This window comes from Methylobacterium sp. BTF04, from assembly GCF_010692745.1.
Classification (GTDB): Bacteria; Pseudomonadota; Alphaproteobacteria; order Rhizobiales; family Beijerinckiaceae; genus Methylobacterium.
Window position 1 is genome coordinate 1 of the sequence record NZ_JAAHTB010000003.1, and the last position, 57,671, is coordinate 57,671.

The window sequence follows — 57,671 nt, forward strand, 5'->3', positions numbered from 1 at the left end:
CCTTCCGCATGCGCAACCGCGACCTCGTCTACGTCTCCAACGCCCCCTTCACCGAAGTCCAGAAGGTCCTCTCGGTGTTCTCCACCATCACCGCCCCCGTCTCCGCCGCAGCCGGCGTCTATGGCGTCGCGCGGTAGCATCGGGTCGCCCCCGGATCGTGGATACGGTCCGGAGGAAGGCGATATCCAGACATGAAAACGGGCCCTCGCGAGGGCCCGTTTTCATGAGAGAGGATCGGAAGGCGAGGCGCCCTACGGCTTGCCGCGCTTGGCCATCAGCTGCTCGATGAGCGAGCCGCCCTTCTCGATCTCGGCGAGTTCCTCGGCCACCGCGTCCACCGTTTCGCGGATCTGCTCCGGGGTGTGCTCGGAGGTGATGAAGAACCGCAGTCGGGACGCGCGCTCCGGCACCGCCGGATGGATGATCGGCTGCACGTTGATGCCGCGCTTGAACAGGCGGTCGGACAGCGTCACCGACTTCAACGAATCCCCGACGATCACCGGGATCACCGCGAGACCGAGGCTCGTGCCGGTGTCCAACCCGTGCTTCTTGGCGCAGGACAGGAACAGGTGTCCGTTCTGGCGCAGCCGCTCGACCCGGTGCGGCTCGGCATGCATCAACGCCAGGGCCGCCTCGGCGGCGGCGGCGAGGGGCGGGGACAGTCCGACGCTGTAGATGAAGCCGCCGGCGGTGCACTTGAGGTATTCGATCAGGGCCGCCGGGCCGGCGACGTAGCCGCCACAGGTGGAGAGCGTCTTCGACAGCGTCCCCATCCAGATATCGACCCCGTGCGGATCGACGTCGCAATGCTCCGCCAAGCCGATGCCGGTGCGGCCGAGCACGCCGAGGCCGTGGGCGTCGTCCACCATCAGCCACGTGTCGTAGCGCTGCTTCAACGCGATGAGCGCGGCCAGATCCGGCGCGTCGCCATCCATGCTGTAGAGGCCTTCGACCACGATCAGCGCGCGGCGGTGCTCGTGCCGGGTGGCGCCGAGCAAGGTCTCGAGGGCGTCGAGGTCGTTATGGGCGAACGAGCGGCGCTGGGCGCCCGAGAGCTGCGCACCGGTGACGATGCTGTTGTGGCTTAGCGCATCGTGAAAAATCACGTCGCCGGGTTCGAGCAGCGCGCCGATGGTGGTGACGTTGGTGGCGTGGCCGCTCACCATCACCACGCAGGCTTCCGTATCGTAATGGTCGGCGAGGGCCTTCTCCAGGGAGAGATGGCCCGGTCGCTCACCCGCGACGATACGGCTGGCCGAGGCCGAGGTGCCGTAGATCTCGATGGCCTTGCGGGCGGCGTCGTTGACGTCCGGATGCCCGTTGAGACCGAGATAATCGTAGGACGAGAAGTTGATGAACGACTTGCCGGCGATCCGCGTGAGGGCGCCGGCCTTGCTCTCGTGAACCCGGAAGAACGGGTTGCCGAGACCGATCAGGTCGGCGGCCGAGCGCTGGAGCCGCAATTCGCGGTAGCCCGGCAGCGTCTCGAAGTTCTGCACCGACGGATCGCCCGCGGGCCGGGCCGGCGGCCGGGCCTGCGCCGGCCGGCTGGCGTTGCGCCCGAGGCGGTTGGTGACGAAACCCGCGAGTGCCGCGCGTCCGCCGTCCGGTCTGGCCGGTTTGTTCATGGCAGGATCTCTTTGATGATGAGGCTGTTCTCTTCGACCAGCGCGTGGAAGGGTTCGAGGGTGCGCACGTCCACCCCTTCGCTGGCATGCCGCTGGGCGAGGCTCATCACCGCCGCGGCCGCTTCGTCCACCGGAGCCGCGATCGACTGGATCAGGGTCTCGGTCAGTTCGTTCACGGTCAGTCCCGAGGAGATGCCGGATGGCGGCGCTTCCAGGGCGAAGCGCTCCTGCAGGCTGGCGCCGAGTTCGACGCCCATCAGCGAATCGAGGCCGATCTCGGAGAGGTGGCGGACGCGGCTGATATCGTCCTTCGGCAGGCGCAGGATGCGGGCGATGTCCTCGACGATGGCATCGGCCACGGTCTTGCGCACCGTGTCGATGTCCTGGGTCTTGAGCAGCGTCCCGATATTGATGGCCGCCACCGTGCCGGCTTCCATCTGCTGGTCGGAGCCGAGTTCGGCATAGCTCGGGCTCTTCATGGTGGCGAGGCGCTCGCGCGCCTTGCCCCAATGCATCGAGGCGATGGCGATCACCGCATCGTCGGGATCGGTGCCCTGGCCTTCGAGCGCGTCGGCCATCAGGTCGAGGCAGTGGCGGGCATCCATCGGGGTGACGCCGACGCGGCCGGCCAGCGTCTCCATCACCGCACGGTTGCGGGCGAGCACGCCGACATCGCCGATGGCGCCCCACGCCACCGCGAGCGCCGGCAGGCCGAGCTTGCGCCGACGCCGGGCGAGACCTTCCATGAAGCCGTTGGCGGCGACATACGAGCCCTGGCCGGGATTGCCGATGAAGGTGGTCGCCGAGGAGAACATCACGAAGTAGTCGAGTTTGCGCGACCGCGTCGCGGCGTCGAGATGTTCGGCGCCGACGACCTTGGGGCGGATGACCGCGTCCAGAGCCGCCGCATCGATGTTGGCGATGAGGCCGTCCTGCAGCACCATCGCGCCGTGGATCACGCCGGCGAGGGTCCGGCCGGTGCTCTCGATCTCGGCCAGAAGGGCGTCGACCGCCTTGCGGCTGGTGATGTCGCAGGCCATCGCCGCGACGCTGACGCCGCGCCCGGCGAGATCGGCCACCACCTGCTTGGCCTCGGGGCTCGCAGCGCCTTTCCGGCCGACGAGAACGATGTGCTTGGCGCCGCGATCCGCGAGCCAGCGCGCCGCCTCGATGCCGAAGCCGCCGAGACCGCCGGTGACGAGGTGGGCGCCCTCCGGCGAGACCGTGAAGGTCGAGGTGGCGGTCTTCATCACGCTGCCGGCCTTCGGCGGCGCGATGACGATCTTACCGACATGCCCCGATTGCTGCATCAGGCGGAAGGCATCCGAGACCTCGTCCGCCGTGAACGGCTGGTACGGCAGCGGCTTGAGGCCGCCTTCGTTGAACAGGGCCATCACTTCGCGGAACAGCCGGGCTCCGTCCTCGCCCTGGTGCTGGAGCACCTGATCGAGATCGACGCCGAAATACGACAGGTTCCGCCGGAACGGGCGCAGGCCGATATGGGTGTTGGCGACATAGTCGCGCTTGCCCAACTCGATGAAGCGCCCGAACGGCTTGAGGCAGTTGAGGCTGCGCTCCATCGCCTCGCCGAACAGGCTGTTGAGCACCACGCCGACCCCGTCCCCGGTGATGCGGCGGACGTCGTCGACGAAGGCGAGCGAGCGCGAATCGAGCACGTGCTCGGCCCCGAGCGCCTTGACCAGCGCCCGCTTCTCGCGGGACCCGGCGGTAGCGATGACGCGTGCGCCCTTCAGCTTGGCGATCTGGAGCGCGGCAAGGCCGACGCCGCCGGCGCCGCCATGCACCAGCACCCATTCGCCGCGCCGCAGGCGGGCACAGCTGACGAGGCTGTAATAGGCGGTGAGGAAGGCCACCGGCACGGTGGCGGCGGCCTGCGGATCGAGGCCGGGGGGGCTCGGCGCCACCACGAGTTCGGGCACGACGATATGGGTGGAGAAGCCCGATTGGGCGAAGGCGACCACGCGATCGCCGACCTTGAAGGCATCGACGCCCTTGCCCACGGAAAGCACGCGGCCGGCGACCTCGAGACCGAGACGCGGACCGGCGAACCCGTCCTCCAGGATTTCCTCGGGCAGCATCGAGAGCGCCCAGAGCACATCGCGGAAATTGAGGCCGGTGGCTTCCACCGCGATCTCGACCTCGCCGCGACCGGGCGCCTTCCGCTCGGCCGGTCCCCAGGCCATCTCGTTGAGACCGCCGGTGTTGCTGCGCTCCAACCGCGCCGCCGGAGCGGCGACGGCGTCGGAAGCCGGCCGGCGCGAGAGCTGACCCGGCGAGAACCGGATGACGCGAGTGCGGTCGGCATCGAGCACGATCTCGGTCTCGGTGGTGCCCGAAAGGATGAGGTCGCGCAGGCGCTCGGCGGCATTCTTGGTGGAGAGCGCCGAGGTCAGGTCGATGCGGCGCACGTCGAGGCTCGCCACCTCGTTGGCCAGCGTCCGGGTGAAGGCCCAGACTCCGGCCTCCACCGAACCGTTGGCGTCGCCGTCGGCGCGGGTGGCGCCCGGGCAGACCACCCAGAGGCGCGTCTGGCGGGAGCCGAGATGCTCGACGCAGCGCTTCAGGCTGAGGCAGCGGTCGCGCAGCCGATCGGCGGCGGCGCCGTCGTGATTGAAGGCACCGGCGAGGAACACCACCGTGTCGGGGGTCTCGCGCTCGAGTTCGAGCAGCGACTGCTCGGAATCGAGGATGATCGAGACGTGGACGCCGCTGGCCACCAGCAGGGTCGCGAGCGACGAGGCGGTCTCGGCGGCATAGGCGTCGTGCGAGCCGATGACGAAGGCGAAGGTCTGGCCGGCGGCGGGGCGGGCCCGCACCGGGGCCTCGGCGATGAACAGGAGATCGTCGCCGTTGGCCGAGGCCGCGCGATCGACCGCAACCCGGACGAGGCCGGTATCGCTCAAGCCGCGCTGCCACCCGGTGATGTCGTCGAGGCGGCTCACCGGCATGTCGCCGGTTTCGTCGAACCAGTCCGGGATCAGGCCGAAGACGAGATCGCGGAAGAGCGAGGCGCCGGGCTCGACGGCGATGAGGAAACCACCGGTGGCCAGCGCGTCCGCCACCTGTTGCAGCAGGCCACGCTCGAAGCGATGCAGGACGTTGCTCGCCAGGATCGCGTCGAAGCCGCCCTGCGCGAGTTCGGTGGCATCCTCGATCACCGTGACGCCGCGGGGCAGGGCGAGACGGGCGCGCTCGGCCAGCCGCCGGTCGGCCTCGAACACCGTGAGCTGGCCTTGGATGGCGTCGGTGAAGGTCGCGGATTGGGCGGAGAGCGGCCCGAAGCCGACCTGCAGCACGCGGAGAGCCCGGTCACGGGGGAGGGCAGCCCGACCGGATTCGACGATGTCGGCGATCACGTCGGCCGAGGCCCGCGCCGTGGCGCTGCGCAAGGTGAAGGCGTCGAGGGCATTCTGCGACAGGGTCGGTGCGGCAGTGAGGTCCCCCGCGAGCAGGCGACCGACGACGGCGCCGATATCGGCGGTGAGCACCAGTTCGGCCGAAAGCTCGGGATGATCGGCCGCGATCCAGCGCATGATCTCGTCGGGCGCCGGCAGGGCGACATCCTTGCGTAGGGTCCAGCGGGTCCCGTCGAGGGTCGCGAGGCTGCTGCTCTCCAGAGCGTAGAGCGCATTGAGGAGCCAGGGGCGCATCGCCTCGGGCACGCGCTCGTCGATGGCGACGGTGCCCGAGCGCTGCAGCCCTTCCGCGAGGCGATAGGCCATCGAGGTCGCCCAGCCTTCGAGCAGAAGGTGCCCGGGGGCGAGCGGGGCTTCCGACGGCGCGAAGGCGGCCTTGGCCCTGGGGCGCACCGCATCGGCGATGCGCTGGCGGCGCTCCATCGGGATCGCGGTCGGCTCGGTGGCGAGTTCCGGGCGCTGCGCGATGGCGTAGGCGGCGAGCTCGTTGGCGTTCTTGGTGCGCAGGGCCTGGAACCGGCCCTCGCGCAGGGTGGCGATGGTGTCACCCTCGGCATCCACCAGGGTGAAGTCGGCCAGGATGCTGCGCTCGTTGCAGCGCCGGGTCTTGATCATGGCGCGCGCGATCACGGCACCCGGCTTGACCAGGCGGATCTCGCCGAAGCGCACCGGCACGTAGGCCTTGGTCGAGCCCTCGCCCATGAGGTCGGCGAACAGCAGGATCAGGCCGTGGAAGCAGGAATCGAGGCGCGCGGGCACGAGGCCGAAGCGCAGGTCGGGTTTCGCCGGCAGCAGCTCCGAGACGATGGTCATCTCGTCGACGCGCGCCGACACCGCCACCTGACGGAAGCTCGGGCCGAAGCCGAGGCCGGACGCGGCCGCCAGTGCATAGAGCCCGGCACCCGCGACGGCATTCTCGCCGATGCTCGGGATGTCCTGGCGCCGCGGGGCCGCATAGTCGCCGTCGACGATCTTGGCGGAGGCGTGGATCTGCCAGGCGGCCTGGGTCAGGCGCGGCCGGCTGAGGATCTGGATGCCGTTGCCCGAGCCGGAGACGCGGACCATGACCTCGCGCAGGGATTCCTCGCCGAAGATCATCGGCGATTGAATCTCGAACTCGGCCAGCACCACGCCGTCGCTGCGGGTCGCCTCGCGAGCAACGCCAAGCGCCATCTCGATGAAGGCGGCGCCGGGCAGGATCGCCTGCCCGTCGATGCGGTGATCGTCGAGGTCCGGCACGGTGGCGATGTCGACGTGGCCGTGCCACTCGAGCCCATCGGCGGTGAGGCGCGAGCCGTAAAGCGGATGGTAGGCGCGCGGCGAGGTGCCGCCGACGCCTTCGGTGGTCTCGGCGAGGCGGAAGGCGCGGCGCTGCCACGGATAGAGCGGGAGGGAGACGTCGCCCTTCGGGTTCTGCCCGAACGCGATGGTCTCGTCGACGGCGGCGCCCTGGACGAGGGCGGCCGCGACGGTCCGGGCGATGGGGTCACCGCCGGCCGGCTTGCGGTGGAGCACGCCGATGGTGGCGTTCTCGATGCCGAGCGGCTCGATGGCGTCGCCGATATGCGACAGCAGGGTGGCGCGTGGGCCGACCTCGACGAAGACGCGCGCGCCCTTGCGGGTGGCTTCCTGCACGGCTTCGGAGAAGCGCACCGGCTCGCGGATGTTGCGCCACCAGTAGCCGGCGCCGAATTCCGATCCGGCCAGCACGGTGCCGGTCACGGTGGAGACCATGGCTGTGGTGCCGGCATGGGGCTTGAGACCGGACAGGTCGCGCAACAACGGCTTCTCGGTCGGGTTCATCAACCGGCCGTGGAACGGGTATTCGAGGTCGAGCTTGCGCCCGCGCCGACGCTTGCGGGCGAGCGCCTTCATGGCCGCATCGATGTCCTTGACCGGACCCGCCACGGTGATGGCCTTGGGGCTATTATAGGCGGCGATGTCGAGGCTCGGGTAATCCTTGAGGAACAGCGCGATCTCGTCGGCCGGCGCCAGCAGCACCGCCATGGTGCCGAGCCCGCGGGTGCTCTCCTGATGCTGGCTGCGGTAGAAGATGACCTTCACCGCCTGTTCGAGCGAGAGGATGCCGGCGGCTTCCGCCGCGGCGATCTCGCCGACGCTGTGGCCGAGCACGTATTTCGGGTTGAGACCGCGCGCCCGCAGGGCCGTCGTCGACGCACTCGAGATCGCGAAGATCAGGGGCTGCGACACCCGGGTCAGGACGAGGCGCTCGTCGAGATCCTCGGCGAACAAGGCTTCCTTGAGCGACCAGCCGGCCAGCTTGGAAAACAGCCCGTCGATCCGGTCGTAGGCCGCGCGGAACACCGCGTTCTCGTCATAGGCCTCGCGGCCCATGCCGGCCCATTGGCTGCCGTTGCCGGAATAGACGAAGGCGACTTCGGCCGAGCGGTCGACGGCCGTCCCCACCAGCGCGACGGTGCTGTCCTCGCCTTCGCCGACGGCGCGGAGGGTCTCGCTCAACGACGCGTCGGACCGATCGGCATCGAGGGGGATGGCGAGGCGCGCGGACAGGCGCTCGCGGCGATGCGCGGCCGCCGTCGCGATGCGGGCGATTTCGGCGGTGCTGGCCCCGTCGAAGCGCTCGGCATAGTCGAGGGCGAGTTCGTTGAGCGCCGCGCGGCTCTGGGCCGAGAGCAGCAGCACCTCCGGCATCCGAGTGGTCTCGGCGGTGGCCGGAACCGGCTGAGCGTCGGTGAGCACGATATGCGCGTTGGTGCCGCCGAAACCGAAGGAGTTGACGCCGGCAAAGCGCTCACGGCCGTTGCGCACGAGCGACAGCGGCGTGTTGACCACCGACAGGTTGAGCTCGCGGAACGGGATGTCCGGGTTCAGCTCGGCAGCGTGGAGCGAGGTCGGGAACAGGTCGTGTTCCAGCGCCAAGCTCGCCTTGAGCAGACCGGCGAGACCGGAGACCGGCTCGGTATGACCGATGTTGCTCTTGATCGAGCCAATCGGCAGCGGCGACTTGCGCGGCTTGCCGAGCTTACCGCCGATGGCCCCGGCCTCGATCGGGTCGCCCACCGGCGTGCCGGTGCCGTGCGCCTCGACGAAGACCACCGAATCGAGATCGATCTCGGCCTCGCGATAGACCTGTTCGAGCAGGGCACCCTGCGCGTAGCCGGAGGGCAGCGAGATGCCGGTGGTGCGGCCGTCGGAATTGACACCGCTCGCCGCGATCACGCCGCGCACGGTGTTGCCGTCGCGCATCGCGGCCTTGGCCGATTGCAGGATGAGGACGACGCCGCCCTCCGAGCGGACGTAGCCGTCGGCGGTCGCCGAGAAGGCCTGGCACAGGCCCGTGCGCGACAGCATCTGGGCGTTGGAGAAGCAGATGAAGTTGAACGGGCTCGCGAGCAGGTTGACGCCGGCCACCACGGCCGTGTCGATCCGCCCGCTGGTGATGGCCGCCACCGCCGCATCGAGGGCGACGAGGGACGACGAGCACGCCGTATCGACGGTGAAGCTCGGCCCCTTCAGGTCGTAGATGTAGGAAATGCGGTTCGACAGGATCGAGAGCGTGTTGCCGGTGGCGGCATAGGCATCGCCCGACGAGGTGTCGAGGACGCGCAGGTTGCCGTAATCCAGCGACGAAGCGCCGACGAACACGCCGATCTGACTGCCGGCGACGGCGGACGGGCGCAGTCCGGCATCTTCCAGGGCTTCCCAGGTGAGTTCGAGCAGGAGCCGCTGCTGCGGGTCCATCTGCTCGGCCTCGCGCGGCGAGATGCCGAACACCGCCGGATCGAACGACCAGATGTCATCGAGAACGCCGGCCGACCACGTATAGCTCTTGCCGCGCTCCTGCGCGCGCGGATGCCCGAACCGTTCCAGCGACCAGCGATCGTCCGGGATACGGCCGACGGCGCAGCGCGCCTCGGTCAGGAGCTGCCAGAGCCCTTCGACGCTCGAAGCGCCCGGCAGGCGGCAGGCACGGCCGACGATCGCGATGTCTGTACGTTGTGTCACGTTCGATTCGCACACGCTCTTGAACGGGGAACGAAACCGGTGCCGCAGCACCGGGCAATCCGGCCAACCCTTAGTATGGCACCGGAACGGTGTCCAACTTGCAAGGAGGGACGGGAGTGTAGTGGATCAGAATGATACGCCCCTGTTGCGCGTATTCATCAGTCGATTCCATGGATCAAATCAGGCCATCCAAACCAAACACCTCGGCAATATTCGACGGTCGAGCCGATCGCGAGCCAACAACCACCACAATCCGACATCGCTCGATTGTCGAAACCGAGATCGATCCCATCGTATTGGGAGGCGCCGTGCCGGGACGAGCCCGACGTAACCTGAAGTAGACGCCGCACGGTGGCCTCCGACACGACTTCCGACGCGCGATCGACGCGGCACCGATCAGAGGCCCAACCCGTTTAATCCGTTCCGAATCGTGAAACATGATTGGGGCGATGGCGGGGCGCACCTTCCCGGCCCGACCCGCGCAGATTGGAAATAGTTCAATCCCGCACTGCGGCGCAAGGTCGCCGCAGTGCAACAAGGTCACAGGCGGAAATGCGCCGCGGCCCGGGACAGGTTGGGGTTGTAGTAGGGATCGGCGCGCAATTGCGGGCCCCAGCGCTCCTGCATCACCCGCACTTCGGCCTCGAAGCGCGCCCGCTTTTCCGGCGTGTCCTCGGCGCCGCGGCTCTTCGATTCGTGGTGAACGAGGCGGGCATAGGGCGTCCAGACGATGCGGTAGCCGGCGGCGCGCACGCGCAGGCAGAGATCGACGTCGTTGAAGGCCACGGCGAGGCGTGCGCCGTCGAAGCCGCCGACCTCGGCGAAGACGCTCGCCCGCATGGCGAGGCACGCGCCGGTGACGGCGGAGACTTCCTGGGCCAGCACCATCCGGGCGAAATAACCGGAATCGGCATCGGGCAGACCGAGATGGCTATGGCCGGCCACACCGCCGATGCCGAGCACGATGCCCCCGTGCTGAAGGGTCCCGTCGGGATAGAGCAGTTTGGCCCCGACCGCTCCGATCTCCGGATCGAGGGCGATCGAGACGAGTTCGCGCAACCAGCCGGCTTCGATGATCTCCACGTCGTTGTTGAGGAAGAGCAGCACCGGCCCGGTGGCGGCGGCGGCGCCCCGGTTCGACAGGTCGGAGAAGTTGAAGGCCCCCGGCACCGCCACGATGCGCAGGCGCGGATCGGCGGCGTAGCGGGCAAACAGCGTTCGGGTGCGCGGCTCGACGCTGCCGTTGTCGACCACCACCACCTCGATATCGGGGTAATCGGTGGCCCGGAACAGCCCTTCTAGGACCACCTCCAGCAATTCGGCGCGGTCCCGCGTCGGGATCACGACGGAGACCCGCGGCGCCGGCTCCGGCATCGGGCGGACGAGGCGGTTGAACCCGTGCGGCCCGCGCGCGGCGGTGGCGCCGGATCGGGCCGCGATCTCGGACAGCGCCCGCAGCCGCGCCGCTTCCGATTGCGCGAGGGCCCGATCCGAGAAGGTGCCCGAGCCGCCGGCGGCGCGCCAATGATAGAGCACGCGGGGGATGTGGCCGATGCGCGCCGGCGCGACGCCCGCGGTCGCCCGCAGCAGCAGGTCGTGGTCCTGGCTGCCCTCGAAGCCGGGGCGCAGGCCGCCGAGTTCGCGCACCCGCGCGGTCGGCATGACGGTGAGGTGGTTGATGTAGTTCTGCCCGTAGAGGAGTTCGCGATCGAAGTCCGACTTGAAGTGCGGCGCGAAGCGGCGCCCGCGGGCATCGATCTTGTCCTCGTCGCTGTAGATCAGCACCAGTTCGGGGTCCGTGCGGATCGCGACGGCCACGTGGTAGAGCGCACTCTCGGCCAGTTCGTCGTCGTGGTCGAGAAAGGCGACGTGGCTCCCCGTGGCGAGGGCGAGCGCATCATTGGTGGCCCGCGCGATATGCCCGTTCTGCGGCCGCCGTATCACGCGGATCCGGGACTCCGTGGCCGCGTGGCGCGCGAGCAGGCGGGGGATCGCCGGATCGGTGGAGGCGTCGTCGACGATGCAGAGCTCCCAGTGCGGATAGAGCTGCGCGCGGACGGACCGCAGGGCGGCCTCCAGCACCCGCGGGGCGGGGTCGTGCACCGGCATCAGCACCGAGATCAGCGGCGGTGCGCGACCCTCCGCCTCCCAGCCGGCGATCTCGGCACCGATCCGGTCCCGGTCGGCTGCGGTGAGGGTATCGAACCGGGCGATCCAGGCCCCGTAGCCGGTCTTCGCCCGGTGATGGAGCGCGGCGAGCAGCAGTCCGCGCCCGCGCACCTTGAGGCCGAGACTGCGCCAGTACAGGGCGCGCGCCGCCGTCACCGGGTCGCGGCGCAGGGCCCGCACGGCAAGCGCGATCCGGCTGCGGCGCTGGATCATGAGCGTCCGCAGGCGGAAAGGCCGCTCGCGTGCGAGCGGGGTCAGGCGCAGTTCGCGCATCCCCTCGGGCAGGCGGCCGGTCCAGGAGAAACTGTCGTCGCCCTCGGCCTCTTCGGGCAGGCTCGTCACCGCCCGGGTCGTGGCCAGAGCGGTCATCAGCACGCGGGAGAGGCTGCCGCTGCCGGTGTCGGAGAACCGGATCGTGACCCAGGCTCCTCCGAGCCCGGCGAGATCGAGGGTCAGTGCGAGCCCGTCGGCCACGAGCCGTCGCCGCGTGGTGGCGGCGCCGATGCGCGGGAGGGAGACCGTGCACGCCTCCTCCGGCGGAAGGGTCTCTACCGCACTCAAGGGTTCCAGCCTTTGCCGACGGCGTCCCGCACCGCATCCGCCATGGCGATGTCGAAGACGAGCATCTCCTGCGCCACCTTCAGCGGACGCAGCCGCTCGGCCAGGAGCATGACGTCGGCGGGGATCGGCTCGGGCACCGGCACCGGCCCATCGATGCCGAGCCGGTCGAAGAGCGTGGTGACGAAGGCCTCGAAGAAATCGCGGTGCCCGACGATCCCGACGCGGGCGAGAATCTCGATGGCGACGATGGAATTGCCCGGCTGGAGCCGGTCGTCGGGCAGCCGGGTGCCGAATTGCCGGGTCAGCGGGTTGTAGAGCAGGTGATAGGCCGGCTCCGGCAGCATGCGGAAGAAGCGCTTGAGCGCCTTGGGATCGTCGAAATCGTAATCCGACACAAAGGCGGCGGCTTCGGCCAGGCGCCCGAGACGCCAGTTCTGCACCGGATCGGCGGCCACCGCCGCGCGCGCCTTCAACCACAGGAGACGGGTCGCCATCTCGACGAAGGGATCGTGGATGAGGGCGGTGGTGAGAAAGTTGTCGCTGATGAAGAAGCCTTCATAGCGGGGGATGATGATCGGGCCGGACAGGAACGAAGACGTCAGCCACGGGCTCTCGAACAGCACCCGCAGGATCTCGTCGGAGAGCTTGCCGATGCCGAAATAGTTCTGCTGGAACCGCTCGAACATCACCGACTGGATGACGCTGTCGGCGTTGATGCTCGTGTCGACGAGCAGCACCTTGCCCCGGATCAGGTTCTCGTTCGGACTGCGCCGATAGATCAGCACGTTGGTGTCGGCGTCGTAGATCTCGACGCGGCGCGCCTGCGTCAGGCCGGGCGCCTCCGCATCGGTGATCTGGAACACGCATTGGCCGGTGGAGTGCCAGCCGTTGATCCGGATGGTGGGGTCGGTGATCGAGGCCGGGATCTCCGCCACGCGGCGGCCATCCAGCGCGACGAAGACACGGCTGATCGCGACCGGGTTGTCCGGGACGACCCAGCACCTGATGGCATGTCCCTGATCGTAATCGACGTAGAACCGCATTCCTCAACCGCTGCCCGATCGCATCGCGGCGCCCCGGATGCTTGCCCCGGCCTTAGCGCATTTTCACAGGCCGTGCAGCGAAATGCCGGACCGTCGAGAAACTTGAACGCGCAAAGCCCTTGCGTGCCTCGCAGCCAGAAGCTAATAGCGCCCTCACCGGAGCCGAGAGGCCCTGGTGAGGGCGCGTAGCTCAGCGGGAGAGCACTACCTTGACATGGTAGGGGTCACAGGTTCGATCCCTGTCGCGCCCACCATTCCACCTCAGCGAGGGGAATGGTTCTTGAAAAACAGGGTCCCGGTCGGGGCCCTTTTTTCGTTTCTGGCCGCCCCCCGACGACGCGTTCCGAGCCCGGTCACCGCAGGCCGATGACGGGGCTGCCGGATCGCGATCCTGTCGCGGATGGCGCCCGATCGTTCGACGCGAGCCAAACCCTGGACGTGATTTTTCGCGCTCGCTCCCCGATGCGGGCCTGCACGACGCGCCGCCGATCCCGGCCTTGGGCGACATCCTGCGCGCAGCACGGCGCAATGGAGCTTCACCCCTCGCTTACCATTGCCGGCATGATGGCCAATTCCAGCTACGCTTTATCCAAAATTCGCGGGTCTCTCCCTTTAAGATCGAGCGATATGTTGGTATCCGGCGGCAGCGCACCCCGGCATCAATCTTTGTAAAGTCGACACGGCCTGCGCGGCTAAGCCTGCCTAAGCTTGACCACGGTCCGGCAGCGATCAATCAGAGGAACGGGGTGCAATGCAAAGGCGTGACTCGGCCGAGCTTGTCTCGGCGCTGGCACAGTGCCGCACGGCGTTTATCGGCGTGGCGGCGATGAGCGGATTGGTGAACGTGCTCTATCTCACCGGCTCGTTCTTCATGCTCGAAGTCTACGACCGCGTGATCCCGAGCCGGTCCGTCCCGACCCTGGTCGGCCTGATCGTCCTCGCCCTGGTCCTGTACGCGTTCCAGGGCGTGCTCGAGATCATTCGCTCGCGGGTGCTGGCGCGCGTCGGCGCGGCGTTGGACGAGTCCTTGAGTGCGCGGGTGTTCGACATCGTGGTGCGCGCCCCCCTCAAGGGCGCAGCGCCGGCCGACGGGCTGCTGCCGTTGCGCGACCTCGACCAGTTGCGCGCGTTCCTCGGCGGGTCGGGCCCCTCGGCGTTCTTCGACCTGCCGTGGATTCCGATCTATCTCGCGATCTGCTTCCTGTTCCATCCGCTCATCGGCGTCGCGGCCCTCGTCGGGGCGGGCTTCCTCGCCGCCCTGGCGCTGCTCACCGACCGCGCCACCCACACCCCCTCGCAGAAGGCCACCGGCCACGGCCTGCGCCGCAACGGGCTCGCCGAGGCGGGGCGCCGCAATGCCGAGGTGCTCGCCGCCATGGGCATGCAGGGACGCTTCGCCAGCCGCTGGGCCGCGGCCAACCGCGACTACGTGATGGCGCATCAGCACGCCTCCGACATTGCCGGCGGCTACGGCGCCGGCTCCAAGGTGTTCCGCACCGCGCTCCAATCGGGGGTGCTGGCGCTCGGCGCCTGGCTCGTCATCAACGGTCAGGCCTCGGCCGGCATCATCATCGCCTCCTCGATCCTGGTGGCCCGTGCGCTGGCTCCGGCCGAGCTCGCCATCGCCAACTGGAAGGGCTTCGTCCAGGCGCGCCAATCCTGGGCGCGTCTGTCCGACCTGTTCGCCCGCTTGCCGGCGACCGGGCAGCCCCATGCCCTGCCGGCCCCGACCGAATCCCTGCGGGTGGAGGGCGTCTGCGTGGCGCCGCCCGGCGTTCAACGCCTCGTGGTCAACGAGGTCAGCTTCGCGCTGCTGGCGGGCCAAGGACTTGGCGTCATCGGCCCCTCCGCGTCCGGCAAGTCGAGCCTGGTGCGGGCCCTGGTGGGGATCTGGCCGCCGGTGCGTGGAAAAGTCCGGATCGACGAGGCCGCCCTCGACCAATGGTCGGCCGAAGATCTCGGCCAGCACATCGGATTCCTGCCGCAGGAGGTCGAGCTGTTCGCCGGCACGGTGGCGGAGAACATCGCCCGCTTCGATCCGGCGGCGGTCTCCAGCGACGTCATCGCCGCGGCCCGGGCCGCCGGCGTGCACGACCTGATCCTGCGCCTCTCCGAGGGCTACGACACCCGCATCGGCGAAGGCGGCGCCGGGCTCTCCGCCGGGCAGCGTCAGCGCGTCGGCCTCGCCCGCGCCCTCTACGGAATGCCCTTCCTGGTCGTCCTCGACGAGCCCAATTCGAACCTCGACTCCGAGGGCGAGAATGCCCTGACGGAGGCGATCCTTGGGGTGCGCCGGCGCGGTGGGATTTGCATCGTCATCGCTCATCGGCCCTCGGCGCTGGCCGCCGTCGACCTGATCCTCGTCATGGCCGACGGACGCGCTCAAGCGTTCGGCCCCAAGGACGAGGTCCTGAAACGCGTGCTGCGCCCGGCCGTCGTCCCGGCCGATACCAACAAGACCCCCGTGATCCAGGAGCGTGCCTGATGGCCATCGGTCTCACTCCGCCTCTCGGCCAGGCGGCTCTCGTGCCCCGGCCCACCGCGCAGGGCTCGATCCGCCGCCACCTCGCGATGGCTCTGGCCATCGGCGGCATCCTGGTCATCGGGGTCGGCGGTTGGGCCGCCTTCACCATGATCTCCGGCGCGGTGATCGCCTCGGGCCAGCTCGTGGTCGAATCCGACGTCAAGAAGGTGCAGCACCCCACCGGCGGCGTCGTCGGCGAGTTGCGGGTGCGCGAGGGCGCGCACGTCAAGGCCGGCGACATCCTCATCCGCCTCGACGAGACTCAGACCCGGGCCAACCTCGACATCGTCCTGAAGGCCCTCGACGAGCTCTCCGCGCGGCGCGCACGCGACGAGGCCGAGCGCGACACGGCCGACAGCATCACGTTCCCCCCTGAATTGCTGGCGCGCAAGTCGACCGATCCCTCCGTCGCCCATCTCATCGACAGCGAGACCCGGCTCTTCACCGCCCGCGTGGCGGGCCGCGACGGCCAGAAGGCGCAGTTGCGCGAGCGCGTCCTGCAGCTGCGGGAGGAGATCAAGGGCCTCACCGAGCAGGCCGGCGCCAAGGAGCGCGAAATCGGCCTGATCGGCGGCGAATTGAAGGGCGTGCGCGAGCTCTTCGCCAAGAACCTCGTCTCGCTCAGCCGGGTCAACATGCTGGAACGCGATGCCGCCCGGCTCGAAGGCGAGCGTGGCCAGCTCATGGCCTCGACCGCCTCGGCACGCGGCAAGATCACCGAAACCGAGCTGCAGATCCTGCAAATCGATGGCGACATGCGCTCGGAGGTCGGAAAGGAACTCGCCGAGATCCGCGGGCGCTGGTCGGAATCGGTGGAGAAGCGGGTCGCGGCCGAAGACCAGCTCAAGCGCGTCGACATGCGCGCGCCCCAGGACGGCACGGTGCACCAGATGACGGTGCACACCATCGGCGGCCTCGTCACCCCGTCGGAGCCGGCCATGCTGATCGTCCCCGAGGCCGACCAGCTCGCCGTCGAGATCAAGGTTCAACCCCAGGACATCGACAATGTCCGCCTCGATCAGAAAGCGGTGCTGCGCTTTGCCGCCTTCAACCAGCGCACCACGCCGGAAATCGACGGGGTCGTCTCGCGCGTCTCGGCCGATGTGAGCCTCGATGCGAAGACCGGCATGAGTTTCTATACCGTCCGTATCCGCGTACCGCCGGACGAACGCGGCCGCCTCGGCACCTTGCGCCTGGTCCCCGGCATGCCGGTGGAGGCCTACATGCAACTCGGCGATCGCTCGGTGCTCAGCTACCTGACCAAGCCCCTCACGGACCAGATCGCCAAAGCTTGGCGTGAGCGCTAAGATCGGTCAGAATGTCGGAGGCCCGGCTCCGAGCCGATACTAGTGTTCGCGCTCCCTGCGCAGCAGACCCGCGATGATTGCCCGGATATGAGCCCGTAGCTCCAATATCCGTTCAGTCCCCGAATCCGCGTCATGGACAGGAACACAATCATCGAAACCAGTCATTTGTTGCGTTTTCTCCTACCGGTCTCTCCGAACTGATGCATTAGATATAAAAACAAACGGAAATCATATAAGTATAAAATGTCAATTGTACCGTTTGCAGAAATTTTCAGCCCAAAGATGGATGTACATCACCAAGCGATTCGTCATGCTTGCGCGAGAACGAGTCGATACCGGGGGCATCGCCTCGGTCCGTTCGCACCGCGAGCCTGGAGAACCTCGAGAGAACGGTGCGAGGTGTGCACCTTGGGGGACGCGCCAACTCGAGACACGGTGAGGATTGTCAGCCGGATGAGCCCGGACTTGAATCGACGACGGGCTCATCTCCGGCGAAGCGTCCCGATTGCTTCAAACCACCGCGAGAGCCGGGTTTCCGCTCGGCCGAACCGTGACAACGCGACCGAAACGGGCGGCGTTGTGCGCGACTGAAATCACGCTCAGCACGCACGCCGACTCGACAGATCATCGGAGATCGATCGACTCATGCGTTTTCATTTCGATCTGACCAATGGACAGACCACGATGCGCGATCATGACGGTGCCGAAGCGAACGACCTGGCGGAGGCGATCGCCCAGGCCCGGACGGTAATCGATGAACTGCGCATCGGCGGCGAGTTGATGGATGTCGGCGATAATTGGCAACTCGTCATTCGGGCGCCGGACGGCACCGAACTGCAGTTCATCCCCATCGATCCCAAGACGTGAGGCGATACGCTTCCAAGACCCGAGGCGAAGCCCGCCGATCGATTGGAATCGGCTCAGAAAGACGAAATCGCGCGCTTGCGGGACGGAACGCCGATCCCGCCACCGTCCTGCACGGCCGCGGCCGGTTGGTACTCCTTAGCGTTTTGCGCCACGGCAGCCGTAATCTTGCCGATTCGCTCGATCCGCACGCCGGCATAGTCGCCCCGGCGCCAGGCCAGACTGACGAGGCACAGGAAGTCCCGTCCGACGATGCGCAGCGTGAACACCGGGGGCAGCTCTTGGCTGGCGGGCACACCGACCCGCGCACCGGATTTCGAGACATCCTTGACGGTGCAGGCAATCTCGGTCCCGTCGCGCAGACGGATCGTGGCGATCCAATTGGTCGGGTTACGTTCCTCGCGCCGCGCGACGACCGAATCCGATTCCTGATGTCCCGCCGCCTCTGTCACCCGCCGCGCCCCCGCTTCCCACACTGAGTGGGCGCGTTCAGTAGAGCGCGCAATGGTTTACGGAGATCCCTCCAACCCGGCATCACTGATCACGAATTCGTGCGAATTCGTACATTTTTTCGAATAGCCGACATCCCGGCGGATATCGATTGCCATAATGCCGAACTTCGAGAACTTTTACTGGCATCGACGCCTCATCACGTCGAACAGCGGGATAGATCAACGCTCAATTCGGCTTTGTCATGCCGCCAATCGGCGTCGGGTTGGCCGCCTGCTTTTCCGGGTTCTTCAACTGGCTGTACGCGATGCTGGCGAAGCTCCCGATGACCGCGTGCCAGCCGGCTTTTGCATAGGCCGGGTCGTTGCGGCCGGCCTTGCAGAAGGCGGTGGTGAGGCCGTTGACGATGTCGTCGTCCTTTGCACCGGGAGCGGCGGCCTTCACCTTGGGCAGCAGCGCGTTGAGGCGAGGAATGAAGTCTTCGAACGCGATTCCCTTCAGCGCCTCCGCCGTCCCGGCTGAATCGATCGCTTTGGCGACCTCCGGCTGGGCGATCTCGGCGCAGGGCGCGGTACCGGCGAGCATGGTCTCGGTCTGCCCGCGTGCCGAGCCGACGATGCCGCGTTCGGTGATGACCGGCGCGCTGTTGCCCCAGCTGTTGCGGACGTAATCCGTGACGTCGGCGACCTCCGCATCGGTCATGCCGGCCCCGATGGCCGGCATCGGCGCGTAGCCGTTCTGGGCGGACAGGCCGCCGAGAATCACGCGGATCACCGTTTCGGGACCCTGAGCCTGGACCGAGGTGTTGCCGGCCAGGGCCGGGATCGCGCCCTCGACTCCCTTGCCGTCGGGCTTATGGCAGGACGAGCAATAGCTGAGATAGGTCCCCGCTCCCGGCGCACCGGCGGCGTTGAAGGCTTGCAGATCCTTGACCTTGTAGGTCTCCTTGGCCTTTTGCGTGCGCAGATACGCCACCATCGCCTTGATGTCGGCATCCGTCATCTTGGACAGGGATTCCTCGATGGTCTGCCGCATGGGACCGGCGGCGACACCCGGACGGTCGCCGGGCGCGGCACCGGTCTTGAGGTAGGTCACCACCTGATCGTCCGTCCAGGCGCCGATGCCGGTATGGTCGTCGGGGGTGATGTTGGGGGCGTACCAGCCGTCGATGACGCCGCCGCCGAGCTTGCCCGCGAGGCCGCTGTTGCCGACGATCTTATTGGCGTTGTGGCACATGCCGCAATGGCCGAGGCCCTCCACGAGGTAGCCGCCGCGGTTCACCTCCGCGCTCGCCGCGGGATCGGGCTTGAACTCGCCCGCCGTGAAGAAGGCGGTGCGCCAGGTGATGAGCGCCGTACGGATGTTGAAGGGGAACGGGATCTCGGAGGCTTTGCGCGGCTCGTTCACCGGCTCCAGCGACTGGAGATAGGCGAAGATCGCATCGGAATCCGGGCGGCTCACCTTGGTGTACCAGGCGAACGGAAAGGCCGGGTAGAGGTACGAACCGTCCTTGTCGATGCCCTCGTGAAACGCCCGGTAGAAATCGTCCGCGGTCCAGTTGCCCAATCCCGTCTCCTTGTCGGGGGTCAGGTTGGGCGTCCGGATCTTTCCGATCGGCGTGTTGAGGACGTAGTTGCCGGCAAACGGCTTCCCGCCGGGCGCCGAATGGCAGGCGACGCAGTCCCCGGCCGTGGCGAGATATGCGCCGCGCTTGATCAACTCGGCATCGGCGCCCTGCGCCAGGGCCGAACCGACTGCGGAATAAAGCAGGATACCAGACCCGAGGCCGAAAGCGACGACGCGATGCATCAGATCTGTTCTCCGCGTGAACCGTAGAGTGGAATTATATTAGTTCATGGTTCGGGAACGCGACGGTTTCCGGCGCGGTTCCGGTGCCGCGTGCGGCCGGTTTGCCGCAGGCGGACCGATTCGCCGGCGCGCGAAGGCGCAGGGTCAGTTCGGCCCCGTGCGCGACGAAGGATAGGGCAAGACAGGCGGCGATCGCCGGCCAGTCGGCGCCGGTCAGCGCCGCTCGCACGGCCAGCATCAGGGCGGCGCCGGAGACGAGATTGCACATCAGCGGCACGAGGGCCGGCCCATACCCTCTGCGGAGGCGCCACCACGTCAGGATCGCTGCCTCGCAGGCGACGAGGACCAAGATCGCATCGATGATGCGCCCATTGGCGAACAGGCCTCCGAGGAGGCTCGCGATCCCATCAAGCGCCATGGAACGGACCATTCATGCGCACGATGGTCAGGTTCAGGTAGGCCGCGACGCCGACCCAGGCGAGATAGGGCAGGAGCAGCAAGGCGGCGGTGGTGGAGGACGGGAGCGTCACCACCACGAGCGCCAGCACCGAGAGCCAGAGGCCGAGCACCTCGACGAAGGCCCAGTCCGGCCGGCGCATGCGGAAAAACACCGCGCTCCAGGCGATGTTGAAGACGGCATTGACCGCATAGGCGACGAGGAGGTTGCGCCGGGCCGGCAAACTCGCGTCGGCCTCCCAGGCCAGGACGCCGGAGATCGCGGTCAGGGTGAAGATCGTGGTCCAGATCGGGCCGAAGGCCCAATCCGGCGGCTTCCACGTCGGCCGGCGCAGATTCTGGTACCAGGGGCCCGTGGTAGTGAGGACGCCACCCAGGATCGCCACCACGATGGCCGCCGCAGCGGCGATTCCGATGGGCGTCCAGTTCCAATCGCGCCATGCGATCACGGGGAGACCCAGCGGAACAGGTGGGCCAGATCCTTGAAGAAGATCCGCATATGGGCCATCGGCTTGGCGCGGACCAATTCCTTGTTCATGTAGGCGTCCCAGGTCAGTTGCTGGACATCCTTGTCACGGCAGATCGAGACGAAGCGCTCGCGCAACGCATCGTTGCGATACCAGAACCATTGCATGATCCTCAGGATGAGGAAGACGCGCCCGTGCAGCTTCATGAAGTCTTTTCGCGCGCGGGCGAGGGCGGTGGCCTTGCCGGTGACGAGAAAATCCTCCGCCGCCTGCGCCGCGAGGCGCCCGCCGAGCATCGCGTAGTAGATGCCCTCGCCCGAAGCCGGTGCGACGATGCCGGCGGCATCTCCCGTCAGCAGCACGTCGCGGCCGTTGTCCCATTTGCCGAGGGGCTTCAGCGGGAGGGGCGCTCCTTCGCGCCGCACCGTTTCGCCCGCGTCGAGCCCGCTCGATGCACGCAGATCGCGGATCGCACCCCGCAGGGAGAACCCCTTGCGGGCGCTGCCGGTGCCGATGCTGATCGTGTCGCCATGCGGGAAGATCCAGGCGTAGAAGTCCGGCGAGAGCTTGCCCTGGTAATAGACGTCGCAGCGCGTGCTCTCGACGTCCCCGCTGCCATCGGCGGGGCGGCGGACGATCTCGTGATAGGCGAACACCTGCTTCATGCCGGCATGGCCGGGTATTTCGGCCCGTCCCACCGCTGAACTCGCCCCATCGGCCCCGATGACGAGGCGGGCGCGGGCCCGCTGCGGGCTGCCGCCTTCGGTGTAATGGACCGTGGCGAGCCCTTCCGCGTCGCGCTCGATATGCTTGAAGCTCGCCGCCCGCAGCACCGCGCCGGCCTCCACCGCGCGCGTGCGCAGCCACGGATCGAAATGCTCGCGATCGACCATGCCGACGAAGCCGTCGCCGATGGGCATGTCGACACGCTTGTCCTTGGGCGAGATCATCCGGGCCGAGCGCACGCGGGCGACGAGGAGGTGATCGGGGATCGCGAAATCGCGGATCAGGCGCGGCGGGATCGCGCCGCCGCACGGCTTGATCTTGCCAGGCTTGTCGAGGAGCAGGACATGCCGCCCCGCCTGCGCCAGTTCGGCGGCGGCCGTGGCACCGGATGGGCCACCACCCACCACCACCACGTCGAAGATCTCGGGGTCGGCCATTGAACGGTCGGGCATGACGATCACCTCGTGGTCGGCAACGATCACTGTGCGGAGAGCTGGGGTTCGAAGGCCGCGCCGAGGCGGTCAACCCGGCGGGTTCGGGTCGCGGGTGCGTGCTCGATCCAGAGAGCGAGGGCCGCGCCGACGAGGAACAGGAGCGCCTCGCCGGTGAACACCGCGGCGTAGGCATGGACGGGCAGCGGCGTGACGAGGCGTGCGAGATCCACCGCCATGGTGCCGAGGAAGCCGCCGGCGCCGAACGCGACGCCCTGGGCCGCGCCCCACACCCCCATCCGAGTGCCGCGCTCGGCCTCGCCACCCGCGCCCGCCAGCGCCATCATCGAGCCGATGGCCGCCACAGCGAAGATGCCGTTGAACAGGCCCAGCCCGAACACCGCGGCGCGCAACGGAAAGTCGGGTCCGGTCAACCCGCCGCCGGCGATGCCGAGCAGCGCCAAAGCCGAACCGGCGCAGCCGACCGTGGTCCAGAGCTTCAGGGAGCCGAGGACCGGCCCGCCGATTCCCATGGTGAGGCCCGCGACCATGAGCATACCGGCGAGCACGCCGCCGTGCTGCAGACCCGCGAGCTTGGTGGTCACCCCCGGGGTCATCGCGAAGACGAGGCCGGCGAAGGGTTCGAGGATGAGTTCCTGTGCGCTGTAGGCCAGCATCGCCACGAAGATGAAGATCGTGAAGCGTCGGGAGGCCGGCTCCGCCCAGACCTGCGCCAGCACGTCGCGAAACGGCTTCTTTGCCACCGCATCGGCAGTCGGCGTCGCGCGCGCCGGCTCGATGCCGCGCACCGCCAGCACCGCGAGGACGAAGGCGACGGCCGAGACCGTGCCGGAGACCGCGACGAGCCGGGCGCCCGAGAACGGATCGAGGAAATGGCCGGCGAGGGGCGCGGTGATCGCGAAACCGGCGATCATCATCACCCAGACGATGGTGGCTGCAGCCCCACGTCTCCGCGCATCGACGCCGGTGGCGAGCAGCACCAAGAGGGACGTGCCGGCCGCCCCCGCGCCGATGCCGACGGTGAGGAAGGAGAACACCGCGAGGGAGAGACCGGCGGCCTGGTGGGTCTCGGCCAGGGCCGTCGCCACCGCCGCACCGAACCCGCCGAGCGCCAGGGCCGCCATGCCGCCGACGATCCACGGGGTGCGCCGGCCATGAACGTCGGACCCGTAGCCCCAACGCGGGCGCAACACCTGGACCGCGTAATGCAGGGCGATCAGCCCGCCGGGGACCATGGCCGGCAGGGCGAGTTCCACCACCATCACCCGGTTGATCGTCGAGGTCATCAGCACGACGACGGCGCCGAGCGCGGTCTGGACCAGGCCGAGACGGACGATCTGGCCCCAGCCGAAGGACGCCGCCATCACAGGACCCCCTGCCGAAGCGCGAACGCCGTCACCAGCATTCCGATGACATAGAGAGTGGTGCCGGTGCCATTGTACCAGGCTGCCTTTTCGCGCGGCTGCTCGAGCAGGCGGGACATCAGGGCGAGTTGCACGATGAGCAGCAGGCCCACCATCGTGGCGTGCCACGCATGGTCCCAGGCGGACAGGAGGAGAATGACCGCGACCTGTGGCAGCGCCATCACCACACAGGCGAGGCGCGCCGCCCAGTCGGTGCCGAGCTGCACCGGCAGGGAGCGGAGGTTCATCCGGCGGTCGCCCTCCACCGACTTGAAGTCGTTCAGGGTCATGATGCCGTGGGCACCCAGCGAATAGAGCAGGGCGACGATGATCACCCGGCGATCCGGCAATGCCCCGGCCATCACCGCGGCCCCGGTGAACCAGGGCAACCCCTCGTAGCAGAGCCCCACTGCGGCGTTGCCCCACCAGCCGTTCTGCTTCAGCCGCAGCGGCGGCGCGCTGTAGACCCAGGCGAGGGCGAGGCCGAGTATCGCCGCCCAAAACACCCAAAGTCCGAGGGCGGCAGCCACGAGGAGCGACAGCCCGGTCCAGGCGAGGGCCACGTAGAGGCCCCAGCGGCCCGGAATCCGGCCGGAGGGAATCGGTCGATTGGGCTCGTTGATGGCGTCGACATGGCGATCGTACCAGTCGTTGGCCGCCTGCGACGTAGCGCAGACCAAGGGGCCGGCGAGCAGGGTGCCGGCGACGATCACCAGCCAATGTCCGCTTGCCGGCACTCCCGACGAGACCACCCCGCAGGCAAAAGCCCACATGGGCGCGAACCACGTGATCGGCTTCAGGAGCTCGAGCAACGCGCTCGGAGCGGGAAGAACGCCGGCAGCGGAAGGGGCGGGGGATACGGACGTTGCCATGACCCGAAGGCTAGGTTTTCACCGCGCCAGGTGTCAAGTTTGATTTACACCTTGGATCGTCAAAAGATTTGTCCAACCCGTTCCAAAACCGGATCCGATCGACGTCCGGGTTATTCGGCCTCGTCGATGGGCTCGGGTCCGTCGAGGTCACCGATGCCATAACGTCGCAACTTGGCGTAGAGGCCCTGCCGACTCAGGCCGAGCATCTCCGCAGCCGACGCGCGGTTGTCCCGCGTGATTCGCAACGCCGCCTCGATGCAGAGCCGCTCGATCAGATCGGTTGATTCGCGCACGAGGTTCTTCATCGAGACACGGCCGACGAGGTCGGTCATCTGCTCGATGGAGCGCGGTAGATCACGCCCGCCGGCGGTGGACTGCACCATCCGCCGCGGCATCCCCCGCAAGGTGAACCCGAGACACGGCTGAGCCCCGCCGGTGACGGAAACGCCGGCGACCTCGACCTCCTCCAGGCCACCATACTCGCCACGAATCACCGTCGCGTGGTGGCGGACGGACCCGTGCTGGGCGAGCGTGGCGAACAGGGCCGCCGCCTCGGTCTCCTCGCGTCCGAGCCAGCGGTCGAGGGGTTCGCCGCGCACCTGCTCCTCCGTGGCGAGCTGGACGAGATCGAGGAAGGCCGGGTTGGCAGCGAGAATCCGCCGGCTCGGGTCGGTGACGACGAAGCCCTCGGGCAGGTTCTGGATCACGTCGAGAGCGCTGGCACCCGCACGGCTCGGCCCGCGCTCGGCCGCGTCCGGCTGGCTCGATGACAGACGCATCAGCACGCTGGTGGTGCTCTCCTGCCGGAACAGGGAGGCGGCGATTCGGGTGTCGCCGCGCCCGCCGCCGAGCCGGGCGACGAGGTCACCCGCCTGGCCGGTGACCCGAAGGCCGGCAAACAGCGATTCGAGGTCGCGGGCGCTGCCGGCGTCGAACAGGTCGACCACGTCGTGGCCGATGATCCGCTTGTCGGCCTTGCCGAGGAGGCGTGCGCAGGCCGGATTGACCTCCGTGACCCGGCGCGTGCCGGCATCGACCACGAGGACCGGCTCGCCGGCGAGCTGGAACAGGAGGCGGTAGCGGGTCTCGGCACCGCGCATGCGCAGGTAGTCGCGCTCCAGCGCCTGCTGCGTCTCGGCGAGCTTCTGCTGCAGGGAGGCCATCGCCCGCAGGTTCCGGCCGATCACGATGACCGGGCCCTTATCGGCGAGCCGCATGGCGGAATAGCGGATCGGCAGGTCGATTCCGGTGGCGGAGACGTGGTTCACCTGGCGCCAGCGGGTCATCGCGCCCGGCGCCGCGTCCTTCAGCAGCGTGATGATCTTGGGTCGGCTCTCCACCGTGACCGTCTCGATCCAGGGGCGACCAAGCCAGCTCTCGCAGCCTTCGCCCACGAGATCGGGACTGCTGAACGCCCCGTCGCGAATGACTCCCTCGTCGTCGACGACGAGGGAAAGGTCAGTCGCGGCAGCAACGAGCATCCCGGCCGCCGCAGCGTCGAGGGGGCCAAAACTGTTATGGAGCGCCGCAAACGTATCGCGTGCGGCAGGAAATGCCAGGCTGGTCAAGGATCACCACGTCGTGATGTCGTCGGGGCGGGTCTTTCAACAGGGTCTGGCCGGCAGATCAAGCAACCGCTCGGCAATGCTGATGGCAGTGCGCGCGTCACAAGCCGTCGCGTCTGCGCCGACTTGTGTCAAGTAGCCGGGATTGGCCGTGAAGATCGGTCCACCGACCATGACACGAACCGCACGATTCTGCGAGCTTCGTCGCATATCGCTCACGGCCTCGGTCAGAGTCGGCAGCAACGTCTCGCATCCGAGCGAGAAGCCGATCACGTCGAACCAGCAGCCACGCACGCGGTCGCTCGGGTTCACCGATGGATCCCGAACCGTGCTCGTCACGTCCCATCCGGCGTCCCGAAAGAACCGCTCGATCAGGGCGAGACCGAAGCTGTGCTTTTCGCCGGGGCAGGGCAGCAGCAGAATGCTGCGTCCATGGCGGTGCTGCGGTGTCTCTCCGCCGTACCGCAGGGTGAGATCGTGCATGATCCGCTGCAGACGGCCCATCGCAATGGTCATCTCGGCGAAATCGCACAGGTCGTCCTCCCACAGGACGCCGAGATGACGCGCGGTCGGCGCCAGCAGGTCGAGCAACAGGCTATCGAGAGACAGACCGTCTTCTACCAAGGCGGTGATGCGGTTCTCGATGTCATCGCTGGCCGGTGACAAGATCAGAGCAGCGAACGTCGCAATCTGTTCACCGTCTGGAATTATATTGCTTTTCTCATTCGAAAGACCCGCGCGATGCGCGATCATCAGTCTTGGAATGATCTCCGACTCGACGACGCTCGCAAGCTCGCCGTGCCAGAGTGTCGCGCGATCGAGTCCCGCGAGCTTTGCAACGACTTCGGACTCGTCCAAGCCCGATACATCGCGACCTGCACGTCCGTAACAAGAACGCTCACCTAACTGCCTCATGTCATCCATTGGACCCTCCCAATGTGGCTGACGGCTTCTTTTTTGTCTCGACCTTTACTGTCGAGCTTCGCGTCGCCGGCTCGTGTGAACAACCGACACGGCCTGTTCAGACAGGCGGGCCTTGACCGCGACGATACGGACGGGAACTGGTTTTGCAATCCCCAATCTATAACTATTCTGCATTCAAATCCGAAAAGGAAATTGACGTAAAGCCAGCTTGACACTCTTCCGAGGGCTTCCTAACCTCCTGATCAACGGGCTCCCGAAGAGGGGCTTGGACAAGCAGGCGAGGGCGGAAGCGATGAGTCTAAGAGGGGGCCAGACGAGACGACCTCTCTACGACGCGGCCGAACGGGCACGCCGCGACGCCTCCCCCTGGACCCTGGTTCAGGGCCTCCTCGCCCCTCTTCAATTTATCGTGTTCCTGGTGAGCCTCGGCCTCGTGCTGCGCACGTTGGCGACGGGCGAGGGTGCGGCAGCGGCCAACGCCTCGATCGTCGTCAAGACCCTGGTCCTCTACGCGATCATGATCACCGGCTCGATCTGGGAGAAGGTGGTGTTCGGGCGCTACCTGTTCGCCCCGGCCTTCTACTGGGAGGACATGGTCAGCATGCTCGTGCTGGCCCTGCACACCGCCTACCTGGTGGCCCTGGCGACCGACCGGCTCGACACCACCGGCCTGATGCTGCTGGCGCTGGCCGCCTACGCCTCTTACGCGATCAACGCGACGCAGTTCCTCCTGAAGCTCCGCGCGGCCCGTCTCGACGCGAATCGCACCGTCTCCCTGCCGATCCAGGCGGAGGCGGCGCGATGAACGCGCATGCCCCGATCCCCGCGCTCGACCCCGGTTGCGCCGTCGACATCCGCCAGGAGCGCGGGCAGCGGGCGGTGTTCTGCGGACTCACCGGCATCGTCTGGCTGCATCGCAAGATCCAGGACGCGTTCTTCCTCGTGGTCGGCTCGCGCACCTGCGCCCACCTCATCCAGTCGGCCGCTGGGGTGATGATTTTCGCCGAGCCGCGCTTTGCCACCGCGATCATCGACGAGCGCGATCTCGCCGGCCTCGCCGACATGAACGAGGAACTCGACCGGGTGACGCGGCGCCTCATCGAGCGCCGGCCCGACATCCGGCTGCTGTTCCTCGTCGGCTCATGCCCGTCGGAAGTGATCAAGCTCGATCTTTCGCGGGCCGCGCAACGCCTGTCGCAGAGCTTCCATCCCGACGTGCGGGTGTTGAGCTATTCCGGCAGCGGCATCGAGACGACCTTCACGCAAGGCGAGGATGCCTGCCTCGCCGCCCTCGTCCCCGAAATGCCGCGCGAAGCGACCGATGCGGCGGCGTCCCTCCTCGTCGTGGGCGCGCTGGCCGACGTGGTCGAGGACCAGTTTTCGCGGTTGTTCGCGGAGCTGGGGATCGAAACCGTGCGGTTCCTGCCGGCGCGCCGGGCCGGAGATATGCCGGCCGTCGGCCCCAATACCCGCATCCTCCTGGCCCAGCCCTTCCTCGCCGACACCGCCCGCGCCCTCGAGGCGCGCGGCGCCACCCGGCTTCCCGCCCCGTTCCCGCTCGGGGCCGAGGGCACCACGGCCTGGCTGAAGGCCGCCGCCGACGCCTTCGGCATCGCCCCGGACCATTTCGATGCGGTCACCGCGCCGGGCCGCGCCCGGGCATCCCGGGCGCTCGACCCCTACCGGGCGATGCTGCGCGACAAGCGGGTGTTCTTCTTCCCCGATTCGCAGCTCGAGATCCCGCTGGCCCGGTTCCTGTCCCGCGAGATGGGGGCCGCATTGATCGAAGTCGGCACGCCCTACCTGCATCGCGGCCATCTCGCGCCCGAACTCGCTTTGCTGCCGCCCGGCACGCAGGTGGTGGAAGGCCAGAGCCTCGACGCCCAGATGGACCGCGCCCGCGCCGCCCGGCCCGATCTCACGGTGTGCGGCCTCGGCCTCGCCAATCCGTTCGAAGCCGAGGGGCTCGCCACCAAGTGGTCGATCGAGCTCCTGTTCACGCCGATCCAGGGCTACGACCAGGCCGGCGACCTCGCCGAGCTGTTCGCGCGTCCGCTCAATCGCCGAACCCGGCTGGAGGTCTAGCGCCATGCAATTGACGCTCTGGACCTACGAGGGACCGCCGCATATCGGCGCCATGCGGATCGCCACCGCGATGCGCGGCCTGCATTACGTGCTGCACGCTCCCCAGGGCGACACCTACGCCGACCTGCTGTTCACAATGATCGAGCGGCGCGATACCCGGCCGCCAGTGACCTACACCACCTTCCAGGCGCGCGATCTCGGCTCGGATACCGCCGAGATCTTCAAGACCGCTGTGGCCGACGCCTACGAGCGCTTCCGGCCGCAGGCGATGATCGTCGGCGCCTCGTGCACCGCGGAGCTGATCCAGGACGATCCGGGCGGCCTCGCCAAAGCGCTGGCCCTGCCGATCCCGGTGATCCCGCTGGAGCTGCCGGCCTATCAGAAGAAAGAGAACTGGGGCGCTTCGGAGACCTTCTATCGGCTGGTGCGCGCGCTGGCCGGGTCCACCGCCGAGGTCACCCCCCGCGAGGGCCGGCGCCCGCTCTGCAACATCCTCGGACCGACGGCCCTGGGCTTTCGCCACCGCGACGACCTGGTGGAGATCGAAAAGCTCCTGGCGGCCTTGGGCATCGACGTGAACGTCATCGCCCCCTCGGGCGCCAGCCCGGCCGATCTCGGACGGCTGGGGGCGGCCGACTTCAACGTCGTGCTCTACCCGGAAGTCGCGCGGGCCGCCGCCCAGCACCTTCTCAAGACCTTCGGCCAGCCGATGGTCGAGACCGTGCCGATCGGGGTCCAGGCGACGATCCGCTTCGTCGAGGAGGTCGCCAAGCTCGCCGGCGTCGATCCCGCACCGGTGCTCGCCGGCGCGCCGTCGCGGCTGCCATGGTACTCACGCTCGGTCGATTCGACCTATCTCACCGGCAAGCGCGTCTTCATCTTCGGAGACGCCACCCACGCCCTGGCCGCCGCACGGGTCGCGGCCACCGAACTCGGCTTCAAGGTGGTGGGCCTCGGGACCTACACCCGCGAATTCGCCCGCGAGGTCAGGGCTGAGGCCGCCCTCCACGGCATCGAGGCGACGATCACCGACGACTATCTCGACGTCGAAGCCGCGATCCAGGGATGCCAGGCCGAACTCGTGCTCGGCACCCAGATGGAGCGCCACATCGCCAAGCGGCTCGGCATTCCCTGCGCGGTGATCTCGTCGCCGATCCACGTCCAGGATTTTCCCGCGCGCCACTCGCCGCAGATGGGTTTCGAGGGCGCCAACGTCCTGTTCGACACCTGGGTCCATCCCCTGATGATGGGGCTGGAGGAACACCTGCTCGGCATGTTCCGCGAGGATGTCGAGTTTCACGACGGCGTCGCGCCCTCGCATCTCGGCGGCGGCGAGCGGGCGCCCCAGCCCGAGCCCATCCGTATCGAACCCACGCCGGTCGCCGAGACCCCGTCCACACCCGCCTTCGTCTGGGACCCCTCCGCCGAAAAGGAACTCAAGAAGATCCCGTTCTTCGTGCGGGGGAAGGCCCGCGCCAACACCGAACGCTTCGCGCGCGAGCGCAATCTCGCTGTCGTCACCGTCGAGACGCTCTACGATGCCAAATCGCATTTCGGCCGCTGAGCCCGTCCCGATGCGCGTCGTCATCGTGACGATGGACACGCATCTCGCCAGCTCCGTCGAGCGGGCGCGTTGGAGCCTGCGCCGCGAGATCCCCGGCCTGTCGCTGGTGCTGCACGCCGCCACCGAGTTCGGCAGCGACGCCGAAAAGCTCGCCCGCTGCAAGGCCGACATCGCCAGCGCCGACATCCTGCTCTGCGCAATGTTGTTCATGGAAGACCACTTCCAGGAAATCCTGCCGGACCTCGTGGCCCGCCGTGAATCCTGCGACGCCCTGGTCTGCATGATGAGTGCGGGTCCGGTGACGAAGCTCACTCGCATCGGCGCCTTCAGCATGGATGGCAGCCAGACCGGTCCGATGGCGTTGCTCAAGCGCCTGCGCGGCGCGCCCAAGGAGCGGTCCTCCAGCGCCGGCGCCGCGCAGATGAAAATGCTGAAGCGCCTGCCCAAGATCCTGCGCTTCATCCCCGGCACCGCGCAGGACGTGCGCGCCTACTTCCTCACCCTGCAATACTGGCTCGCCGGCTCGGACGAGAACGTCCTCAACATGATCCGCGCGCTGGTCGATCGCTACGCCGACGGCCCACGCAGGGGCTATCGCGGTAAGCTCAAGGCCGCGGCGCCCGCCGTCTATCCGGAGATCGGGGTCTATCATCCGCGCCTGCCCGGACGGATGTCGGAGGAGGCGGGCGGCCTGCCCGCAGACGGCACGCGCGGCACCGTGGGCGTGCTCGGCCTGCGCTCCTACATGCTCGCCGGCAACAGCGCCCATTACGACGGCGTCATCGCGGCCTTGGAGGCGCGCGGCCTCACCGTGATCCCGGCCTTCGCCAGCGGCCTCGATTCGCGCCCGGCCATCGAGCGCTATTTCTTCAAGGACGGGGTTCCGGCCATCGACGCGATGGTTTCCCTCACCGGCTTCTCGCTGGTGGGCGGCCCCGCCTACAACGACGCGCCGGCAGCGCAGGACATCCTCGCCCGGCTCGACGTCCCCTACATCGCCGCCCATCCGGCCGAGTTGCAGACCCTGGAGCAATGGGGCGCCTCCGATCGTGGCCTGCACCCGGTCGAAGCCACCATCATGGTGGCGATCCCCGAACTCGACGGTGCCACCGGCCCGATGGTGTTCGGCGGGCGCTCCAACAAGTCGGGCCAGCCCTGCCAGGGCTGCCATGTGGCCTGCGTCTTCCCCTCGGGCGAGGACGATCGCGACATGCATGCCTGTATCGAGCGGGCCGGCATGCTCGCCGCCCGCGTCGAGAAGCTGGTGCGGCTGCGCCGCTCGGACCGCGCCGAGCGCAAGGTCGGGATCGTGGTGTTCAATTTCCCCCCGAACGCCGGCAACACCGGCACCGCCGCCTATCTGTCGGTGTTCGAATCGCTTCACCGCACCCTCACCGCCATGAAAGCGGCGGGCTACGACGTGGTGGTGCCCGGGAGTGTCGAGGCCCTGCGCGAGAGCGTGGTGACGGGCAACAGCGCCCGCTACGGCGCCCAGGCCAACGTCCATGCCCGCATCCCCACCGACACCCATGTCCGGCGCGAGCGGTATCTGGCCGAGATCGAGGCGCAATGGGGTCCGGCCCCAGGCAAGCAGCAATCCGACGGCGCGTCGCTCTTCGTGCTCGGCGCCCAGTTCGGCAACGTCTTCGTCGGCGTCCAGCCCGCCTTCGGCTACGAGGGCGATCCGATGCGGCTGCTCTTCGAGAAGGGCTTCGCGCCGACCCACGCCTTCTGCGCGTTCTACCGCTGGCTGCGCGAGGATTTCAAAGCCCACGCGCTCATCCATTTCGGCACGCACGGGGCGCTCGAGTTCATGCCGGGCCGCCAGACCGGCCTGTCGGCCACCGACTGGCCCGACCGGCTCATCGGCGACATGCCCAACATCTATCTCTATGCGGCCAACAACCCTTCGGAGGGCGCCATCGCCAAGCGACGCTCCGCCGCGACCCTGATCAGCTACCTCACCCCGCCCATCGCCCATGCCGGGCTGTATCGCGGGCTCGTCGACCTCAAGGCCTCGATCGAGCGCTGGCGCGGCCTGGAGCCGGAGGCCGCCCACGAACGGGCGGAACTCGCGATCCTGGTCCAGGCGCAAGCGGCCCTGGTCGATCTCTCGCCGGCGGAGCCGGCTTGGGGCGCGGACGCCGCCGAGGCCATCGCCCGCATCGGCCGCGAGATCCTGGAGCTCGAATACACCCTGATCCCGCACGGGCTCCACGTGGTCGGCGAGCCACTTTCGTCCGAAGAGCGCGTGGACATGCTGCTGTCCATGGCCGATTCCGCCCACGGCGTCCGCCTGGAGCGCGCGGCGGTGACCGCCCTCGTCGCCGGTGCGACACCGGAGGCCGCCCTCATTGCCGCTGGCCCGGTCCCGAAGGCCGCCGATCTCGCCATCCTGCGCGAGTTGAGCCTCACCGACCGGCAGCTCACGGAGGACCACGAGGTACCGGCCTTGCTGCGGGCGCTGGACGCCCGCTTCATCCGCCCCGCCCCCGGCGGCGACCTGCTGCGCACCCCCGCGATCCTGCCGACCGGGCGCAACCTCCACGGCTTCGACCCGTTCCGCATTCCCAGTGCCTACGCGGTGAAGGACGGCGCCGCCCAGGCCCAGCGCCTCCTCGATCGCCACCAGGCCGACGGAAAACCGCTTCCGCAATCCGTCGCCATCGTGCTGTGGGGCACCGACAACCTCAAGAACGAGGGCGGCCCCATCGCGCAGGTGCTGGCGCTGCTCGGCACCCGGCCGCGCTTCGACGGTTATGGCCGGCTCACCGGCGCCGAGCTGATCCCGCTCGCAGAACTCGGCCGGCCGCGCATCGACGTGGTGGTGACGCTCTCGGGCATCTTTCGCGATCTTCTGCCCCTGCAAATCAAGCTGCTGGCCGAAGCCTGCCTGCTCGCGGCCTCCGCCGACGAGCCGCCGGAGCACAACTTCGTCCGCGTCCATACGCTGGCCTACCAGCGCACCCATGGCGGCGACTTCGAGACGGCGGCGCTGCGGGTGTTCGGCAATGCCGACGGCGCCTACGGCTCCAACGTCAACCACCTCATCGAGAACGGCCGCTGGGACGCGGAGGACGACCTCGCCGAGACCTATTCGCGCCGCAAGGGCTTCGCCTATGGCCGCGACGGTCGCCCGGTGCAGCACTCAGCACTGCTGAAGAGCGTGCTGGCCGACGTCGATCTCGCCTACCAGAACCTCGATTCGGTGGAACTCGGCGTCACCACCGTCGACCATTACTTCGATACGCTCGGCGGCATCAGCCGGGCGGTGAAGCGGGCCAAGGGCGGAATCGAAGCCCCGGTCTATATCGGCGATCAGACCCGCGGCGAAGGCTGCGTGCGCACCCTCAACGAGCAGGTCGCCATCGAGACCCGCACCCGCATCCTCAATCCCAAATGGTACGAGGGCATGCTCGCCCACGGCTACGAGGGCGTGCGCCAGATCGAGACCCACGTCACCAATACGATGGGCTGGTCGGCCACCACCGCGCAGGTCGACCCTTGGGTCTACCGCGAAATCACCGCAACTTTCGTCCTCGATCCAGCCATGCGCGAACGCATGGCGGCGCTCAATCCGACCGCTTCGGCCAAGGTGGCCAACCGCCTGATCGAGGCACACGAGCGCGGCTTCTGGCAGCCTGACGCAGCCATGCTCGACGCCCTGGCACAAGCCGGCGACGAGCTCGAAGATCGCCTCGAAGGCATCACCGCAGGGGTCGCAGCATGAACATCGCCATCCGTAATCCGGTCGCACCCCGCCAGCCGGAGGGCAGCGTACAGGTCGAACTCGACCCCAACCTCAAGATCGGGACGGCGAAGGTCTTCGCCGTCTACGGCAAGGGCGGCATCGGCAAGTCGACGACCTCGTCGAACCTGTCGGTGGCGTTCTCCAAGCTGGGCCTGAGGGTGCTGCAGATCGGCTGCGACCCCAAGCACGATTCGACCTTCACCCTCACCAAGCGCCTCGCTCCCACGGTGATCGATGCGCTGGAGGCGGTGCAGTTCCACTCTGAGGAGCTGCGAGTCGAGGACTTCGTGGCGGAAGGCTACAATGGCGTGATGTGCGTGGAGGCCGGTGGGCCGCCGGCCGGCACCGGCTGCGGCGGCTACGTCGTCGGCCAGACCGTCAAGCTGCTCAAGGAGCATCACCTGCTCGAAGATACCGACGTCGTCATCTTCGACGTGCTCGGCGACGTGGTCTGCGGTGGCTTCGCTTCGCCGCTCCAGCATGCCGACCAGGCGCTGATCGTCACCGCCAACGACTTCGACTCGATCTTCGCCATGAACCGGATCGTCGCCGCGATCCACGCCAAGTCCAAGAACTACAATGTCCGCCTCGGCGGCGTCATCGCCAACCGCTCAGCCAAGACCGACGAGATCGACCGGTTCAACGCCGCCGTCGGCCTGGAGCGGATCGCCCACTTCCCCGATCTCGACGTGGTCCGCCGCTCGCGCCTCAAGAAGTCGACCCTGTTCGAGATGGAGCCGACCCCGGAGCTCGTGGCGATCACCACCGAGTACATGCGGCTGGCCGCCCATCTCTGGGCCGGCGGCAAGCCGCTGGCCGCGATCCCGATGAAGGATCGCGACCTGTTCGAATTCCTCGGCTTCGATTGAGGACCGTCACCATGGCCACCGCGACCTACGCCGAGCGCCGCTCGCAGCTCACCACCTACTTCGACCGCACGGCGGCCGAGGCCTGGGCGCGCCTGACCTCCGACGCACCCGTTTCCAAGATCCGCGCCACGGTGCGGGCCGGGCGCGACGCCATGCGGGCCAATCTCCTCGCCTGGCTGCCCGACGACCTCACCGGCCTGCGGCTGCTCGATGCCGGTTGCGGGACCGGCGCGCTCAGCATCGAGGCGGCCGCACGCGGCGCCGAGGTGGTGGCCATCGACGTCTCGCCGACCCTGGTCGGGCTGGCGAAGGACCGCGCCGAGGAGCGTCTCGGGGCAGGGCGCATCGATTTCCGGGTCGGCGACATGCTCGACCCCTGGCTCGGCCGCTTCGACCACGTGGTGGCGATGGATTCGCTGATCCACTACGCCACCCCCGATATCGTCCGGGCTCTGGCCGAACTGTCGCTGCGCACCGACGGGTCGGTGGTGTTCACGGTGGCGCCGCGCACGCCGCTGCTCACCCTCATGCATTGGACCGGGCGCGCCTTCCCGCGCGCCGACCGGGCGCCGGCCATCGTGCCGGTGGCGGAGGCCGATCTGCGCCGGCGCGTGGCGATCGAACCGGTCCTCAGCGGGTTCGACCTCAGCCGGACGCACCGGGTCAACAGCGGCTTCTACCTGTCGCAGGCCTTCGAGCTGACCCGCCCGAACGCACTCCCGCCCGCTCCGCAGGCAGCCTCTCCCGCCGAGGGGGGAGGCTCCAGATGATCCGTCTCGGCGACACCATGGCCCGGGGCATCATGAAGCTCGGGCCCGGCATCCTGCCCTTCGCGGATGCCGCCACGGTCGAATTGCCGATGGGGCGCCTGCTGCGGCTCTCCCTGTTCCAGGTCACCGTCGGCATGGCCGCGGTGCTCCTCATCGGCACCCTCAACCGGGTGATGATCGTCGAACTCGAAGTGCCGGCCTGGATCGTCGCGGTGATGCTGTCGCTGCCGCTGGTCTTCGCTCCGTTCCGCGCCATCGTCGGCTTCCGGTCGGACACCCACCGCTCGGTGCTCGGCTGGCGCCGCGTCCCGTACATCTGGTTCGGGACGATGCTGCAATTCGGCGGTCTCGCGATCATGCCGTTCGCCCTGTTGATCCTGTCGGGCGACACCACCGGGCCGACTTGGCCGGGGCATGTGGCGGCGGCCCTCGCCTTCGTCCTGGTGGGTGCCGGCCTGCACACCACGCAGACGGTGGGCCTGGCGCTCGCCACCGATCTCGCGCCGGCCCATGTCCGCCCCAAGGTGGTGGCCCTGCTCTGCGTGATGCTGCTGGTCGGCATGACGGTGAGTGCCGTGGTGTTCGGGCTGCTGCTCGCCGATTTCTCTGCCCTCCGTCTGATCAAGGTGATCCAGGGGGCGGCGGTGATCACCATCGTGCTCAACGGCATCGCCCTGTGGAAGCAGGAGGCGCGCGATCCCGGCCGCACCGACAAGTCCGCGCCGCGCCCCGCCTTCTCGGAATCCTGGGCGCAATACACCGCCAGCGGCCGTGCGCGTCGGCGCCTCGTCGCCACCGGGCTCGGCACCGCCGCCTTCTCGATGCAGGACATCCTGCTCGAGCCCTACGGCGGCCAGATCCTTCGCCTGCCGGTGGCCGCCACCACGGCGCTCACCGCCATGCTGGCCGCCGGCGGCGGAATCGGCCTGCTGTGCGCCGCGCGCTGGCTCAACCGGGGCGGCGATCCATTCCGGGTGGCGGCAGCCGGGGCCGGCGTCGGAATTCTCGCCTTCTCGGCGGTCATCTTCGCGGCGCCCCTCGATTCGGCCCGGCTCTTCACGGTGGGCGTCACTCTGATCGGTCTCGGCGGCGGGCTGTTCGCTCACGGCACGCTCACGGCCTCCATGTCCAAGGCCGGCCCGGAGGATACCGGACTGGCGCTCGGCGCGTGGGGCGCAGTGCAGGCCAGCGCCGCCGGCCTCGCCATCGCGGCGAGCGGCATCCTGCGCGACGTCGGCTCGTATCTCGCCACGTCGGGCGCCCTCGGGGAGGGCATGAACGTGCCCTCTACCGGCTACCTCATCGTCTACCACCTCGAAATCGCACTGCTCTTCGCGACCCTGATCGCGATCGGGCCGCTCGTGCGCGACACCGCCATGCGGCGCACCGACGGCTCCGCCGGTCGTCACGTCCTCGCCAACCCGTCAGCTTGAGAATCGGGAGACACGCTATGCCGAGAGGGGAAATCACAGGCTACGTCGACGTCGCCCAGGTCGCGCTCTATGCGTTCTGGATCTTCTTCGCCGGGCTGATCTTCTACCTGCGCCGCGAGGACCGCCGCGAGGGGTACCCGCTGGAATCGGAAGGCGCCATCGGCCGGCCGAGTCCCGACCCGATCCTGATCCCGACGCCGAAATTCTTCCGTCTCTCCGACGGCAAGGTGAAGACCGCGCCCCCCGCCGCCGGCCCGAACGCCTGGAATTATCGCGGCTCGAAGCAGGAGGTCTGGCCGGGCTCGCCGCTGGTGCCCGACACCGACGGCCTGCACGATGCCATCGGTCCCGGTGCGTATGTCGATCGGGACGATTCCCACGACGAGACCTTCGACGGCCAGAAGCGCATCGTACCGTTGCGCGTCGCCGATCACTTCACCGTGCACGAGGACGGGCCGAACCCGATCGGCATGACCGTATTCGGCGCCGACCGGCAGGTGGCCGGCACCGTCACCGACCTGTGGATCGACCGGGGCGAGTCGATGGTGCGCTATTACGAGGTCGAACTCGGCTCCGGTGGCCGGCGCGTGCTGATGCCCGCCACCTTCTGCAAGACCGGGCGGTTCTCCCGCACGGTGAAGACCGAGGCGCTGCTGGCCGCCCAATTCGCCGATATCCCTGATCACAAGGATCCGGATGCGCTGACCCTTTACGAAGAGGAGCGGATCGTGGCCTTCTTCGGTGCCGGCACTCTCTACGCCACCCCCACCCGCCAGGAGGCGTTCCTGTGACCCAGCTTCGCATCGCCCCCGCGCATCAGACCGCCTCGCACGTGGTGCCGGCCAACGCCTTCGATGCGGCACCCGGTCTGCCCGGGCCGCTGCCGGCCGGCGAGTACGTCCTCTGGCAGGGCCGCCCCCGCGCCCTCGCCATCGCGGTACGCGCCCTGCACATCCGCCTCGTCGGCCTGTGGTTCGTCGGGCTGGCGCTCTGGGCGACGCTACCTCTGGCGGCGGAGGGCGACGTCCTCGGCGCGGCGATGGCCGCGGGGCCGACCCTGGCCGTCGGAGTCGGCGCCATCGCCCTGCTCTGTATCCTCGGCTGGCTCTCGGCCCGGTCGACCACCTATACGATCACCAACTGGCGTGTGGTGATGCGGGTCGGCATCGCCCTGCCGATGACCCTGAACCTGCCCTTCAACCTCGTCGCCGGCGCCGGCTGCCATCACTTTTCCGATGACAGCGGCGACCTCGCCCTCGCGGTGAAGCCCGGCAACCGAATCGCCTACCTTCACCTCTGGCCGCATGCCCGGCCGTGGCACGTCAGCTCGCCCGAGCCGATGATGCGCTCGGTGCCGGACGCCGCCCAGGTCTCGGCGATCCTCGCCCGCGCCCTGTCGGCGGCCCGCGAAATCGACGAGGAAACCGCCGCCCCGGTGATCCGCCCGCGCAGCCAGCGCGGCCCACGTCTCGCCACCGCAAGCTGAGGGGTCCCCATGCAACGGACGACAGTTCCCGCGCCGACGTCGAAGGCCGGCCCGATCCCCGGCAAGCTCCTGATGGGCGCCGGCGCCCTGATGGTGTTCGTGATGATCACCGTCGGCGTCGCCCGCCGCGAGGGCGTCGGCCTCACCGAGATGCCCCCGGCCCATGTGGTGCGCAGCGTGCGGCTCACCGTCGAGGACCGGCCGGACGGCTCGATCGAACTGTTCAATGCTGCTGGCGGCGGGCGGATCGCCACGGTCCATCCGGGCGAGGACAACTTTCTGCGCGCCACATTGCGGGGCTTCGGCCAGGCTCGGCTGCGGGCCGGGCTCACCCGCGAACAGCCGTTCCGCCTGACGCATTTCGATGACGGCAGCCTGCAACTCGACGACGAGTCCACGGGCCGCAAGGTCAATCTGGGCGCCTTCGGCCCGTCCAACTTCGTCGCTTTCGCCCGTCTCCTTCCCGACACGGGAGCGGTGCGATGATCGGCTGGCTGAACGGACGTCGGACCATCGACGTGCCCTGCACGGTGGAAATCGAGCAGACGCCCGAGAGCCTCCACGCCCATGTCACCCTCGATGCCGATTTCGACATCGAGCCCGGCGACGAGGTCCAGGTCCACGATTCGCCGACCTCGGTTCCCTACGGCGAGCGGCTGGTCGTGCGCCGCACCGCCACCGTGATCCGCGCCGGGCGCCTGGAGCGGCTCTGGACCAAGCTCGCCGGGCATCTTGAGCTCACCGAACTCTACGAAGTCAGCTTTTCCGAGAGGAGGCGCCTGTGAACGTCTCGATCCAGCATCAGACCATCAAGCCCAAGCTTCCGATGAACGAGGGCACCAAGGCGGCGCAGGAGACGACCTTCCTGTCCCCGCGCTTTTACACCACCGATTTCGTCGAGCTCGACCGTACCGACGTCGAGCCGGTGCGCCAGGATTGGGACAAGCTCATCGCCGAGCTGCGCGCCGATCCGAACAAGCGCCACTTCACCCGCAATTCCGATTTCGACGCCGACATGTCGGGGCTCGATCCGGACCTCCGCAAGGAGTTCATGGACTTCCTGGTCTCGTCGATCACCGCCGAGTTCTCGGGTTGCGTGCTCTATGCCGAGATGCGCAAGCGCGCCAAGAACCCCGACATCCGCGAGTTGTTCGGCTTCATGAGCCGGGACGAGGCGCGCCATGCCGGGTTCATCAACGACGTCCTCAAGGACTTCGACATCGGCATCGATCTGGGGTTTCTGACCAAGTCGAAGAAATACACCTTCTTCCGGCCGAAGTTCATCTTCTACGCGACCTACCTTTCGGAGAAGATCGGCTACGCCCGCTACATCACCATTTTCCGGGAGCTCGAAAGACATCCCGAGCGCCGCTTCCACCCGATCTTCAAGTGGTTCGAGAAGTGGTGCAACGACGAGTTCCGCCACGGCGAGGCCTTCGCCCTGCTTATGCGCGCCAACCCGAAGCTGACCTCCGGCCTCAACCGCTACTGGATCAAGTTCTTCCTGCTCGCAGTGTTCGCGACGATGTATGTGCGCGACCATTGCCGGCCGGCCTTCCACAAGGCGCTCGGCGTCGATCCGTCGGATTACGACTTCCAGGTCTTCCGGATCACCTCCGAGATCTCGAAGCAGACCTTCCCGCTCACCCTCGATCTCGACAATCCCAAGTTCAAGCAGGCACTCGACCGCCTGCTCGCCTGCTCCAACGGCATCGCCGATGCCAAGGCGCAGGGCGGCCTGATCGGCAAGATCAAGCACGGCGCCTGGATCGCCGCCTCGGCGGTCAACTTCGCAAGGCTCTACGCGCTGCCGACCATCGACAATCCGATGCCGGCGGAGATCCGTCTCGAGCCGGTCTGGTAGGGAACGCGCGGATGGCCGCCTACGCCGTTCCTGCTGTCTATGCGGTGGTGATCTGGTGGTTCTCCACCGGGGTGATCATCCTGCTCGACCACCGGCCACGTCACACCCATCGGTGGAGCATGGCGGGCGGCACCCTGGTATTGGCCGCCGCCCTCTGGGCCATTGCCACGAGTGCGGCGGATACCAGCGAGACCGGCGCCTACATGGCCTTCACCGGCGCCTTGCTGGTCTGGGGCTGGCAGGAGATGAGCTACTATATGGGCTTCGTCTCCGGCCCGCGGCCGACCGGTTGTCCGCCGGACACGCGAGGCCTGGCCCGCTTTCGGGCGGCCGTAGGCACCAGCCTGTGGCACGAGGCGGCCATCGTAGTCGGCGGATTGGCGATTCTCGGTCTGACCTGGGGCCAGCCCAACACCTTCGCGCTGTGGACCTATCTGATCTTCGCCGCGATGAACCTGTCGGCGAGGCTCAACATGTTCCTCGGCGTGCGCAACCTCAACGCCGAGTTCCTACCCGACCACCTCAGCTATCTCGCCTGCTTCCTGCGCAACAGGCCGATGAACCCGCTTTTCCCGGTCTCGGTCGGCCTCGCGGCCCTGGTCACCCTGTGGCTCGGTCAGGCGGCGTTGGGCGAAGGCCTTGGCGCGCACGAGGTCGTCGGCTTCACCATCATCACCACGCTGATGGCGCTGGCGACCCTGGAGCACGGCTTCCTGATGCTGCCTTTGCCCTCCGCCGCCCTCTGGCAATGGGGCCTGCCGAAGGTCGCCAACCCTGTTCCCTCGACGGCGGAGAATGCCTGCGGAGCGAGCGGGCGCGGGGGCGACCTCTCCGACACCGGCGCTCCCCACCGCCCCGCGCTCGCGCGAGGGCAACACGCTTCCGCCGAGCCGCGGGGCTTGCCAGCCGAGCCGCGGGGCGTGGCGTAACGACCTCGAGACGCAATCCAACAACGAACAATACCCGATATCGGGGAAGGGGACGCGCATGAACTACGAAGACATCTTCGGCGCCGAACTGGCCAGCCTCCACCAAGAGGGCCGCTACCGCGTCTTCACCGACCTGGAGCGCCATGCCGGCAACTTCCCGCACGCCACCCACCACAGTCCCGGCGGTACCCGGCCGGTCACCGTGTGGTGCTCGAACGATTATCTCGGCATGGGCCAGCATCCCGACGTGCTCGCCGCCATGCACGAAGCGCTCGACCGTTGCGGCGCCGGCGCCGGCGGCACCCGCAACATTTCCGGCACCAACCATTACCACGTGCTGCTGGAGCGCGAGCTCGCAGACCTCCACCAGAAGGAATCGGCCCTGCTGTTCACCTCCGGCTACGTCTCGAACTTGGCCGCCATCGGAACCCTGGCGGGCAAGCTGCCCAATTGCGCCGTGTTCTCGGACGAGGGCAACCACGCCTCGATGATCGAGGGCATCAAGGCGTCGCGCGCCGAGCGCCACATCTTCCGCCACAACGATCCGGAGGATCTCGACCGCAAGCTGCGCATGATCGATCCTGCGCGCCCCAAGCTCGTCGCCTTCGAGTCGGTCTATTCGATGGACGGCGACATCGCGCCGATCGCGGAAATCTGCGACGTGGCCGAAGCGCATGGCGCGCTCACCTATCTCGACGAGGTCCACGCGGTCGGACTCTACGGCGCGCGCGGCGGCGGCATCTCGGAACGCGACGGGCTGGCGCATCGCCTCGACGTCATCGAGGGCACCCTCGGCAAGGCCTTCGCGGTTCATGGCGGCTACATCACCGGCTCGGCCAAGCTCTGCGATTTCGTGCGCAGCTTCGCCTCGGGCTTCATCTTCACCACTTCGCTGCCCCCCGCCGTGGCGGCCGGTGCCACGGCCAGCATCCGCCACCTGAAAGCCAGCGGCACCGAGCGCGCCCGGCACCAGGAGCGGGTGGCGACGGTGCGCGCGCGGCTCGATGAGGTCGGCATCCCGTACCTCCCCAACGACAGCCACATCGTGCCGGTGATGGTCTGCGATCCGGTGCTGTGCAAGGCGATCAGCGACACCCTGCTCGACTCGTTCGGCATCTACGTCCAGCCGATCAACTACCCCACGGTGCCGCGCGGGACCGAGCGCCTGCGCATCACCCCGTCGCCACTGCATTCGGATGCCGACATCGACCATCTGGTCGATGCGCTGAGCACGATCTGGGGTCGGATGGGCGTGCAGCGCGCAGCCGCCGAATAGACGACCTTCGCCCGCTGCGGGGGAGGGTGGTCGCGGAGCGACGGCAAGAGGGGCGACGCCACATCCCAATCGTGGTTGTCCCTCTCCGATACGCTCGGTGGCCCCTCTCCCGCAGAGTGGCGAGGGATGGCGAACACTGGAACCCGGGACACTGCTCATGCTCCTCAACGGATCGACCCGAACACTCTCGCGGGATGCCCGGTCCGACCTGCATCCTCAGGCCGAGGTGGCCGGCCCGCAGAGCGTCGGGCAGCCTTCGTCGCGGTTCGCGCACGCCACCACACCGACCTTTCCGTTCTCGGCCATCGTCGGCCAGGACGAGATGCGCCAGGCTCTGCTCATCGCCGCCGTCGATCCCACGGTGGGCGGCGTGCTGGTGTTCGGCGATCGCGGCACCGGCAAATCCACGGCGATCCGCGGCCTGGCGGCCCTGCTGCCGTCGATGCTGGCGGTGGCGGGCTGTCCCTATTCCTGCGATCCCGGCCGCCCGGCCGACCTATGCCATCGCTGCCGGGAGCAGGTCGCCCCGCTGACATCCCAGAAGATTCCGGTGCCGGTGGTCGACCTGCCCCTCGGCGCCACCGAGGACCGGGTGGTGGGCGCGCTCGACCTGGAACGGGCGCTGGCCCATGGCGAAAAGGCGTTCGAGCCGGGACTGCTGGCCCGCGCCAATCGCGGCTTTCTCTACATCGACGAGGTCAATCTCCTCGACGACCACCTCGTGGACCTGCTGCTCGACGTGGCGGCCTCGGGCGTCAACACCGTGGAGCGCGAGGGCCTCAGTATCCGCCACCCGGCGCGCTTCGTGCTGGTGGGAAGCGGCAACCCGGAGGAGGGCGAGCTCCGGCCCCAGCTTCTCGACCGGTTCGGCCTCGCCGTCGAGGTGACGACGCCGACGGACCTGCCCACCCGCATCGACGTGGTCCGCCGCCGCGACGCCTACGAGCGCGATCCGGCCGGCTTCTGCGAAGCGTACGCCCCGGCCGACCACGCCATCCGGGAAACCCTCACCGCCGCCCGCGCCCGTCTGCCCGGCCTGCACGTGCCCGACGCCACCCTCGAGGCCGGCGCCCGGCTCTGTCTCGCGCTCGGCACCGACGGCCTTCGCGGCGAACTCACCCTGATGCGCACCGCCCGCGCGCTCGCCGCCTACGAGGGCGCCGAGACGGTGACCCTCGACCATCTCGCCCGCATCGCGCCCTCGGCCCTGCGCCACCGCCTGCGCCGCAATCCCCTCGACGAATCCGGCTCCACCGCCCGCGTGGCGCGCGCGGTGGAGGAGGTGCTGTCGCTGTGACGGCCTACCAAGACAACCGTCTCCCCGTTGCGACCCCCTCCGCCTGGGCGGACGCCCTGCGCGTGGCGCGCCTCGTCGCCGCCGACCCGCATGGAATCGGCGGCGTGGTGCTGCGGGCCGGCGCCGGGCCGGTGCGCGACCGCTGGCTCGCCGCCTTGCGCGCCCACCTCCCCAGCGGGTCACCGATGCGCCGCATGCCGGGCGGGATCGCAGACGACCGCCTCATCGGCGGCCTCGATCTGCCCGCCACACTCGCCGCCGGCCGGCCGGTGGCCCAGACCGGATTGCTGGCGGAATCCGATGGCGGCTGCGTCGTGGTACCGATGGCCGAACGCCTGGAACCCGGCATCGCCGCCCGGCTCGCAGCCACCCTCGACACCGGCTGGGTCCGGGTCGAGCGCGACGGCCTGGGACAGAGCCTGCCCGCGCGGTTCGGGCTGATCCTCCTCGACGAGGGCATCGGCGCCGACGAGCGGGTGCCGACAGTCTTGTCCGAACGCCTCGCCTTCCATCTCGATCTCAGCGCCATCGCCTGGGGCGACGTACAGGACGCTCCAACCCCAGAAGAGCAGCCGAACGGCGCGGCGACCCAAACGGATGCGGCCATCACCGCCCTGGTCCAAGCTGCAGAGGCCCTTGGAATCGGCTCCTTGCGCGGGCCGCTCCTCGCCCTGCGGGTCGCGCACCTCGCCGCGTCTCTGGACGGGCGCGACGCGCTCTCCGACGCCGACACGATCGAGGCCGCCCGCCTCGTGCTCGGACCGCGCGCCACGCAGATGCCCGCGACCGAGCCGGCGCCGGAGGAAGGGGACGCTCCGTCCGATCAGCCGCCGCAGGGTGAGGGCGACCCCGCACCGGAGACGCCGAGCGAAGCCAACGCCCTCGACGACAGCGTGGTCGCAGCCGCGCGCGCGGCGATCCCACCCCATCTCCTCGCCCTTCTCACCGGCGACGGCCCGCGCCCCACCGCACCCAAGGCCGGAAAGGCCGGCGCGGCGGCGGCGGCCAAGCGCAGCGGTCGCCCAGCCGGAACCCGGCCCGGCGATCCGCGCCAGGGCCGTCTCAACCTGATCGAAACCCTGCGCGCCGCTGCCCCGTGGCAGCGCATCCGGCAGCGGCAGGCGTCTTCTCCCGAAATGCCGATCGCCGGGGGCTCGCGCCGGATCATCGTCCGCGCCGAGGACTTTCGCATCACGCGGTTTTCCCAGCGCACCGAAACCACCACGATCTTCGCCGTGGACGCGTCCGGCTCGGCCGCACTGGAGCGGCTGGCCGAGGCCAAGGGCGCCGTCGAGCTACTGTTGGCGCAGGCCTATATCCGGCGCGACAAGGTCGCCCTCGTGGCGTTCCGGGGCCGCAGCGCCGAGCTGATCCTCGCCCCGACCCGCTCGCTGGTGCGGGCACGGCGCGGCCTCGCCGGGCTCCCCGGCGGTGGTGGAACCCCGCTGGCCTCGGGAATCGACGCCGTCGCGGCCCTGGCTCTCGGGGTGCGCCGGAGCGGCGGAACCCCGGTGGTGGTGGTGCTCACAGACGGGCGCGCCAACATCGCCCGGTCGGGCGAACCCGGCCGCGCCCGGGCCGGCGCCGACGCTCTGCAATCGGCCGGCGCTTTCCGCGCCACCAACGTGCGGGCGATCCTCATCGACACCGCCCCACGCCCGCAGGACCCTGCCCGGCGCCTCGCCGATGCCATGGGCGCGCGCTACCTGCCGTTGCCCTACGCCGACGCCGGGGCGATGAGCGCCGCGATCCGCTCGGCGACCTGATTTCGAGGCGAACCATCCATGAGTGCGGCGAGCGACAGGCCTCTTTGGGAGCGCGACGGCGCCGACTGGCCGCACCGCGAGGCGAGCCGCTTCGTCGCGGCCTCCGGTTTGACCTGGCACGTGCAGGAGATGGGAGAGGCGCAGGCGCCGGCGCTGCTCCTCCTCCACGGCACCGGGGCGGCTACCCATTCCTGGCGCGGGCTGATGCCGCTCCTGGCGGAGAAATTCCGGGTGATCGCGCCGGACCTGCCCGGCCACGGCTTCACAGATCCGCTTCCCGCCGGCCGACTCTCCCTGCCCGGCATGGGGAGCGCGATCCGTGATCTTCTCGGCGCCCTCGCGATCGCGCCGGACCTCGTCGTCGGCCACTCGGCCGGGGCGGCGATCGGGGTCCGCCTCTGCCTCGACGGCGCGGTGACCCCGCGCCTGCTGGTGGCCCTCAACGGGGCGCTCACCCCGTTCCCCGGCCTCGCCTCGGTGCTGTTCCCGAGTCTCGCTCGGATGCTGTTCCTCAATCCGATCACCCCGAAGGTGTTTTCCTGGACTGCGGACCGGCCGGCGGTGGAGCGCCTGATCCGCGGCACCGGCTCGCGCCTCGATCCGGAGGGGCTCGACTTCTACCGGCGCCTGTTCCGCCGCCCCGGCCACGTCGCCGGTACGTTGGGGATGATGGCGAACTGGGACCTGGCGGGCCTCAGCCGCGATATTCCCGGGCTCCAGGTGCCGACCCTCCTGGTGGTGGGGAGCGATGATCGCGCCGTCTCGCCGGAGACCGCCTTCACCCTTAGGGACCGCCTGCCCGATGCGCGCGTCGAACTGCTGCGCAACCTCGGTCACCTCGCCCACGAGGAGGCGCCGGACCGGATCGCGCGGGTGATCCTCGAGGCCGCCCTCGCGCCGGCCTGACGCGGTTCGGCGAACACCAGCGCTCATCACCGAAAACAGCCCTTGCCTCCCATGGTTTTTGCGGAATAGTGTCAGCTTATGTTGACACTCGCTGACTCGCCGAGCCCGACGACGACACCCACCGCACGCCCCCATGCGGTGGTGATCGGCAGCGGTTTCGGCGGTCTCGCGGCGGCGATCAGGCTCGGAGCCCGCGGCTACCGCGTCACGGTGCTGGAGCGGCTGGATCAGGCCGGCGGCCGTGCGCGAGTCCACCGCCAGGACGGTTTCACCTTCGATGCCGGCCCGACCATCGTCACCGCGCCGTTCCTGTTCGAGGAACTCTGGACCCTGTGCGGCAAGCGCATGGCCGACGACGTGACCCTGGCGCCGATGCTGCCATTCTACCGCATCCGCTTCGATGACGGCGCCAGCTTCGACTACAGCGGCGATCGCGACGCCATGCGCGCCGAGGTGGCCCGGTTCTCGCCCGACGACGTCGCCGGCTACGAGCGCTTCATGGCCCGCTCCGAGGCGATCTGCCGTGTGGGGTTCGAGGAACTCGGACACGTCCCGTTCTCGCGCCTCAGCGACATGGCGCGGATCATGCCGACGCTGCTGCGGCTCGGCGGCCACCGCTCGGTCTACGACCTCGTGGCGTCCTACATTCGCGACGAGCGCCTGCGCACGATCTTCAGCTTCCACCCCCTCCTCATCGGCGGCAGCCCCTTCCGGGCCTCAGCGATCTATTGCCTGATCGCGCATCTCGAACGGCGCTGGGGCGTCCATTTCGCCATGGGCGGCACCGGGCGCCTCGTCGACGGCCTCGTCGACCTGATCCGGGGGCAGGGCGGCGAGGTGCGCTACGACGCGGATGCAGCCCGCATCGACGTCGTCGAGGGGCGCGCCACCGGAGTAACCCTCTGCAACGGCGAGCGAATCGCCGCCGACATCGTCGTCTCCAATGCCGATTCGGCGTTCACCTACACCACCCTGCTGGGCGGCAAGGCCAAGCGCTGGAGCGCGGCAAAGCTCGCCCGCGCCCATTCCTCCATGGGGCTGTTCGTCTGGTATTTCGGCACGAACCGGAAGTTCCCGGGCATCGCCCACCACACCATTCTGATGGGCCCGCGCTATCGCGGCCTGATCGACGACATCTTCTCGAAGAAGCGTCTGGCGCAGGATTTCAGCCTGTACCTGCACCGGCCCACCGCCACCGATCCGCTGCTGGCGCCGCCGGGCTGCGACGCCTTCTACGTGCTCTCTCCGGTGCCGAATCTCGATGGCGGCCAGGATTGGGACGCCATCGCCGAGCCGTACCGGCAGGCGATCGAGCGGCATCTCGACGCGACGGTGATGCCGGGCCTGTCGGGATCGATCGTCACCTCGAAGGTGACGAATCCGCAGGATTTCGCCACCGATTTCCTCAGCTTCCGCGGTTCGGGCTTCGGCCTGGAGCCGGTGCTGACGCAATCGGCGTGGTTCCGGCCGCACAACGCCTCCGAGGACGTGCGCCACCTCTACCTCGTCGGGGCCGGCACCCATCCGGGTGCGGGACTTCCCGGCGTACTCTCGTCTGCCCGAGTCCTCGATACCGTGGTGCCGGATGCGCGCGTTTTCGCCTGAGGCCGTGAGGCCGCCCCTCTGGGCCATCGCCCATGCCGATGCGGCCGATCACGCCGCCTGTCGGGCGGCGATCCGCACCGGATCGCGCAGCTTCTTTGCGGCCTCCGCCCTGTTACCGGCGGCGGTGCGGCGCCCGGCCTATGGGCTCTACGCCTTCTGCCGGCTCTCCGACGACGCCGTCGACGAGGTGGCGGCCAATGGCAGGGCCGCGGCGGTGGCCCGGCTCTCGGCCCGGCTCGCGCGCGCCTATGACGGCCGCCCGGCCGATACCGCGGCCGACCGGGCGCTGGCCGACATCGTGGCCGATCATGCGATCCCGCAGGCGCTGCCCGGTGCGCTCATCGAGGGATTGGCCTGGGACGCGCAGGGGCGCCGCTATGAGACCCTCTCGGAGCTGAGCGCCTATGCGGCGCGGGTCGCCGCAAGTGTCGGCGCGATGATGACCCTCATCATGGGTGTCCGCGATCCGGGCACGCTCGCGCGCGCCTGCGACCTCGGCGTCGCCATGCAATTCACCAACATCGCCCGCGACGTCGGCGAAGATGCCCGCGCCGGGCGGCTCTACCTGCCCCTGCGCTGGCTCGCCGAGGAGGGCATCGACGCGGACGCGTTCCTGGCCGATCCGACTCCAAGTCCGGCGCTCGCGCGCGTCGTCGGGCGCCTGCTCGCCGCCGCCGACCTTCTCTATGCGCGCGCGCAGAGCGGAGTCTCCGGTCTACCGCTCTCCTGCCGCCCTGCGATCCGCGCCGCCGGTTCGATCTATTCCGAGATCGGGCGCGAACTCGAACGCGCCGGGCTCGATCCGATCACCAGCCGTGCCCGCGTCGCAGGACGGCGCAAGGGGGTCCTGCTCGCCAAGGCCCTTCTGCTAGGAGCCAGCGGCGGGGCGCGTACGGCCCCGCCGCTGCCCGAAACGGCCTTCCTCGTGGACGCGGTGGCTGCGCAGCCGGTGCCGGTCCGGGCCTCTTGGTGGGACGTGCCCGCCCAGGCCGGCCGCGTTCTCGACCTCGTCGAAATCCTGCGCGCCCGGGAATCCTTCGGAAGCCAGGGGTTTGGAAGCCTGGCCTTCGCATCCGAGGAGGCGAATCCGGCGCCTTCATGAGCGACCCGCTCTTCGCATTCTTCGATATCGGACTCGTCTTCGCCCTGGCGATCGGTCTCGCGCTCTGGCAGCTCCTGGTGCTCAAGCGCAGCATCCGCCGCGATCGGCAAATGGCTGATTTACAAGCCGATATTCGCGACACGCGCGAGCGGCGGCCCAACGCAGAGACGCCGTCGCAATGATCGCCTCCACCGCCCTCGAACTGGCGGTGCTGCGGCTGGCACTCTGGCAGTTGATCGTGGTCCAGCGCAGCATCCGGGCGGACCGGGAGAAGGCTGCGCAGCTCACCTCACCCGCCGCGGCATCCGGAACGGCAGCATCAGACGCACCAGCGGATTGCTGAAACGCGTGAGCGACAGGCTTTCGTGCACCGGGCGCACCGCCTCGCCGCAGAGGGTCGAGGCCAGCAGCGAGCGGGCATAGAACGGCGTGTCCTCGAAGGTACGGACGATGCTGGACTGGCCATCGTCGCTGCGGGTGGTGCGCGGCATCCGCCACAACCGCGTAGCTGGCAGCGCGGCGCGGCGCGGTGGTGCGATCTCGAGGCGCGTTCCGTCGGGGGCAAAGCGCAGGGAGAGGTTCTGCGCGGTGCCGTCCTGGCGGTTGACGTCGTAGAGGATCGCCGACCCGCGCTTCAGATCCGCCCGGCACCAGGTCCAGTCGCCGAACGCGGCCTCCAGCGACGTGTCTCCATGGTTGGTATCGAAATAGGCGGTGCCGCGCCAGCTTAGGCCGGGTTCCTGAAGCTCCACTTCAACCGGGGAGGAGGGCGCCATAGGCCACCAGCGATGGCCGCCGGCCGCGTCGAGGGTGAAGGTTTCGGCGGTGATCCCCTCCGGCCGCAGCCGGATCGTCCCGCGCACCCGCGAGGGGATCGGCGCCGTCACTTCGTCGAGGCGGATGGTCAGGGTAGTGCCGTCCCAGTCGAGCGCGCTCGGGCCGATGGCAATGTGATCCGCGTCGCGCGACAGGGATCCGCGTCCGCGTTCGGTCATGCAGAAGCGATTTGCGCGCGCCCCGTACAGCACCACGTTGACGGCGCAATGATCGAACGGATCGCGGGCCGGGTCCCAAGCATAATAGGGTGAGAACACGCTGCCGATGAAGGCGATGATGGTGAGCCCTTGGGTGCCGTCCGCACTCAGGGCGTCGACGTACCACCAGACATAGCCGTCCTTGGCGACCGGCGTGTCGAAGCGCGGCCGGCCTTCAGATCCGCCAGCAGGCTGTCGGCCGCCAGCCGTCCCGACTGGGCCGCCATCGGCACCCCCGGCCCCGGATGGACGCTGCCCCCCGCCAGATACAGCCCCGGCAGCGCCGTGCGTGCCCCCGGCCGCTTGAACGAGGCCATCCACCCGTGCGAGGCCCGACCGTAGAGCGCCCCCCCCGTCCCCGGAAACAGGCCCTCGAAATCCGCCGGATCCGTCACGATCCCGGGCGCTCCCTCGAGCGTCAGGCCGGAGGTCGCCAGGCGCCGGGTCAACGTCGTTTCGCATGCGGCGATCTCCGAAGGCGTGAAGGGCTGGGCGCGACCGCGCGCCGGGGCGTTGACGAGGCAGAGCAGGCGCTCGGGCCCCGCGATGGCGGTGCCGTCATCGGCACGATCCTGGGCGCAGACGTAGACCGTGGGGTCGGTGGGCAGCCGGCCGCAACGGATGGCGTCGAATTCGGCCGCGTAATCGGCGCCGAAGAACACCGTGTGGCGCAGGAGCGGAAAGCCTGTCGCGCGGGCGCTGCGGCACACCGTGACGGCCGAGAGCGAGCGCTCGCCGGGCGACACCTTCCCGATGGCTCGGGCGGCCTCGGAGCCGAACAGGCCGGCGCCGAGGGCCGCGACATCGGCATTGGCGACGATCCGGTCGGCAGGGATGCGCTCGCCGTCGATGAGATCCACCCCGACGCAGGCGCCCCGCTCCACCGCGATGCGGGCGACCTCGGCACCGTAACGGATCGTGGCGCCGCGCTCCGCCGCAAGCTCCGCCACCGCGCGGGCGAGCCGGCTCAAGCCGCCCTCCACATACCAGACGCCCTGCGCCTCCACATGAGCGACGAGCATCAGGGTGGCGGGGGCCTCGAACGGCGACGAACCGCAATAGGTGGCGTAGCGCCCGAACAACTGGCGCAGGCGCGGATCGGCAAAATAGTCGCCGAGCGCGCTCCACAGGGTGGTGAAGGGCTGGATGCGCCAGAGGTCCCCGAGCCCGGACAGGCCGACGCGAGCGGCGAGATCCACCGGACTCGGACGCTCACCACGGATGAACGGCCCCTCGAGGGTGCGGTAGACCTCCGCCGCCCGCGCGCAGAACCGGCGATAGCCCTCGGCCTCCCTGGCGCCGGCGAAGGCCGCGATGGCCTCCACCGACGCGTCGTGGTCGGCGAAGAGGTCGAGTTGCTCGCCCGGTCCCCAGGCATGCCGGGCTAGGGTCGCGGCGGGCTGGAGCACCACGCGATCCGCCAGATCGGCGCCGCATTCCGCGAAAATCTCGTCGAAGATCCAGCGCATGGTGAAGACGGTGGGGCCGGCCTCCACCGGAACACCGTCGACAGCGACGCTGCGCATCTTGCCGCCCGGTCGGGCGCCCCGCTCCAGCACGGTGACGGACAGGCCCGCATGAGCGAGCCGCAGGGCGGCCACCAGCCCCGCGATCCCCGCCCCGATCACCACAACCGATCGCTCGTGCACGCCGCCGACCTCGAAACGCCCCGGACTTCGTAGTCCCCCTTGACGAGTGTCAATATTATCTGACACTTTCAAGTGCCAATTCGAAAATACACCCGGGAGAGACGGAGATGGATGCCAATCGTCGGATCGAGCAGGCTCTCGACACCGCCGTCGCCCACGCCGAGGCACCCGGGGCGCCACCGCGCCTCGCCGAGGCGATCCGCTACGCCGTCTTCCCCGGCGGGCACCGCATCCGTCCGCGCCTGTGCCTGTCGGTGGCACGCGCCTGCGGCGACGACGATCCGGCAGCCGCGGACGCCGCCGCCTGCGCCATCGAACTCCTGCATTGCGCCTCCCTCGTCCATGACGACCTGCCGTGCTTCGACGATGCGCCGATGCGCCGGGGCAAGGCTTCGGTCCATGCCGCCTTCGGAGAGCCGCTGGCGGTGCTGACCGGCGACGCGCTGATCGTCACCGCCTTCGAGACGCTCGCCCGCGGCGCCGCCCGTTCGCCCCAGCGCCTCGCCGCCCTGGTCGGGCTGGTGGCCCGCGCCGCCGGATCGCCCAACGGCATCGTCGCCGGGCAGGCCTGGGAATCCGAGCTCACGGTGGCACTCACCGAATACCAGCAGGCCAAGACCGGCGCGCTCTTCGCCGCCGCCACCGTCACCGGCGCGGCCGCGGCCGGCGCCCCGGCACTGCCGTGGCGCCTCCTCGGCGAATGCCTCGGCGAGGCCTATCAGGTCGCCGACGACCTACGTGACGTCGCTTGTCGCCAGGAGGAGGTCGGCAAGCCGGTGGGGCGCGACGCGACCCTCGGCCGGCCCAACGCCGCCGCATTGCTCGGCATGGGCGGGGCGCTCGCGCGCTTGAAGCGCCTGGTGCGCGAGGCGATGGAGGTGATCCCGACCTGTCCAGGAGCCGATGCCCTGCGCGCCGAGATCGCGGCGCAGACCAAGCTGTTCCTGCCGGCGAGCCTCGTGCACGAACTGGCGTGACGCGGAACCGTGGTCCCGTGACCCGCGCAAACGGGTCTCTCGCCGATCCGGCCTACGCCAACCTTTCCCCGTCCGCGGGGGAGGGTCGCGGCGACACAGACATCGAACGCTCCGAGACCGGTGTCGTCCTCTCCATACCCCCACCCGCACAGACGGCCAGGACTCCCGGCGCAGGATCGCCGCCGACTTGGCGCGATCGCTGGCGGGCCTTCCGCACGCGCACGGTGGCGAACCCGGCCTTCCAGCGTTGGGCCGCCGGGTTTCCGCTGACGCGCCGGATCGCCCGGCGCAACACCCGGGCGCTGTTCGACCTGTGCGCCGGCTTCACCTATTCGCAGACCCTGTTCGCCTGCGTCCGCCTCGATCTCTTTCGGATCCTGGTCGGCGGGCCGCTGGCCCTCGATGCCCTGTGCGGCCGGCTGTCGCTGGCCCCGGAGCGCGCTCTGCGCCTCCTGAAGGCGGCAGCCTCCCTCGAACTCGTCTCGGCGCTGCCGGACGGACGCTTCGCCCTCGCCGATCTCGGGGCCGCGCTGATCGGCAACCCATCGGTGGCGGCGATGATCGAGCACCACGCCTTGCTGTACGACGATCTGCGCGACCCCGTGGCCTTGCTGCGCGGCGAGGCCGGACCGACCCGGCTCGCCGGCTACTGGCCCTATGCGGATGCGACGCAGCGCGAATCGCTCGGCCCCGAATCGGTCGGCGCCTATAGCGGGCTGATGGCGGCGTCGCAGGCGCTGATCGCGCAGGACATCCTCGACGCCTATCCGCTCCGACGCCATCGCCGCCTGATGGATGTCGGCGGCGGCGAGGGCGCCTTCCTGGCAGCGGCGGCCGCGCGAACGCCGAATCTGGCACTCACCCTGTTCGATCTGCCTGCGGTGGCCGCGCGGGCCGAGCGGCGGTTTCGCGACGACGGGATCGGCCATCGGGCAGAGGCGCGCGGCGGCAGCTTCCTCGACGACGCCCTGCCGCTCGGCGCCGATGCGATCTCCCTCGTGCGCGTGGTCCACGACCACGACGACGCGGCCGTGCAGACCCTTCTCCGAAGCGCCCACGCCGCCTTGCCGGAGGGCGGCACCCTGATTCTGGCCGAGCCGATGGCCGGCACTCCCGGCGCCGAGCCGATCGGCGACGCGTATTTCGGACTCTACCTCCTCGCCATGGGCAGCGGCCGCTGCCGCACCCTGGACGAACTGTCCACGCTCCTGGTCGAGGCCGGCTTCACCGGCATCCGGGAAGTGCCGACCCGGCGCCCGCTGCTGACACGATTGATCGTGTCTCACCGATTTGACGCGCAGTCGTGTAAGTAATGCTTGACGAATAAAAGTGTCTATCTAGGATGACACATCAGAGCCGCACGGCGAAGGTCCGGCGGCAGGGCAGGGGAGGATCGATACGATGGAAACACGCGCGATCGTTCTCGAGCAGCCCGGCCGGATCATTATCGACACGCTGACCCTCGATGCAGCCGGCCCCTCCGACGCGGTGGTGGCGGTGAACTGGAGCGGGATCAGCACCGGCACGGAGCGCCTGCTCTGGTCGGGCCGGATGCCGGCCTTCCCCGGCATGGGATACCCCCTGGTCCCCGGCTACGAGTCGGTGGGCGAGGTGGTGGAAGCCGGCGCGACCTCGGGCCTGAGCATCGGACAGACGGTGTTCGTTCCCGGCGCCCGCTGCTTCGGCCCGGTCCGCGGCCTGTTCGGCGGTGCCGCCTCGCATCTCGTCAGCGACGGCGCCCGTCTGGTTCCCATTGATTCGGGCCTGGCCGAGCGCGGCATCCTCATCGCGCTCGCGGCCACCGCTTATCACGCCCTCGCCGCCAAGCCGGCCGGTCGCTCACTGATCGTCGGTCACGGCGTTCTCGGCCGGCTGCTGGCGCGCCTCACCCTGATTGCCGGCGGCGAGCCGGTGGTGTGGGAGACCAATCCGATCCGGGTCGCCGGTGCTACCGGCTACGACGTGGTCGCCCCCGAATCCGACGAGCGGCGCGACTACGCCATCATCACCGACGTGAGCGGCGACGCCACTATCCTCGACCGCCTGATCGCACGCCTCGCGCCGAACGGCGAGATCGTGCTGGCCGGCTTCTACGAGGCGCCCCTCGCCTTCGACTTTCCGCCCGCGTTCCTGCGCGAGGCCCGCATCCGCATCGCCGCGCAATGGCGGGCAGACGACCTCGCGGCCGTGATGGCGCTGATCGAGGGTGGCCGTCTCTCCCTCGACGGCCTCATCACCCACCGGCGCCCAGCCGACCAGGCACCAGACGCCTATCGCACGGCCTTCGGCGACCCCGAATGCCTGAAGATGATCCTCGATTGGAGAGCCGCATGAACATGCAGCTGAACGGCGCCGCCTTGAAGGCTTCGGAAGCGCTCCGCGCGGAAGCCGGCATCGAGCCGGACCCGGTGCCGGTCACCGCCACCAAGACCACCCAGATCATCGCGATCTACGGTAAGGGCGGAATCGGCAAGTCGTTCACCCTGGCCAATCTCAGCTACATGATGGCCCAGCAGGGCAAGAAGGTCCTGCTCATCGGCTGCGATCCGAAGAGCGACACCACCTCGCTCCTGTTCGGCGGCCGCGCCTGCCCGACCATCATCGAGACCTCCACCAAGAAGAAGCTCGCCGGCGAGCAGGTCGCCATCGGCGACGTCTGCTTCAAGCGCGACGGCGTCTACGCCATGGAGCTCGGCGGCCCGGAAGTCGGTCGCGGCTGCGGCGGCCGCGGCATCATCCACGGCTTCGAATTGCTGGAGAAGCTCGGCTTCCACGAATGGGGCTTCGACTACGTCCTCCTCGATTTCCTCGGCGACGTGGTCTGCGGCGGCTTCGGCCTGCCGATCGCCCGCGACATGTGCCAGAAGGTCATCGTCGTCGGCTCCAACGACCTCCAGTCGCTCTATGTCGCCAACAACGTCTGCTCGGCGGTGGAATATTTCCGCAAGCTCGGCGGCAATGTCGGTGTCGGCGGTCTCGTCATCAACAAGGACGACGGCACCGGCGAAGCCCAGGCCTTCGCCGCCGCGGTCGGCATCCCGGTCCTGGCCTCGATCCCGGCCGACGACGATATCCGCAAGAAGAGCGCGAATTACGAGATCATCGGCCGGCCCGAAAGCCAATGGGGCTCGCTGTTCGCCGATCTGGCCCAGAACGTCCACGACGCGGCCGCCAACCATCCGACACCGCTGAGCCAGGACGGCCTCCTCGGCCTGTTCAAGGGCGAGGCCGTGGGCCGGGGCGTCACCCTGGTGCCCGCCACCTTCGAGGACATGTGCGGCACCGCCCACGTGGTGAAGCCGTCCCTCGAAGTCGTCTACGACGAGGTCTGACGCACATGTCCGTCACCCTCGACATCGCCGATCTGCGCGCCCGAAAGGAGCGCCCCGCCTCGACCCTGGTGGCCGCGGCCGCTCCGGCCGAGGTGGTGAACCTCGCCGCCGTCAAGAGCGACGGCCTCGGCTGTCACTCAGGCAAGGATGCTATGCGGGCGGCCGCCGAAGCCGCCGGGATGTCGGAGACGCTGGCGCAGCTGCAAAAGGATTATCCGCAGGGGCCGCACGACCAGCCCCAGAGCATGTGCCCGGCCTTCGGATCGCTCCGCGTCGGCCTGCGCATGCGCCGCACGGCAACGATCCTCTCGGGCTCGGCCTGCTGCGTCTACGGCCTGACCTTCACGTCGCATTTCTACGGCGCCAAGCGGACGGTGGGCTACGTGCCGTTCAACTCCGAGACCCTGGTCACCGGCAAGCTGTTCGAGGACATCCGCGAGGCGGTGTTCGATGTGGCCAAGCCCGCCGAATACGACGCCGTCGTGGTGATCAATCTCTGCGTCCCCTCCGCCTCCGGCGTACCGCTGCGGCTGCTCCCGAAGCAGATCGACGGGGTCCGCATTATCGGCATCGACGTCCCCGGGTTCGGCGTGCCGACCCATGCGGAAGCCAAGGACGTGCTCGCCGGGGCGATGCTGAAATTCGCCCGCACAGAGGCCGAGCAGGGTCCGGTCCAGGCGCCGCGCGCCGGCCGCTCCGAGCGCCCCACCGTGACGCTGCTCGGCGAGATGTTCCCCGCCGATCCGGTGGTGATCGGCGCCCTGCTGGAGCCGCTCGGGCTCAGCGCCGGCCCGGTGGTGCCCACCCGCGAATGGCGCGAGCTCTACGCGGCGCTGGATTGCGCGGCAGTGGCGGCGATCCATCCGTTCTACACCGCCAGCATCCGCGAATTCGAGGCGGCAGGGCGCCCCATCGTCGGTTCGGCCCCGGTAGGTCATGACGGCACCGCCGATTGGCTCGACCGGATCGGCGAGGCCTGCGCCGTCAAGCGCGAGACCGTGGAGCTCGCCAAGAACCGGCTGCTGCCGATGATCAAGGGCGCTCTGCAGGCGACGCCGATCAAGGGCCGGATCACCCTGTCGGGTTACGAGGGCTCGGAACTTCTGGTCGGGCGCCTGCTCGTCGAGAGCGGCGCGGATCTGCGCTACGTTGGCACCGCCTGTCCGCGGACGCCGTATTCCGAGGCCGACCGCGAGTGGCTCGAAGCCCACGGGGTCGTGGTGCGCTACCGGGCGTCCCTCGAGGACGACCTCGCGGCGATGTTCGAATACCGGCCCGATCTCGCCATCGGCACGACGCCGGTGGTGCAGAAAGCCAAGGCGCTGGCGATCC

General features: G+C 68.9%; 43 protein-coding genes, 1 tRNA gene and 1 pseudogene (1 of these 45 running past the window's edge). 30 read left to right on the plus strand and 15 right to left on the minus strand.

All coding sequences use genetic code 11. The annotated features are described in order from the left end of the window. Nucleotides 1-137 (plus strand): annotated as a pseudogene (locus G3T14_RS24910) (sugar transporter); the annotation flags it as partial. A 114-nt stretch (nucleotides 138-251) separates the two neighbouring features. On the opposite strand, the gene G3T14_RS02660 reads toward G3T14_RS24910, so the two are convergent. The 4 genes from G3T14_RS02660 to G3T14_RS02675 form a co-directional block, all read right to left on the minus strand. Continuing rightward, nucleotides 252-1,628 (minus strand): aminotransferase class I/II-fold pyridoxal phosphate-dependent enzyme, encoded by a 1,377-nt coding sequence (locus G3T14_RS02660; RefSeq protein WP_163639771.1) that lies wholly within the window; start codon nucleotides 1,626-1,628, stop codon nucleotides 252-254. Continuing rightward, on the minus strand, nucleotides 1,625-9,052 hold the full coding sequence (locus tag G3T14_RS02665; protein WP_163639773.1) for a type I polyketide synthase: 7,428 nt from the start codon (nucleotides 9,050-9,052) through the stop codon (nucleotides 1,625-1,627). The genes G3T14_RS02660 and G3T14_RS02665 overlap by 4 nt, the downstream gene beginning before the upstream one ends. A gap of 540 nt (nucleotides 9,053-9,592) precedes the next feature. After that, entirely contained in the window at nucleotides 9,593-11,725 is a 2,133-nt protein-coding gene (locus G3T14_RS02670) for a glycosyltransferase family 2 protein (protein ID WP_163640120.1), read from the minus strand. Between the two features lie 53 nt (nucleotides 11,726-11,778). Further along, nucleotides 11,779-12,825 (minus strand): hypothetical protein, encoded by a 1,047-nt coding sequence (locus tag G3T14_RS02675; RefSeq protein WP_163639774.1) that lies wholly within the window; start codon nucleotides 12,823-12,825, stop codon nucleotides 11,779-11,781. Nucleotides 12,826-13,004: 179 nt separating this feature from the next. Between G3T14_RS02675 and G3T14_RS02680 the strand changes: the two genes are divergently transcribed. The 4 genes from G3T14_RS02680 (at nucleotide 13,005) to G3T14_RS02695 (ending at nucleotide 17,523) form a co-directional block, all read left to right on the plus strand. Continuing rightward, a tRNA-Val gene (locus G3T14_RS02680) sits at nucleotides 13,005-13,079 on the plus strand. A gap of 497 nt (nucleotides 13,080-13,576) precedes the next feature. Beyond that, nucleotides 13,577-15,310, plus strand: coding sequence for a type I secretion system permease/ATPase (locus G3T14_RS02685; RefSeq protein ID WP_163639775.1), 1,734 nt, complete (start codon nucleotides 13,577-13,579; stop codon nucleotides 15,308-15,310). Further along, nucleotides 15,310-16,656 carry an HlyD family type I secretion periplasmic adaptor subunit gene (locus G3T14_RS02690; RefSeq protein WP_163639776.1) on the plus strand — a complete coding sequence of 449 codons (1,347 nt, stop codon included), beginning with the start codon at nucleotides 15,310-15,312 and terminating at the stop codon, nucleotides 16,654-16,656. Before G3T14_RS02685 ends, G3T14_RS02690 begins: the two co-directional genes overlap by 1 nt. Nucleotides 16,657-17,301: 645 nt before the next feature. Further along, entirely contained in the window at nucleotides 17,302-17,523 is a 222-nt protein-coding gene (locus G3T14_RS02695; RefSeq protein WP_163639778.1) for a hypothetical protein, read from the plus strand. A gap of 53 nt (nucleotides 17,524-17,576) precedes the next feature. Here the strand turns inward: G3T14_RS02695 and G3T14_RS24915 are convergent, their stop codons facing one another. From G3T14_RS24915 to G3T14_RS02740, 9 genes are all read right to left on the minus strand, one after another. Continuing rightward, nucleotides 17,577-17,972, minus strand: a complete 396-nt coding sequence (locus tag G3T14_RS24915) for a PilZ domain-containing protein (RefSeq protein WP_246732880.1) — start codon at nucleotides 17,970-17,972, stop codon at nucleotides 17,577-17,579. Between the two features lie 226 nt (nucleotides 17,973-18,198). Continuing rightward, entirely contained in the window at nucleotides 18,199-19,779 is a 1,581-nt protein-coding gene (locus G3T14_RS02705) for a cytochrome c (RefSeq protein WP_163639780.1), read from the minus strand. A gap of 34 nt (nucleotides 19,780-19,813) precedes the next feature. Then, nucleotides 19,814-20,197, minus strand: a complete 384-nt coding sequence (locus G3T14_RS02710) for a hypothetical protein (protein WP_163639782.1) — start codon at nucleotides 20,195-20,197, stop codon at nucleotides 19,814-19,816. Beyond that, entirely contained in the window at nucleotides 20,187-20,684 is a 498-nt protein-coding gene (locus G3T14_RS02715; RefSeq protein WP_348645198.1) for a TspO/MBR family protein, read from the minus strand. Before G3T14_RS02715 ends, G3T14_RS02710 begins: the two co-directional genes overlap by 11 nt. After that, a complete protein-coding gene (locus G3T14_RS02720; protein ID WP_163640124.1) occupies nucleotides 20,681-21,865 on the minus strand; it encodes a geranylgeranyl diphosphate reductase in 1,185 nt (394 codons plus the stop codon). The genes G3T14_RS02715 and G3T14_RS02720 overlap by 4 nt, the downstream gene beginning before the upstream one ends. 41 nt (nucleotides 21,866-21,906) lie before the next feature. Further along, entirely contained in the window at nucleotides 21,907-23,244 is a 1,338-nt protein-coding gene (locus G3T14_RS02725; protein ID WP_163639784.1) for a BCD family MFS transporter, read from the minus strand. After that, nucleotides 23,244-24,155 carry a chlorophyll synthase ChlG gene (chlG, locus tag G3T14_RS02730; protein ID WP_163639786.1) on the minus strand — a complete coding sequence of 304 codons (912 nt, stop codon included), beginning with the start codon at nucleotides 24,153-24,155 and terminating at the stop codon, nucleotides 23,244-23,246. The genes G3T14_RS02725 and chlG overlap by 1 nt, the downstream gene beginning before the upstream one ends. 110 nt (nucleotides 24,156-24,265) lie before the next feature. Further along, nucleotides 24,266-25,723 carry a transcriptional regulator PpsR gene (ppsR, locus tag G3T14_RS02735; protein WP_204262590.1) on the minus strand — a complete coding sequence of 486 codons (1,458 nt, stop codon included), beginning with the start codon at nucleotides 25,721-25,723 and terminating at the stop codon, nucleotides 24,266-24,268. A gap of 36 nt (nucleotides 25,724-25,759) precedes the next feature. Beyond that, nucleotides 25,760-26,578, minus strand: coding sequence for a cobalamin B12-binding domain-containing protein (locus G3T14_RS02740; RefSeq protein WP_246732881.1), 819 nt, complete (start codon nucleotides 26,576-26,578; stop codon nucleotides 25,760-25,762). Between the two features lie 358 nt (nucleotides 26,579-26,936). Between G3T14_RS02740 and bchF the strand changes: the two genes are divergently transcribed. From bchF to G3T14_RS02840, 20 genes are all read left to right on the plus strand, one after another. Next, on the plus strand, nucleotides 26,937-27,449 hold the full coding sequence (gene bchF, locus G3T14_RS02745) for a 2-vinyl bacteriochlorophyllide hydratase (RefSeq protein WP_163639790.1): 513 nt from the start codon (nucleotides 26,937-26,939) through the stop codon (nucleotides 27,447-27,449). Further along, nucleotides 27,446-28,729, plus strand: coding sequence for a ferredoxin:protochlorophyllide reductase (ATP-dependent) subunit N (locus G3T14_RS02750; RefSeq protein ID WP_163639792.1), 1,284 nt, complete (start codon nucleotides 27,446-27,448; stop codon nucleotides 28,727-28,729). The genes bchF and G3T14_RS02750 overlap by 4 nt, the downstream gene beginning before the upstream one ends. 4 nt (nucleotides 28,730-28,733) lie before the next feature. After that, nucleotides 28,734-30,293 (plus strand): ferredoxin:protochlorophyllide reductase (ATP-dependent) subunit B, encoded by a 1,560-nt coding sequence (gene bchB / locus G3T14_RS02755; protein ID WP_163639794.1) that lies wholly within the window; start codon nucleotides 28,734-28,736, stop codon nucleotides 30,291-30,293. Then, complete coding sequence (locus tag G3T14_RS02760) at nucleotides 30,268-34,023, plus strand: magnesium chelatase subunit H (RefSeq protein WP_163639796.1); 3,756 nt, start codon at nucleotides 30,268-30,270, stop codon at nucleotides 34,021-34,023. The genes bchB and G3T14_RS02760 overlap by 26 nt, the downstream gene beginning before the upstream one ends. After that, on the plus strand, nucleotides 34,020-34,913 hold the full coding sequence (bchL, locus tag G3T14_RS02765) for a ferredoxin:protochlorophyllide reductase (ATP-dependent) iron-sulfur ATP-binding protein (RefSeq protein WP_163639799.1): 894 nt from the start codon (nucleotides 34,020-34,022) through the stop codon (nucleotides 34,911-34,913). Before G3T14_RS02760 ends, bchL begins: the two co-directional genes overlap by 4 nt. 11 nt (nucleotides 34,914-34,924) lie before the next feature. Beyond that, nucleotides 34,925-35,683: a magnesium protoporphyrin IX methyltransferase gene (gene bchM / locus G3T14_RS02770; protein WP_163639801.1), complete on the plus strand. Its 759-nt coding sequence runs from the start codon at nucleotides 34,925-34,927 to the stop codon at nucleotides 35,681-35,683. Beyond that, the gene (locus G3T14_RS02775; RefSeq protein ID WP_163640128.1) at nucleotides 35,683-37,116 is read left to right on the plus strand and encodes a BCD family MFS transporter; all 1,434 of its coding nucleotides are present in this window, start codon (nucleotides 35,683-35,685) and stop codon (nucleotides 37,114-37,116) included. The genes bchM and G3T14_RS02775 overlap by 1 nt, the downstream gene beginning before the upstream one ends. Nucleotides 37,117-37,133: 17 nt before the next feature. Beyond that, complete coding sequence (gene puhA / locus G3T14_RS02780) at nucleotides 37,134-37,907, plus strand: photosynthetic reaction center subunit H (protein ID WP_163639803.1); 774 nt, start codon at nucleotides 37,134-37,136, stop codon at nucleotides 37,905-37,907. After that, nucleotides 37,904-38,602, plus strand: a complete 699-nt coding sequence (puhB, locus tag G3T14_RS02785; RefSeq protein ID WP_348645199.1) for a photosynthetic complex putative assembly protein PuhB — start codon at nucleotides 37,904-37,906, stop codon at nucleotides 38,600-38,602. Before puhA ends, puhB begins: the two co-directional genes overlap by 4 nt. A 9-nt stretch (nucleotides 38,603-38,611) precedes the next feature. Further along, nucleotides 38,612-39,088, plus strand: a complete 477-nt coding sequence (puhC, locus tag G3T14_RS02790; RefSeq protein ID WP_163639805.1) for a photosynthetic complex assembly protein PuhC — start codon at nucleotides 38,612-38,614, stop codon at nucleotides 39,086-39,088. After that, nucleotides 39,088-39,387, plus strand: a complete 300-nt coding sequence (locus G3T14_RS02795) for a hypothetical protein (RefSeq protein ID WP_163640139.1) — start codon at nucleotides 39,088-39,090, stop codon at nucleotides 39,385-39,387. Before puhC ends, G3T14_RS02795 begins: the two co-directional genes overlap by 1 nt. 23 nt (nucleotides 39,388-39,410) lie before the next feature. Next, complete coding sequence (gene acsF / locus G3T14_RS02800) at nucleotides 39,411-40,466, plus strand: magnesium-protoporphyrin IX monomethyl ester (oxidative) cyclase (RefSeq protein ID WP_348645204.1); 1,056 nt, start codon at nucleotides 39,411-39,413, stop codon at nucleotides 40,464-40,466. A gap of 11 nt (nucleotides 40,467-40,477) precedes the next feature. Then, nucleotides 40,478-41,395 carry a putative photosynthetic complex assembly protein PuhE gene (gene puhE / locus G3T14_RS02805; RefSeq protein ID WP_163639809.1) on the plus strand — a complete coding sequence of 306 codons (918 nt, stop codon included), beginning with the start codon at nucleotides 40,478-40,480 and terminating at the stop codon, nucleotides 41,393-41,395. Nucleotides 41,396-41,453: 58 nt separating this feature from the next. Then, entirely contained in the window at nucleotides 41,454-42,671 is a 1,218-nt protein-coding gene (gene hemA / locus G3T14_RS02810; protein WP_163639811.1) for a 5-aminolevulinate synthase, read from the plus strand. A 157-nt stretch (nucleotides 42,672-42,828) separates the two neighbouring features. After that, nucleotides 42,829-43,968: a magnesium chelatase ATPase subunit I gene (gene bchI / locus G3T14_RS02815; RefSeq protein WP_163639813.1), complete on the plus strand. Its 1,140-nt coding sequence runs from the start codon at nucleotides 42,829-42,831 to the stop codon at nucleotides 43,966-43,968. After that, on the plus strand, nucleotides 43,965-45,734 hold the full coding sequence (locus G3T14_RS02820) for a magnesium chelatase subunit D (RefSeq protein WP_163639815.1): 1,770 nt from the start codon (nucleotides 43,965-43,967) through the stop codon (nucleotides 45,732-45,734). The genes bchI and G3T14_RS02820 overlap by 4 nt, the downstream gene beginning before the upstream one ends. Nucleotides 45,735-45,752: 18 nt before the next feature. Further along, a complete protein-coding gene (gene bchO, locus G3T14_RS02825; protein WP_163639817.1) occupies nucleotides 45,753-46,640 on the plus strand; it encodes an alpha/beta fold hydrolase BchO in 888 nt (295 codons plus the stop codon). A 78-nt stretch (nucleotides 46,641-46,718) separates the two neighbouring features. After that, nucleotides 46,719-48,245, plus strand: coding sequence for a phytoene desaturase (locus tag G3T14_RS02830; RefSeq protein ID WP_163639819.1), 1,527 nt, complete (start codon nucleotides 46,719-46,721; stop codon nucleotides 48,243-48,245). After that, entirely contained in the window at nucleotides 48,226-49,347 is a 1,122-nt protein-coding gene (locus G3T14_RS02835; RefSeq protein WP_163639821.1) for a phytoene/squalene synthase family protein, read from the plus strand. Before G3T14_RS02830 ends, G3T14_RS02835 begins: the two co-directional genes overlap by 20 nt. After that, nucleotides 49,344-49,529 (plus strand): hypothetical protein, encoded by a 186-nt coding sequence (locus G3T14_RS02840; RefSeq protein ID WP_163639823.1) that lies wholly within the window; start codon nucleotides 49,344-49,346, stop codon nucleotides 49,527-49,529. The genes G3T14_RS02835 and G3T14_RS02840 overlap by 4 nt, the downstream gene beginning before the upstream one ends. A 102-nt stretch (nucleotides 49,530-49,631) precedes the next feature. Here the strand turns inward: G3T14_RS02840 and G3T14_RS02845 are convergent, their stop codons facing one another. Both G3T14_RS02845 and crtD read right to left on the minus strand, forming a co-directional pair. Next, nucleotides 49,632-50,492 carry a carotenoid 1,2-hydratase gene (locus G3T14_RS02845; protein ID WP_163640141.1) on the minus strand — a complete coding sequence of 287 codons (861 nt, stop codon included), beginning with the start codon at nucleotides 50,490-50,492 and terminating at the stop codon, nucleotides 49,632-49,634. Then, nucleotides 50,489-52,030 (minus strand): 1-hydroxycarotenoid 3,4-desaturase CrtD, encoded by a 1,542-nt coding sequence (crtD, locus tag G3T14_RS02850; RefSeq protein ID WP_163639825.1) that lies wholly within the window; start codon nucleotides 52,028-52,030, stop codon nucleotides 50,489-50,491. The genes G3T14_RS02845 and crtD overlap by 4 nt, the downstream gene beginning before the upstream one ends. A 107-nt stretch (nucleotides 52,031-52,137) precedes the next feature. Here crtD and G3T14_RS02855 point away from each other — a divergent pair, with 107 nt between their 5' ends. The 5 genes from G3T14_RS02855 to bchY form a co-directional block, all read left to right on the plus strand. Next, on the plus strand, nucleotides 52,138-53,007 hold the full coding sequence (locus tag G3T14_RS02855) for a polyprenyl synthetase family protein (protein ID WP_163639827.1): 870 nt from the start codon (nucleotides 52,138-52,140) through the stop codon (nucleotides 53,005-53,007). A 134-nt stretch (nucleotides 53,008-53,141) separates the two neighbouring features. Then, a complete protein-coding gene (locus tag G3T14_RS02860) occupies nucleotides 53,142-54,320 on the plus strand; it encodes a methyltransferase (RefSeq protein ID WP_163640143.1) in 1,179 nt (392 codons plus the stop codon). Nucleotides 54,321-54,408: 88 nt separating this feature from the next. Further along, nucleotides 54,409-55,341 (plus strand): chlorophyll synthesis pathway protein BchC, encoded by a 933-nt coding sequence (bchC, locus tag G3T14_RS02865; RefSeq protein WP_163639829.1) that lies wholly within the window; start codon nucleotides 54,409-54,411, stop codon nucleotides 55,339-55,341. Further along, nucleotides 55,338-56,339: a chlorophyllide a reductase iron protein subunit X gene (locus G3T14_RS02870; RefSeq protein ID WP_163639831.1), complete on the plus strand. Its 1,002-nt coding sequence runs from the start codon at nucleotides 55,338-55,340 to the stop codon at nucleotides 56,337-56,339. Before bchC ends, G3T14_RS02870 begins: the two co-directional genes overlap by 4 nt. 5 nt (nucleotides 56,340-56,344) lie before the next feature. Beyond that, nucleotides 56,345-57,671, plus strand: partial view of a chlorophyllide a reductase subunit Y gene (bchY, locus tag G3T14_RS02875; protein ID WP_163639833.1) — the 5' portion only. It continues 251 nt past the right edge of the window; the window shows 1,327 of its 1,578 coding nt (coding positions 1-1,327); the start codon lies at nucleotides 56,345-56,347; its stop codon lies beyond the right edge, outside the window.

Coding starts and splice junctions, on each gene's coding strand:
- puhA (WP_163639803.1), top strand. CDS start 37,134: ATGCCGAGAGGGGAAATCACAGGCTACGTCGACGTCGCCCAGGTCGCG.
- chlG (WP_163639786.1), bottom strand. CDS start 24,155: ATGGCAACGTCCGTATCCCCCGCCCCTTCCGCTGCCGGCGTTCTTCCC.
- bchM (WP_163639801.1), top strand. CDS start 34,925: ATGGCCACCGCGACCTACGCCGAGCGCCGCTCGCAGCTCACCACCTAC.
- bchB (WP_163639794.1), top strand. CDS start 28,734: ATGCAATTGACGCTCTGGACCTACGAGGGACCGCCGCATATCGGCGCC.
- G3T14_RS02710 (WP_163639782.1), bottom strand. CDS start 20,197: ATGGCGCTTGATGGGATCGCGAGCCTCCTCGGAGGCCTGTTCGCCAAT.
- G3T14_RS02830 (WP_163639819.1), top strand. CDS start 46,719: ATGTTGACACTCGCTGACTCGCCGAGCCCGACGACGACACCCACCGCA.
- G3T14_RS02695 (WP_163639778.1), top strand. CDS start 17,302: ATGCGTTTTCATTTCGATCTGACCAATGGACAGACCACGATGCGCGAT.
- bchL (WP_163639799.1), top strand. CDS start 34,020: ATGAACATCGCCATCCGTAATCCGGTCGCACCCCGCCAGCCGGAGGGC.
- puhE (WP_163639809.1), top strand. CDS start 40,478: ATGGCCGCCTACGCCGTTCCTGCTGTCTATGCGGTGGTGATCTGGTGG.
- G3T14_RS02685 (WP_163639775.1), top strand. CDS start 13,577: ATGCAAAGGCGTGACTCGGCCGAGCTTGTCTCGGCGCTGGCACAGTGC.
- hemA (WP_163639811.1), top strand. CDS start 41,454: ATGAACTACGAAGACATCTTCGGCGCCGAACTGGCCAGCCTCCACCAA.
- G3T14_RS02750 (WP_163639792.1), top strand. CDS start 27,446: ATGAACGCGCATGCCCCGATCCCCGCGCTCGACCCCGGTTGCGCCGTC.
- G3T14_RS02870 (WP_163639831.1), top strand. CDS start 55,338: ATGAACATGCAGCTGAACGGCGCCGCCTTGAAGGCTTCGGAAGCGCTC.
- G3T14_RS02840 (WP_163639823.1), top strand. CDS start 49,344: ATGAGCGACCCGCTCTTCGCATTCTTCGATATCGGACTCGTCTTCGCC.
- G3T14_RS02690 (WP_163639776.1), top strand. CDS start 15,310: ATGGCCATCGGTCTCACTCCGCCTCTCGGCCAGGCGGCTCTCGTGCCC.
- G3T14_RS02760 (WP_163639796.1), top strand. CDS start 30,268: ATGCCAAATCGCATTTCGGCCGCTGAGCCCGTCCCGATGCGCGTCGTC.
- G3T14_RS02675 (WP_163639774.1), bottom strand. CDS start 12,825: ATGCGGTTCTACGTCGATTACGATCAGGGACATGCCATCAGGTGCTGG.
- G3T14_RS02855 (WP_163639827.1), top strand. CDS start 52,138: ATGGATGCCAATCGTCGGATCGAGCAGGCTCTCGACACCGCCGTCGCC.
- G3T14_RS02660 (WP_163639771.1), bottom strand. CDS start 1,628: ATGAACAAACCGGCCAGACCGGACGGCGGACGCGCGGCACTCGCGGGT.
- G3T14_RS02835 (WP_163639821.1), top strand. CDS start 48,226: ATGCGCGCGTTTTCGCCTGAGGCCGTGAGGCCGCCCCTCTGGGCCATC.
- puhC (WP_163639805.1), top strand. CDS start 38,612: ATGCAACGGACGACAGTTCCCGCGCCGACGTCGAAGGCCGGCCCGATC.
- G3T14_RS02720 (WP_163640124.1), bottom strand. CDS start 21,865: ATGGCCGACCCCGAGATCTTCGACGTGGTGGTGGTGGGTGGTGGCCCA.
- G3T14_RS02705 (WP_163639780.1), bottom strand. CDS start 19,779: ATGCATCGCGTCGTCGCTTTCGGCCTCGGGTCTGGTATCCTGCTTTAT.
- bchI (WP_163639813.1), top strand. CDS start 42,829: ATGCTCCTCAACGGATCGACCCGAACACTCTCGCGGGATGCCCGGTCC.
- bchC (WP_163639829.1), top strand. CDS start 54,409: ATGGAAACACGCGCGATCGTTCTCGAGCAGCCCGGCCGGATCATTATC.
- bchO (WP_163639817.1), top strand. CDS start 45,753: ATGAGTGCGGCGAGCGACAGGCCTCTTTGGGAGCGCGACGGCGCCGAC.
- bchF (WP_163639790.1), top strand. CDS start 26,937: ATGAGTCTAAGAGGGGGCCAGACGAGACGACCTCTCTACGACGCGGCC.
- G3T14_RS02725 (WP_163639784.1), bottom strand. CDS start 23,244: ATGGCGGCGTCCTTCGGCTGGGGCCAGATCGTCCGTCTCGGCCTGGTC.